This window comes from Pseudonocardia xishanensis (assembly GCF_039541715.1).
Taxonomy (GTDB): domain Bacteria; phylum Actinomycetota; class Actinomycetes; order Mycobacteriales; family Pseudonocardiaceae; genus Pseudonocardia; species Pseudonocardia xishanensis.
This window is the reverse complement of sequence record NZ_BAABGT010000025.1, coordinates 1-55198: the sequence shown is the minus strand read 5'-3', so window position 1 is coordinate 55198 and position 55198 is coordinate 1. Positions and strand designations below refer to the sequence as shown.

Sequence of the window (55198 nt, the reverse complement as noted above, 5' to 3'; positions counted from 1 at the left end):
GCTTCGCGATCTCGGCGTTCATCGCCGGCATCGCGGGCTGCCTGATCGGGTTCAGCCGCGGGCAGCTGTCGGCGGAGTCCTTCAGCGTGTTCGCGGGGCTGCAGGTGCTGGCCGTGGCCTACCTGGGCGGCATCACCAGCGTCGGCGGCGCGATCGTGGCCGGGATCCTCGGCCCGCTCGGCATCGTCTACACCCTGCTGCGCGGCGTGTTCGACCTCGGCGAGTACTACGCCCTGATCTCCGGCCTCGGCCTGATCATCACCGCCATCCTCAACCCGGTCGGCATCGCGGGCGCCACCCGCGAGCAGGTCGACTGGGTGAGACGGAAGCTGTCGCGGACACCGCCATCGTCGTCGGTGCCCGCGACTCCGGCCCCGAAGGAGCCGCAGCGTGTCTGACGCAGGGCTGCACACCAGGGACCTGACCGTCCGCTACGGCGGGCTGGTCGCCAACGACTCGGTGACCATCGACGTGGACCCGGGCGAGGTCGTCGGGCTGATCGGGCCCAACGGCGCGGGGAAGACGACCTTCGTCGACGCCGTCACGGGGTTCACCGCCTGCGAGGGCGAGATCTCGTTGGACGGCACCCGGATCGACGCCATGGCGCCGCACGAGCGGCGCACGGCGGGGCTGTCGCGCACCTGGCAGTCCGGCGAGCTGTTCGGCAACCTCTCGGTCGCCGAGAACCTGCTCGTCGCGGCGCGCAAGGGCGGCTGGCGCACGCTCGTGCGGGACGTCTTCGTCCCCCGCCGCAAGGAGAGCGACGACCTCGTCACCCGCGCCCTGGAGGTCGTCGGGCTCGGAGACGTGGCGGACACCCTCGCCCGCGACCTGTCACTCGGCCAGCAGAAGCTGGTCGGCGTGGCCCGCGCGCTGGCGGGCGGCGCCGAGGTGCTCCTGCTCGACGAGCCCGCCGCAGGCCTGGACTCGATGGAGAGCCAGTCCTTCGCGGGCCGCATCCGGTCCATCGCCGACTCCGGGCCCGGGGTGCTGCTGATCGACCACGACATGTCCCTCGTCCTGGGCGTCTGCGACACCGTCACGGTGCTGGAGTTCGGCAAGCAGATCTTCACCGGGACACCCGCCGAGGCCCGGACCGACCCGACCGTCGTCGCCGCCTATCTGGGCGCGCCCGTGGAGAACGCAGGGGCCACCCATGCCTGACGCACTGCTGGAGACGCGAGACCTCGCCGCCGGCTACAACGGCGTGCCCGCGATCCGTGGGCTGACCCTGTCGGTCGGGCCGGGCGAGGTCATCGCCCTGCTCGGACCGAACGGCGCGGGCAAGACCACGTCGCTGCTCGCGATGGTCGGGCTCGTGTCGCCGCTGGCCGGTGAGGTGCACGTGCTCGGCGCGCCGCTGGGCCGCCGCAAGCCGCACCGGATCGCCCGGTCCGGGGTCCTGCTCGTCCCGGACGACCGCGGGATCTTCTACGGCCTCTCGGTCCGCGAGCACCTGCGGCTCGCAGCGCGCAAGGCCGACCCGGAGCGGGAGGCCCAGGTCCTCGAGCGGTTCCCGGTCCTGCGCACGCTCGACGGCCGCAGGGCGGGCCTGATGTCCGGCGGCGAGCAGCAGATGCTGGCCATCGCCAAGGCGCTGCTGGCCAGGCCCAAGGTGCTGATCATCGACGAGATGAGCCTCGGGCTGGCGCCGAAGATCGTGCAGGAGATGCTGCCCGCCATCCGGGACCTCGCCAAGGCGGACGGCATCGGGCTCATCCTGGTCGAGCAGCACATCGAGCTCGCGCTGTCGATCGCCGACCGCGGGGTGATCCTCAACCACGGCCGGGTCGTGCTCACCGGTGCGGCGTCGGACCTGCTCCGCGACCGGCACCTGGTCGAGGCGGCGTACTTCGGCGCGGAGGAGTTCGGGCACGACGAGTCCGACCCGGACCGCGTGCCCGCCCTCGGATGACGGCTCGGACCACGGCACGGGTCGACGGCGGGGACGGCGGCGGGGCTCGGCGGGTCGACTGTCACGTGGACCGACGGCGTGGAGACCGCGCGCCTCGTGGACAGGCCGGTCCCGCAGTTCGACGTCCCGGACGCCCACCGCCACCCCATGATCGACCTCCCGGTCGAGCGCCGCGCACCTGCGCGCGGCGCTCGCCGTCGTCTCCCGGAAGGACCCCCGTGACCACCTTCGGCACCGTGACCGACCTGCTCGCCTGCCCGCCCGACACCGTGCTCGGGCACAGCTCCTGGCGCACGATCGAGCAGCCGCGGATCGACACCTTCGCCGACGCCACGGACGACCACCAGTGGATCCACGTCGACCGCGAGCGCGCGGCCGCGGGGCCCTACGGCGCCACCATCGCCCACGGCATGCTCACCCTGTCGCTCGTCCCGATCATGATCGGCGAGCTCGCGTCCGTCCCCGGCGCGACCCTCGGGGTGAACTACGGCTTCGACAGGGTCCGGTTCACCAACCCGGTCCCGGTCGGCAGCCGGGTGCGGGCCGAGGTGACCGTTCTCGAGGTCACGCCGGTGGAGGGCGGGGCCAGGGCCCGGTTCCGCGCCGTCGTGGAGATCGAGGGCGCGGCGAAGCCCGCCTGCGTGGCCGAGCAGATGATCGTCTGGATGGACTGACCCTCGACAACTGAGCGAACGTTCGTTTAGCTTATGGTCATGGCCTTCGCGAACCGCGTGACGAAGATGCTCGGCGTCGAGATCCCGATCCTGCAGGCCCCCATGGGCTTCGTCGCCACACCACCCCTGGTGGCGGCGGTGTCGGAGGCCGGGGCCATGGGACTGGTGCCCGGCTCCCTCGGGATCGACGAGGTCCGGGAGGACATCCGCCGGGCCCGCGACCTCACCGACAAGCCCTTCGGGCTGAACCTGCCCCTGGCGTTCGTGAAGGACGTCGCGATCGTGGACATGATCGTGGAGGAGGGCATCCGGTTCGTCACGACATCGGCGGGGTCCCCCACCGCCCACACCCCGCGGCTGAAGGAGGCGGGGCTGACCGTCTTCCACGTGGTCCCCTCGCTGCGCGGGGCGCAGAAGGCGATCGACGCGGGGGTGGACGGACTGGTCGTCGAGGGCAGCGAGGGCGCGGGCTTCAAGGCGCCGCGCGAGGTGTCCTCGATGGTGCTGCTGCCGCTGGTCGCCTCGCAGGTCGCGGTGCCGATCGTGGCCGCGGGCGGGATCGCGGACGGCCGGTCGATGGCCGCCGCGTTCGCCCTCGGCGCCGAGGGCGTGCAGATGGGCACCCGGATGCTCGCGACCGCCGAGTCCGGCGTGCACGACAACATGAAGAAGGCCGTGGTCGCGGCCGCCGAGACCGACACGATGCTGATCAACAAGCACAACGGCAAGCAGGTCCGGGTGCTGCGCACCACCGCGACCGCGCCCTTCGAGCTGGCCACCGAGGGCGACCCGATGGCCCTGCTCGGTGACATCCAGCGGCTCTACCGGGACGGCGACATCGACGCGAGCCTCGCCCAGCTCGGCCAGGTGGCGGGCCGGATCGAGGGGATCGAACCGGTCGCGGACGTCATCCGCCGCACGGTCGACGAGTTCACCGAGGCGCTCGCCGGGCTGGCCAAGCGCTACCTGGAGGGCTGACCGACGAGGGCGGCGCGGGTGCCCCGGGCGATCTCCAGGTCCTCCCGGGCCGGGACGACGAGGGTCCGGACCCGCGCCCCCTCCCCGGTGATCTCGCCGTCGACCGTCTCGTTGCGGGCAGGGTCGACGGCCACCCCCAGGAAGGCCAGGCGCTCCGCGGTCCGCGCCCGGACCACCGCCGAGTGCTCACCGACCCCGCCGGTGAACGCCAACGCCTCGAGCCCGCCCGCGGCGGCGGCCATCGCGGCGATCCCGCCCGCCAGGCGGTGCACGTAGACCTCCATGGCGAGCGAGTCCGCGGGGACCTCCCGCATGTCCGCGGTGCCCGCGAGGGCCAGCAGCCCGGAGCGCTTCTCCAGGGTCTCGGCGACCTCGTGCGGGCTCAGCCCCTCGTGCTCGGTCAGCCACAGCACGAGCCCCGGATCGACCGAGCCCGAACGGGTGGCCATGACCAGGCCCTCCAGCGGGGTGAACCCCATGGTGGTGTCCACGCTGCGGCCGTCCACCACGGCCGCGAGCGAGGCGCCCGCGCCGAGGTGGGCGGTCACGATCCGCCGCGCCCCGGTCAGCTCCGCGGTCCGCGCGGAGCACCGGGCGTGGGACAGGCCGTGGAAGCCGTAGCGGCGGATCGCGTAGCGCTCGCGCCACTCCCGCGGCACCGCGTACGTCGCCGCGGACTCCGGGATCGTGGTGTGGAACGCGGTGTCGAAGCAGGCCACCGCCGGGACCGCGGGCAGCAGCGCGGTCACCGCGTCCACCCCCCGCAGCGACTTGGGCTGGTGCAGCGGGGCGAGCGCCGTCAGGTCCTCCAGCGCCCGCCGGACCTCCCGGTCGATCCGCACCGGGTCGGTGAACCGGGTGCCGCCGTGCACGATCCGATGCCCGACGGCGTCCGGTTCCGGCCACCGGCTCAGCGCCGACTCCAGGTCCGCGCCGGGCTCGGCGTCCGTCGTGCGCTCGACCTCGTCCTCCGGGCCGAGCAGGCGCAGCTTCAGGCTCGACGAGCCCGCGTTGACCACGAGCACCCTCACGCGCCGGTCCTCACTGCCACGTCCAGTTCGCGATCGCCGGGTCGTCCTCGCCGTGCTCGCGGGTGTAGCGGCGGGCGGCGAGCCGGGCGTCCGCCATCCGCTGGCGCAGCGACGCCGCCCGCGACCCGAGGCTCGGGACCCGGTCGATGACGTCCATGACCAGGTGGAAGCGGTCCAGGTCGTTGAGCATGACCATGTCGAAGGGGGTCGTGGTGGTGCCCTCCTCCTTGTAGCCGCGCACGTGCAGGTTGCCGTGGCCGCGGCGGGCGTACGTCAGCCGGTGGATCAGCCAGGGGTACCCGTGGAAGGCGAAGACGATCGGCTTGTCCACGGTGAACAGCGCGTCGAACTCCTTGTCCGACAACCCGTGCGGGTGCTCGGTCCGCGGCTGCAGCCGCATCAGGTCGACCACGTTGATCACTCGGACCGCGAGGTCCGGACAGTGCTCGCGCAGGAGCTTCGCCGCGGCCAGCGTCTCGAGCGTGGGGACGTCCCCGCAGCAGGCGAGCACGACGTCCGGCTCGCCCGCCACGTCGTCGGAGGGGCTCGACGCCCAGTCCCAGATCCCCAGGCCGCGGGTGCAGTGCGCGATCGCCTCGTCCATCGTGAGATAGGTCAGCTGCGGCTGCTTGCCCGCGACGACGACGTTGACGTAGTGCCGCGACCGCAGGCAGTGGTCCATCGTGGACAGCAGCGTGTTGGTGTCCGGCGGCAGGTAGACGCGGGTGACCTCGGCCTTCTTGTTGATCACGTGGTCGAGGAAGCCGGGGTCCTGGTGGGAGAAGCCGTTGTGGTCCTGGCGCCACACGTGGCTCGACAGCAGGTAGTTCAGCGACGCGATCGGCGCCCGCCACGGGATGGACCGGGTGGTCTTGAGCCACTTGGCGTGCTGGTTGAGCATCGAGTCGACGATGTGGATGAACGCCTCGTAGCTGGTGAACAGCCCGTGGCGGCCGGTGAGCAGGTAGCCCTCCAGCCAGCCCTGGCACAGGTGCTCGGACAGCACCTCCATCACCCGGCCGCCGGGGGCCAGGTGCTCGTCCCCCTCGACCACCTCGGCGTTCCAGGCCCGGTCGGTCACGTCGAACACCGCCTGCAGCCGGTTCGACGCGACCTCGTCCGGCCCGAACAGCCGGAACCGGTCGGTGTTGCGTGCCATGACGTCCCGCAGGAACCCGCCGAGCACGGTCGTGGCGGCGCTGCTCTCCACCCCGGGGCGGTCCACGGTCACGGCGTGGCCGCGGAAGTCCGGCATCGCGAGGTCGCGCAGCACGAGCCCGCCGTTGGTGTGCGGGTTGGCGCTCATCCGCCGCGCCCCCTCGGGGGCGAGCGCGCGCAGCTCCGGGACCAGCCCGCCCGCGTCGTCGAACAGCTCCTCCGGGCGGTAGCCGCGCATCCACTCCTCGAGCTTCGCGCGGTGCCCGGCATCCGTCCGGGTGTTCGCCAGCGGGACCTGGTGGGCGCGGAAGGTGCCCTCCACCTGCCTGCCGTCCACCTCCTTCGGGCCGGTCCAGCCCTTCGGGGTGCGCAGGACGATCATCGGCCAGGCGGGGCGCCCGGCGGGCGGGTCCGCCTTGATCGCGGCGATCTCGTCCAGCACCTCGTCCAGGGTGGAGGCCAGCTCGGCGTGCACCGCCCGCGGCTCGTCACCGCCGACGAACCGGGGCGCGAATCCGTAGCCGCGCATCAGGGCGGCCAGCTCGTCGGTCGGGATCCGGGCGAGGACCGTCGGGTTGGCGATCTTGTAGCCGTTGAGGTGCAGGACCGGGAGCACCACGCCGTCTCGGCGCGGGTCCAGCCACTTGTTCGAGTGCCAGCTCGCGGCGAGCGGTCCCGTCTCGGCCTCGCCGTCCCCGACCACGCAGAGCGCGAGCAGGTCCGGGTGGTCGAACACGGCGCCGTAGGCGTGCAGCAGCGCGTAGCCGAGCTCGCCGCCCTCGTGGATCGAGCCCGGGGTCTCCGGCGCGACGTGGCTGGGGATCCCGCCGGGGAACGAGAACTGTCGGAACAGCGCCCGCATCCCGTCGACGTCGTCGGTGACCGACGAGTAGATCTCGGAGTACGTGCCCTCGAGGTAGGCGTTCGCGACCAGCCCGGGCCCCCCGTGCCCGGGGCCGGTCACGAACAGCGCGTTCAGGTCCCGCATCCGGATCGCGCGGTTGAGGTGGGCGTAGAGCAGGTTCAGCCCGGGGGTGGTCCCCCAGTGCCCCAGCAGCCGCGGCTTGACGTGCTCCGCCCGCAGCGGCTCTCGCAGCAGCGGGTTGTCCAGTAGGTAGATCTGGCCCACGGACAGGTAGTTCGCAGCCCGCCAGTAGGCGTCGAGCAGGTCGAGATCGTCGCTCACGGAGCCCCCTCGGTGTCACCGTGTCCGACCGTACTCAGTCCCCCGCCGCCCACGCCTGCGCAGCGGCCAGATCCGTCCCCGCGAACGGCCGGACCCGGGGGTGCACCAGGCGGTCGGCCGCCGCGGCGACCGTCGACGCCACCGGGGTGTCGCTGACCAGCGCGATCCTGCGGATCTTGGCGTGGTGCCCGACGACGAACTGCACGTGCCGGATCACGCTGCCCAGGCTCGTCCAGCCGGGGATCCGGCGGATGTGCAGCACCAGGCCGCGCAGCTCGCCGTGCTCGCGCGTCCACGGGTCGACCGTGGCCGCCAGCCGCTCGAAGTCCTCGATGCGCAGCGCCTGGTCCACCTCGGCGGTCACGACGCCGGTCTCGGCGTCCAGCGCGACCTCCACCCGGGCCTCGGCGGGCAGCGCCGCGAGCCACTGCGCCGCCTCCTCCCGCCCACCCGCCGGGAACACCTTCATGGGGAACGGCACCACGAAGGCGGCCCACTCGGTCGCCGTGCGGAGGGCGGTCCTGTCCGTGACGACCGCGACCCCGTCGTAGGCGCCGACCGTGCCGAGCCCCAGGCCGATGTCGTCCAGGACCGCGGCCGGGGTGAGCCCCTCGAAGTCGGCCTGGATCTCGATCAGGCAGCGCAGCCGCCCGTCCGCCTCGCGGGCCCGCTGGACCATCGGCCCGATGACCTTCTCGTAGTCCTCGACCGTCAGCCTGCCCCCGACCCGCAGCCCGAAGACCCCGTGCGGCAGTCCGACCAGTTCCTCGATCATGCGTCCTCCTCGTCGACTCGTGGTCGGGACCATCGTCCGGCGCGCGGCCGGGACCGTCCCAGGGGTCGGAAGGCCCCGTCGTCGCGCCGAAGTCCCCCCGACCGCGCCCGGGCCGAACGGCCGGTGGGGTCCGGCCCGTCGCCCCTGCCCGCGGGTCGCGCGGGGGGCGAGCCTGCGAGCGCCGGACACGTCGGAAGGAGCCGCCATGCTCAGCGTTCCCCGCACCCCCACGGTGCGTCGCTCCGGACGGGGCCCGCGATGACGGCGTCGGCGGAGACCCGGACCGTGGCCGCGGGCCGGGTGGACCTGCGGGCCGTCGCGGTCTTCCTCACCGTGACGTTCGGTGCGTCGTGGCTGATCGCGAGCCCGCTGTGGTTCAGCGGCCGCGGCCTCGCCACCCCCGGCGCGACGCTGCTGCTCGGCGCGATGATGGTCAGCCCGAGTCTCGGGGTGCTCGCGGTCCGGCTGACCGTGCAGCGCGGGCGCAGGCTCACCGAAGGGACCGGGCTGGGCGGCACCGGGTTCCGCCGGTGGTGGCGATGGGGGCTGCTCGGCTGGCTCGCGCCCCTTCCGCTCGCGCTGCTCGCGCTCGGGCTCGCCACCGCCGTCGGCGTCTACCACCCGGACCTCGCACACCTGTCCGGCCTGACGGCGGCCCTCGGCCCGCTCCCGGTCTCCCCGTGGGTGCTCGTGGCCGCCCAGCTCGCGCAGGTCCTGGTCGTCGGCTGGGTCGACGTGATCCCCGCCCTGGGCGAGGAATGGGGGTGGCGGGGCTGGCTGCTGCCCGAGCTGCTGCCCTGGGGTGAGTGGCCCGCGATGGTCGTGATCGGGGTCGTCTGGGGTCTGTGGCACGCCCCGGTCCTGCTGCTCGGGTACAACTACCCGCTGGAGGGCCCGGCGGTGCGGCTGCTGCTGATGGTCGCCTTCTGCGTCGTCCTGTCGGTGCTGTTCGGGTGGTTGCGGCTGCGGTCGGAGAGCGTGTGGCCCGCCGCGATCGCGCACGGGTTCCTCAACGCCGCGGCCGGGTCGGCACTGCTGTTCTCGACCGCCGGGCAGCCCGTCGACAACGCCACGACGGGGCTGCTCGGCTGGACGGGCTGGCTGGTCCTGGCCGCGGCGTTCCTGGGTGTGACCGCGGTCGTCCGGCACGCGCGGTGACAGGGTCGTCCTCCCCCCGTGGTTCGGGTCCTGCGGCGGCCGGGGTGCGGCCCTTCCGCCCTACGGGCGGCGCCCGCGGCGGAGCAGGCTCGGCCCCGTCAGGAGAGGAGGTGGAGATCATGAGGCTCGACTGGAAGGACGCAGCGGCGACGATGCTCGTCGCGGCGGTCGTCGTGCCGTACGTCGGCTACCTGGTGCGGGGGGAGATGCCCTTCATCCAGGACCCGCGCGGCATGGCGGCGACCGGGCTGGTGCTCGGGTTCGCCGCGGCGGCGCTCGCGTTCCGGCAGTGGTTCGCGCCCGGTCCGATGCAGCGCACGGCGCTGCTGGCGGGCGCGGCCACGCTGGGGCTCGGTGTCGCGGCGCTGTGGACGGAGAACGAGATCCTGCTGGCCACGTTCCTCGGCGGAATCGTGGTGACGTGGGCTCTCGGTGAGCTCATCCACGTCCGGGCGCACCCGAAGGCGCATCCCACGCCGACGGGGCCCACGGCGGCCGGACACGCCTGACACCCGGCGGGGCCACGGCCTTCCGGGCCGTGGCCCCGCCCTCGTCCCCCACCCGACCCGGAGGTCGTCGTGTCCTCGACGGACTGGGCGGCGCGGACCGGCACGGTCCTCGGCGCCGTCATGATCGGCGGGGCGGCGCTCAACGCCGCGCTGCTCGCCACCCGCCCCGCGATGTACCAGGCGCTCGGCGACTGGATGAACGGGCCGGAGGTGCTGCAGCGGCTCTGGACCGCCACGATGGGCGCCCATCCGCTCGTGTGGGTGCCGGTCGTCGGCATCGGCTACGAGCTCGCGGTCGGCCTGCTCGCGATCGCCCGCAGTCCCCGGCGCAGGCTCGCCGGGCTGGTCGGCATCGCCGCGTTCCACATCGGACTGCTCGTCATGGGCCTGTGGTGGTGGGCCGTGCCGGTCCTCGCCGTGGTCGTCGCCGCGATCGTGAGCACCTGGCGCGGCCTGCAGGTCGGGATCGCCCGATGACCGCGCCGCAGACCGAGGTCCGGCCGGTCGCCCGCCGCCTGCCCGTCGCCCCGCTCACCGGGCTCGCGGCGGGCCTCGCCGCGGTGCACGCCGCACTACTGCTCGTCCTGCACGGTCGGGGCGCGCCGGTGCCGTTCACCACGTCGCGCGGCGAGGAGGTGCTGCTCACCGGCAGCGGCGTGGACGCGCACGACACGGTGTTCACCGCGGCCGGGAACCTCGGGGTCGCCGTGGTGACGCTGGTCGTCGCCGCGCTCGTCCCGCTCGCGCTCCGCAGCGCCCTGGCGGGCTCGACCCGGGCCGTGCTGTTGCTCCTCGGGCTGCTCGGCTACCTGTTCTACGCCTCCGCGACCACCGCCTTCGGCTCGGCCTACGGGCCGCTGTTCCTGCTCGAGGTGGCCGTCCTGGCCGCGGCACTGCCCGCCTTCGTGCTGGCCGCCGCCGCCGTCTCCCGCTCCGCGCGGGTCGCGACCGTGGACGGGCGGGGCTACCCGCGCCGTCCCCTCGGGATCTTCCTGCTCGCGGCCGCCGCGGTGACCGCCGTGGTCTGGGCGACCCCGCTGGTGGGCTCGCTGGTCACCGGCACGGCCCCGCCCACCCTGGGCCCCGCGACCACGATGGTGACCGACGTGCTCGACCTCGCCGTCATCGTCCCGGCCACGCTCGTCGGGGGGCTGCTGGTCCTGCGGCGCAGCCCGCTGGGCCCGGTGGTCGCGGCGCCCCTGCTGGCGCTGATCACCGCGCTGCTGCCCGCCATCGTGCTGAGCACGCTGTTCCAGGTCGGCGCCGGGATCCGTTTCGGACCGGCGGAGGTCGCGGGCCCCATCGGCGGGTTCCTGCTGCTCGGCCTCGTGGGGGCCGTCCTGCTCTCGCGGCTGCTCGCCGCGGCGCCCGCGACGCGATGAGGGTCGCGGTCCCGAGCGCGAGCAGCGCCAGGACCTCGAGCACCCGGACCACCTCCACCGGAGGCTCCACGTGTCCGTCGCACCGAGGATGACGGGGCGCGTCCGTCCATGATCAGGGTCGAACGGCAGTGCCGGACCGGGCCCGGGGCCGGGGCGTGCGGCCCTGGTCCGGCCCGCGCGCCGCGACCGACGCTGCCCTCCGTGTCCTCCTCCCGGCGTCGGTGGGTGGTCGGCTTCGTGCTGACGCTCCTGCTCGCCTACGGCGTCGCCGCCCTCGTGCCGGACGTGCGCGAGGCCGTGGTCGGGGTCGGGGGCGTGGGACCGCTCGCCCTGCTCGGGGCCGTCGCGCTGGAGGCGGTCTCGCTGGTCTGTGCCGCGATGATGTCCCACGCGCTACTGCCCGCCCGGTCGCTGTCCCGCTGGACCATCCTGCGCATCGACCTGACCGGCTACGGAGCGAGCCACGTGCTCCCGGGCGGCACGGCGACCGCCGCCGCCCTGCGCCTGCGGCTGCTGGAGGAGCACGGCGTCCGCGCCGCCGACGGGCTCTACCTGGCCACGGTCGAGGCCACCGCCGCCCCGCTGGTGCTCGCCGGGATCCTCGCGCTCGCGCTCGTCGGCACGCTGCACGACTCGCTCAGCGCGGTCGAGGTGTCCGCCGCCGTGGTGACGGTCTCGATCGCCGCGACGGTCGTGGTGCTGGCGGTGCTGGCCCGCAGCGGGGAGCGGGTCGACCGGGTCGTCACCCGGGCGTTGCGCCCGCTCCGGCGGCTCGACGGCGCCCGGGTCGGCGCCCAGGCCCGGGTGATCGCCGAGCACCTCGCCACCCTCCCCCACCGCCCGCGGCTGCTCGCGGCGCTGGTGGCGTGGTCGGCGGGCAACTGGCTGCTCGACGCGGCCGCCCTCTGGCTCGTCGTGACCGCCGCCGGGTTCCGGCCCGGGATCGGCGAGCTGCTGGTCGCCTACGGCCTGACCTGGCTGCTGGCGGTCATCCCGCTGACCCCGGGCGGGATCGGCGTGGTCGAGGGCGTGCTGATCCCCTCGCTGATCGCGCTCGGCTGCCCGGCCGCGGTCGCCGTCGGCGGGGTGCTGGCGTGGCGGGTGGTGAACTTCTGGCTGCCGATCCCGGTCGCCGGGCTCACCTGGCTGTCGCTGCGCCGGGGAGCCGCGGGCCGAGTCAGTCCTGCGGGGCCCCGGCCGGACGCGGCTGCGGGGCGTACTGGACGCTCCCCCACGCGGCGCGCGCGCCGCTGTCCCCGATCCGCACGACCTGGACCGCAGCGGCACCTGCGAGGAGGACGGTGAGGACCGCGAGGACCGCGAGCGAGACCCGGGCCGCAGGCGCGCCGACGCGCGGGGCGCGGGCGGTGCCGGGACCGTCGGCGCGGGCGGGGCCGTGGGCTGCCGGGGCGAGGGCGCCTGCGGGGGCGCGGCGCCACCGCTCCACCAGGACCAGGCCGAGCACCGTCACCAGCAGCGGGCCGACGAACACCAGCAGCTGGTCGCCGAGCTCGGCGTGGGCGGCGAGCGCCGCGGTGCGGGGCAGCTGGTGCTCGAGCCCCTCCCCCGTGCTCGTCGCGATCGGGACGGACACCGCGGCCAGCGCGGTCAGGACGAGGACCGGCCACCCCCAGCGCCGCCGCGCGGCAGGCCAGAGGGCGACGGCGAGCGCGCCGAGGACCGCGGCGGGGACCAGGACCACCACCGCGTGCACGACGAGCGGGTGTAGCGGGAGGCCGGAGAGGAACGTGGGCACGGGGTTGATCGTCGCGACGGATTCTCAGAGCTTCCTTGGCGGTGCCCGTCGAGCGACCCCGCCGCCCGACCCCCGCCGACGGCCCTCCGGCCCGCCGCGAGGGGGCCTTCGCCCCTGCCGATCCGACGCCCGTGGCCGCACGGTGGCGATATGACCACCACACTGCACCCCGTCGCCGTCCAGCTCGGCGAGGGGATCGACCCCGCCCTCGTCCACTACGCCCAGGTCGCGTTCGGCCGCGTGCCGGAGGCCCAGGCGCCGACCCACCTGCGCGTCATCACCGACCACGACCCGACCAACCCGCGCCCCATCCGGGCCCGGATGATGCTGCCCGGCGACCGTTCGGTCTCGATCAGCGCGGCGACCCCGCGCGAGGCGGTCGACGAGCTCGTCGAACAGCTGCTCGCCACCACCTCCGCCGCCTGACCCGGCTCCGCCGCCGAAGGGACCTTGGTCCCGTCGACCGTCACCGAGGGTCCCGAGGACCCGCGCCCCTCGGCCCTCGTGACGGACCCCGCCCGGCGGCGACCCTGATCATCGACCGGAACCGCCGGTGGCCAGGGAGGGCCGCATGAACCTCGATCTCGCACGGTGGCAGTTCGCCGTCACCACCGTGTACCACTTCCTGTTCGTCCCGCTGACGATCGGCCTGTCCTTCCTCGTCGCCGGGATGCAGACGGCCTGGGTCCGCACGCGCGACGACCGCTACCTGCGGATGACGAAGTTCTGGGGCAAGCTGTTTCTGATCAACTTCGCCATCGGCGTGGTCACCGGGATCGTGCAGGAGTTCCAGTTCGGGATGAACTGGAGCGACTACAGCCGCTTCGTCGGCGACATCTTCGGCGCCCCGCTCGCCATCGAGGGCCTGCTCGCCTTCTTCCTCGAGTCCACGTTCCTCGGACTGTGGATCTTCGGCTGGGACCGGCTCCCGAAGAGGGTGCACCTGGCCTGCATCTGGCTGGCCTCGATCGGCACCCTCCTCTCGGCCTACTTCATCCTCGCCGCGAACTCCTGGATGCAGCACCCGGTCGGCTCGGTCGTCAACGACGCCGCAGGGCGCGCCGAGCTGAAGGACTTCGGTGCCGTCCTCACCAACTCGACGGCCGTCGGCGCGTTCGCGCACACCATCACCGCCTGCTTCGTGACCGCCGGGGTGTTCGTGCTCGCCATCAGCGCCTGGCACCTGCGCCGCGCAGATCGGCCCGGCACCCACACCGAGGTGTTCCGGCCCTCCATCCGGATCGCGCTGGTCACGCTGCTGATCGGCAGCCTGGGCGTCGTCGTCAGCGGCGACATGCAGGCCCGGCTGATGACCCAGCAGCAGCCCATGAAGATGGCCGCCGCGGAGGCGCTCTACGACACCGTCACGCCCGCCTCGTTCTCGCTGTTCACCGTCGGCTCGCTCGACGGGTCGCAGGAGGTCTGGAGCCTGCGGGTGCCGCGGGTGCTGTCGTTCATGGCCACCGGCTCGTTCGACGGGACCGTCGAGGGCATCAACGACCTGCAGGCCCGCAGCGAGCAGACCTACGGGCCCGGCGACTACACCCCGAACATCCCCACCACCTACTGGACCTTCCGGTTCATGATCGGGTTCGGGGCGCTGGCCGGGCTGCTCTCGGTGATCGGGCTCTGGTTCACGCGCAGGCGCGCGACGAAGCCCATCCCGCGCTGGTTCCTCACCACCTCGGTGGTCGCGCTGTTCCTGCCGTTCGCGGCCAACAGCCTGGGCTGGATCTTCACCGAGATGGGCCGCCAGCCCTGGCTGGTGTTCGGCATGCTGCGCACCGCCGACGGCGTCTCGCCCGCGGTCTCCGCGACCTCGGTGTGGATCTCGCTGATCGTGTTCACCCTGCTCTACGGCGCGCTCGCCGTCGTCGAGGTCGGCCTGATGCTGCGCTACGTCAAGGCCGGACCGCCCCCGCCCGCCGAGGTGGAGCCCGCGCGCGAGCCCGCCCCCCGTCCGTCGATCAGCTACTAGGAGCACCGGCCATGGAGCTCACCACCCTCTGGTTCCTGCTCATCGCCCTGCTGTGGACGGGCTACTTCGTCCTCGAGGGCTTCGACTTCGGCGTCGGGATGCTGCTGCCCGTCGTCTCCCGCGACGAGACCGACCGGCGCGTCGCGCTCGGCACCATCGGCCCGGTCTGGGACGGCAACGAGGTCTGGCTGCTCGTCGCGGGCGGTGCGACGTTCGCGGCCTTCCCCGAGTGGTACGCCTCGCTGTTCTCCGGCTTCTACCTTGCCCTGCTCGTGCTGCTGGTCGCGCTGATCCTGCGCGGGATGGCGCTGGAGTACCGCGGCAAGATCGACGACGACCGGTGGCGCCGCCGCTGGGACGCCGCGATCGTCGGCGGGTCGTTCGTGCCCGCGCTGCTGTGGGGCGTCGCGTTCGCCAACATCGTGCGCGGGGTGCCGCTCGACGCCGACCACGAGTACACCGGGACGCTGTTCACCCTGCTGAACCCGTTCGCGCTGCTCGGCGGGGCCACCACGGTGCTGCTGTTCGCCCTGCACGGTGCGGTCTTCCTCGCGCTGAAGACGACGGGCGAGGTCCGCACCCGGGCGATCGGCGTCGCGAAGATCGCCGGCCCGCTGCTCATCGTGGCCGGTGGCGGGTTCCTGGCCTGGGCCGTGCTCGCCTACGGCCCACTGTGGACGCTGGTGCCCGCCGGGGTCGCCGCCGTCGCGCTGGTCGTCGGGACCCTGCTGGCGGCCCGCGGCCGCGAGGGCTGGGCGTTCCTGTCCACCGCGGGGGCGATCGTCGCCATCGTGGTGACGCTGTTCGGCACGCTGTTCCCGGACGTCCTGCCCGCCACCGACCCGGCGAACAGCCTCACCACGACCAACGCCTCCTCGACCGCGTACACGCTCACGATCATGACCTGGGTCGCGGTCGCCGTGACGCCGATCGTGCTGGCCTACCAGGCGTGGACGTTCTGGGTGTTCCGCAGGCGGCTCACCCGCGACGACATGACCGGCGAGGCAGGGCTGCCGGTGCGCGCGGGGGCCCACGCGCGATGAAGCCCCTCGATCCACGCCTGCTCCGCCAGGCGTCCGCCGCACGCCGCTTCGTCCTGCTCGGACTGGGCGTCGCCGTGGCCGCCGCCGCGCTGGTGATGGTCCAGGCCGACCTGCTGTCCCGGGTGGTCGCAGAGGGGTTCCTCGGCGGCGTCCGGCTCGACGTGCTCGGACCGGTGCTGGGGCTGCTGCTCGCGGCCGTCGCCGGTCGGGCGGGGCTGGCGTGGATCGCGGAGGTGGCCGCGCACCGCGCGTCCGCCGACGTCGTGCGCGAGCTGCGCGGCCGCATCGTCGCGCACGTGCTGCGCCTCGGCCCCCGCCGCGAGGACCTGCCCCCGCGCGGCGAGCTCGCCACCCTCACCGCCCGCGGGCTCGACGACCTGGAGGGCTACTTCGGCCGCTACCTGCCCGCGCTGCTGGTCGCGGCCGTGGTGCCCGCGATGCTCGGGGTCCGGATCCTCACCGCGGACTGGGTGTCGGCGGTGATCGTCGGGCTGACGGTGCCGCTGGTGCCGGTGTTCGCGGTCCTCGTCGGCCTGCACACCGAGCGCTCCACCGCCCGGCAGTGGCGCACCCTCGCGGTGCTGGGCCACCACTTCCTCGACCTGGTCGCGGGCCTGGACGTGCTGGTCGCGTTCGGCCGGACCCGGCACCAGACCTCGGGCCTGCGCACGCTGGCCGAGGCCTACCGGCGGGCCACGATGCGCACCCTGCGGGTGGCGTTCCTGTCCTCGCTGGTGCTCGAGCTGGTCGCCACCCTGTCGGTCGCCCTGGTCGCGGTCTCGATCGGCCTGCGACTGGTCGACGGCAGCCTCGACCTCGGCACCGGGCTGCTCGTGCTGCTGCTGGCCCCGGAGGTCTACCTGCCGCTGCGCGCGGTGGGCGCCCGCTTCCACGACGCCGCCGCGGGCACCGCCGCGGCGGGCACCGCGCTCGACCTGCTCGACACCCCCGCACCGGAGTCCGGCCGGTCGGGCGCGCCGGACCCCGCCACCCATCCCGTGCGGCTGCGCGGCGTCCGGGTCGACGGTCGGCTCGCCCCGCTGTACCTCGACCTGGCCCCGCGCACGGTCGTCGGGATCACCGGGCCCAGCGGCTGCGGCAAGTCGACGCTGCTCGACGTGCTGGCCGGCCTGCGGGCCCCCGACGGCGGCACGGTCGCCGTCGGCGACACCGACCTCGCCGACGTCGAGCCGACCTGGTGGCGCCGCCGGGTCGCCTGGGTGCCGCAGCGCCCGGTGCTGACCGGGGACACGGTCCGCGGGGCGATCGCCCTCGCCACTCCCGACGCCGACCCGGAGGCCGTGGCCCGCGCGGCCCGGCTGGCCTGCCTCGACGTCCCGCTCGACACCCCGCTCGGCGAGGACGGGGACGGGCTGTCCACCGGGCAGCGCCGCCGGGTCGCGCTCGCCAGGGCGATCCTCGCCGACCGTCCGCTGCTGCTGCTCGACGAGCCCACCGAGGGCGTCGACGCGGACACCGAGGCCGCGATCGGTGCGTCACTCGAGGAGATCGCGACGGGCCGCACCGTGCTCGTCGTGAGCCACCGGTCGGACGTGCTCGGCCGCTGCGACCGCGTGGTCGCGCTGTCGGCGTCCGACCGCACCGAGCTGCCGGAGGAGTGTGGGGGGGTCTCACCTCCGGCAGGGGACGGCCGGCCCGCGCGGGCGAGTCGCGGGCCGGACCGTCCCACCCGACACCCGGCTGCGGCGGCACCGTCCCCCCGCCCGTCGCAGCCGGGCCCGCGCCGCGCCCTCGCCTGGGTGTGGCAGGCGGCCCGCGCGCAGCGGTCCCGGCTGGTCCTGGCCGTGCTGCTGGCCGCCGCGGCGCTGGGCTCGGGGGTGGCGCTGACCGCCACCTCGGCCTGGCTGATCTCCACCGCGGCCCTGCAGCCGCCGGTGCTGACCCTGATGGTCGCGATCGTCGCGGTCCGGGCGTTCGGGCTGGGCAAGGGCGTGTTCCGCTACGCCGAGCGCCTGGTCTCGCACGACGCCGCGCTGCGCGTCGGCAGCGGCCTGCGCGTCCGGATCTGGGGCGACCTCGTCCGGCTCGGACCCGCCGCCACCGCGCGACACCGCCGCGGAGACCTGCTCACCCGGCTCGTCGCGGACACCGACGCCCCGCAGGACCTGCTGGTCCGGGTGCTGCTCCCGGCGTGCGCGGCGCTGCTGGTGGGCGGGGCCGCCGTGCTCATATTCCTCCTGCTGCTGCCCGCCGCCGGGCTCGTACTCGCGGCCGGGCTGCTGGTCGCCGGGGTCGGCGCGCCCGCGGTCGCGGCAGCGGCGGCGCACCACAGTGAACGCCGGACCGCCGCACTGCGCGGCGAGGTCGCCTCGCGCACCGTCGCGCTGCTCGACGCGGCCGCGGACCTGCTGGTCTTCGGCGCGGCGGACCGCCACCGCCGCGGGCTCGCGAGCATCGACGACCGGCTCGCGGCGGCCCGCCGCCGGGCCGCGACGGCGACCGGGGCGGGGACCGCGCTGGCCGTTCTCGCGATCGGCGCGACGACGGTGGCCTGCACCGCGCTCGGCCTGGTCGCCTTCGCCGACGGCCGGATCGCGGGGCCCGTGATCGCGGTGCTCGCGCTGACCCCGCTCGCGCTGGCCGAGGTCGTCGCGGGGCTGCCGGAGGCCGCCGTCCGGCTGCTGTCGATCGTGCCCGCGGCCGAGCGGCTGCGGGACCTGGAGACCCTCGAGCCCGCCGTCGTCGATCCCGAGCACGCCCCGGACGCGGCCCCGCCGGTCGCGCTCGACGCCCGCGGGCTCGCGCTGCGCTGGCCCGGGTCGGACGCCGACGCCGTCTCCGGGCTGGATCTCGACCTGGGGGCGGGGCAGCGGATCGCGCTGGTCGGGCCCTCGGGCAGCGGCAAGTCCACGGCGGTGGCCGCGCTGCTGCGCACGCTCTCGCCGCGGGCGGGCACGCTGCGCGCCGACGGCACGGACGTGCGGGCGCTGCGCGGCGAGCAGGTCCGCGAGGGCATCGCCTGGTGCGGGTCGTGGACCCACCTGTTCGACGGATCGCTGCGCGCCAACCTCGCCCTCGCCGCGCCGGACGCGTGCGACGACGAGCTCGTCGACACCCTGCGCCGGGCGCGGCTCGGGGACTGGTTCGCGGGCCTGCCCGCGGGCCTCGACACCCCCGTCGGCAGGCACGGCGGCGCCGTGTCCGGCGGGGAGCGCCAGCGGCTCGGGATCGCCCGGGCGCTGCTCGCCGAGCGCCCGATCCTGGTGCTGGACGAGCCCACCGCCCATCTCGACGACGCGACCGCCGCCGAGCTGGCCACCGAGATCCTGGCCGCGACGGCGGACCGGACCGCGCTCGTCGTCACCCACCGGCCGGACCAGACGCCCGGGCTCACCCGGGTGGAGGTGGGTCGCGAGCTCGTCGGGAGCGGGGGGTGAGCGTCGAGCACCCGGTTGTGAGGCGGATGCGCGAGCACCGCGCGGCCGACGCGCAGCTGCGGGCCGCGGACGCGATCACGCGCTTCGCGGGCTCGATGTGGTTCGTCTACCTGCACGTCGGGGTGTTCGCGGGCTGGATGCTCCTCGCCGAGCGGAGCCCGTGGCCCACGCTGACGCTGGTGGTGTCGCTGGAGGCGATCTTCCTGTCCACCTTCGTCATGATCGGGCAGAACCGGGCCTCGGCGTTCCAGCAGGCCAAGGCCGACCACGACTTCCTGGAGCAGGAGGTCGAGCTCAAGACCAACACCCAGCTCACCCGCGAGATCCACCTGCTCACCACCGAGCTGCACCGGCGGGTCGTCGAGGAGGGGGCGGCGCCGCGATGAGGTGGTCGCGCTGGTTCGCGCTGGTCACCGCCGGGGAGTTCCTCGGGTTCGTGGCGCCCGCGGCGGTCGGGGCGCTCTCGACGTCCTGGCCGATGGCGGCCACCGCCCCCGCCCTGCTCGCCGCCGGGGCCGTCGAGGGGTCCGCGCTCGGCTGGGCCCAGGCCCGCGCGTTCGCGCTGCCCGGCCTGCCGGTCGCGCGGTTCGTCCTCGCGACGGCGGCGGGTGCGGTCGCGGCGTACGCGCCGGCCCTGGTGCCGATGGCGCGGGAGGGCCGGGTGCCGCTGCCCCTGCTGGTCGTCGGCGGGCTGGTCCTGCTCCTGACCATCGGCACGGCGCAGTGGCTCGTGCTGCGGAGCGTCGTGCCCCACTGCGGCTGGTGGGTGGCCACCACCGCGGGCGCCTGGATGGCCGGGCTGCTCGCGTTCACCGCCGTGGCGCCGCCGCTGTGGCAGCCGGGTCAGCCGCTCTGGCTGCGGGTCGCGATCGGGGTGCTGGGCGGGCTGGTCATGGCGGCCGTGGTGGCCGCGCTGACCGGGCTCGCCGCGGTCCGGGTCAGTCGGCGAGCAGCTCCGCGGCCAGTGCGCGGGTGAGACCGCCGATCTCGTCCCGGATCGGCCGGACCACCTCGGTCCCGCGGCCCGCCGCACGATGATGGTGAACAGCAGCCCGTAGAGCGCGAACGGCCCCATCCGGGGGAGGAACCGCTGCTCGTACCGGGTGCGCCCCGGCGCGCGCTCCCCGATGCGGCGGGTGAGGTACCCGGCGACGAGCCCGAGCGCCATCGCGGCGAGGATCCGGACCGGCAGGAACCGGTCCAGCGTGGAGAGACGCGGGGCCGCGGTGACGGTCATGCTCGCACACGCACGCCTCGCCGCCCTCGTGTGACGCGATCTTGACGAACCTCGAATCGAGGCGCAACCTCTGTCTCGACATCCATCGAAACAAGGAGTGGTCATGTCTCGAGTCCAGCTGGCTCTGCGGGTCGCCGACCTGGAGGGGTCGATCGACTTCTACCGGTCGCTGTTCGGCGTGGAGCCCGCCAAGCGGCGCCCCGGGTATGCCAACTTCGCCATCGCCGAGCCGCCGCTCAAGCTGGTGCTGATCGAGGGCGCCCCCGACGAGCCGACCGTGATGGACCACCTCGGTGTCGAGGTGGAGACCACCGACGAGGTCCACGCCGCCACCGGTCGGCTGTCCGAGCTCGGCCTGTTCACGCGGGTCGAGGACGACACCACCTGCTGCTACGCCGTGCAGGACAAGGTCTGGGTGCACGGCCCGGGCCGGGAGCCGTGGGAGGTCTACACCGTCAAGGCGGACGCGCCCGACGCCACGTCGGTCCATCCGGTGGGGGTCTCCCCCACCGCGTCGTGCGAGTGCGGGGCACCCGCGGGCCTCACCGAGGAGACGGCCTGCTGCGGATGACCGCGGACACCGGTGCGGGTGCGGCGCGACGGTCGCGCCCCACCCGCACCGGACGCGGTCAGCGGGCGGCGACGGCGGGCTGCCGGGTCGGGCGGGCGCCGACCGCGACGAGGACCACGCCGATCACCAGCAGGCCGAGGCCCACGCCGAGCATCGCCGCGGCCGTGACGCGCAGGACCGGGACCTGGGCCCCCACCTGGACCTCGGCCTGGACGGGGGCGGATCCGTCGGCGTTCATGACGACCGCCGTCCAGGTCCCCGGAGCGGGCGTCCAGGTGACGGTCTGCGTGCCCGGGCCGGACGCGGACACGGTCCAGAAGGCCTGGGCGGCGGGCGGTGTCGCCGGTGCCCCACCGGCCACGTCGACGATGCCGGCCGGGACCGCGCCGTTCGCGCGCCAGACGCCTGCCGCGACGCCGCCGAGGTAGCCGGCGACGCTCGACGACGGCGCGATGCCGACGAACACGTCCCGGCCGCCGACGGCCCGCGCCTGCAGGGTGACGTCGCCGAGCAGCTGCGCGACGAGGTCGGGGTCCTGCGGGCTCTCGATCACCAGCGGGTCGGTCCGCAGCGCGTGACCCGCGGTGGCGGCCGAGCCGATGCCCGAGGCGATGAAGCCCGCAGCGTCTCGCCCCGCCCGGTCCACGGCCATGCCGGTGATCCCGACGGCGACCATGCCGAGGGCGAACGCGGTGAGCAGCGCGCCGATCACGATCGTCACCGACCGTCCCGCGCTGGGCGGCGGCACCGCGACCGCCTGCTCGGGGGCGGCCGGGGGGCGGGGCGGGGCCGCGGTGGGCCTGCTCATGACAGTCGCGCCGACCCCGGCACGCGGCCCGGCGGCGGCGGGCACGGTGCCCGGGGCCTCGGACCGCGGGGGCTCGGCGGCCTCCCCGGGCCCGCCGGTGTCGGTGGGCGGGAGCGGCGGCAGGGGCTCCTCGCCGCCCTGGTCCAGCCGGAACGGCGGGTAGACGTCCGTCATCAGCGAGGTGTAGGCGATCACCCGCAGGACCCAGCGGTCCAGGCCCACGGCCAGGTCGAACAGACCGCGCGGGTAGCGCCCGGTGAACAGCATCGCGACGACCGCGAACAGCACGAGCACCAGGATCAGGCCGCCGTCGAAGGCCGAGGAGGTGAGGCCGTCGACCCGGTCGACGACCGTGCTGCCCGCACCGAGCAGGAACGCCAGGACCACGTACTGCGGGATCGCCAGCAGCCACCACTTGACCAGCACGAGGCCGCGCGAGAGCCGCTCCGGGTAGTCGACGTCCAGCCGCGCCGGGTAGTCCGGCACGTCGGCGAGGGTGAACGGCGGGTAGCGGTCGGTGGCGCCCGCGGCGTAGCCGTAGAACACGACCCGCCAGCCCCAGCGGAGCACGCCGACGTTGAAGCCGAAGATCGCGCGCGGGTAGCGGCCGGTCACCAGGATCGCGAAGAACGCGACGACGGTCAGCACCGTGAAGGCCACGCCGAGGGCGGCGAGCACGATCAGGTGCGGGATGAGCAGGAGCCATTTGACGAGCCACAGGCCGCGCGAGACCCCGGGATCGAGGCGGCCGGTGACCCGCACCGGATGTGGAGTGTTCGTCATGGCCGCCACCGTCTCGTCGGCGCGGACCGGTCGGGCAGGGCCGCCGGGCCCGCCGCGGGGGGCCGGAGGACCCGCTGCGGGGGCGGACGGGGGCGAAGGTCCCGGTCCGGCGTGCCGTCCGGCGCGTCCGGCGCGGACCAGGGGCTCTGCCCCCTCGGTCGCCGGGCGCGCAGGCTCGACCCCGTGCCGCGGGCGGGCCGCGGCCGACCGGGCAGCCGACGAGGGAGCCGACGATGACCACCACCCAGAACCCGCACTCCGACGTGCTCGTGGTGCACGCCTCCAAGAGCGGCGGGACCGCGGGCATCGCCACGACCGTCGCCGAGGAGCTCCGCGCGCACGGGCTGACCGTCGACGTCGCCACGGCCGCGGACGCCGCGGCCGACGGGGTCACCCTGGCCGGGTACCGCGCCGTCGTGCTCGGCAGCGCGATCTACTCGCGTCGCTGGCGACCGGAGGCGATGCGCTTCCTGCGCAGGCACCGGGTCATGCTGCGCGCCCGCCGGGTGTGGCTGTTCCAGTCCGGGCCCTGCGGGCCGGAGGCCGCGCACGACGCCGAGCACGGCGCCCACGAGCCCCGGGCGGTGGCGGAGCTGCGCGAGGATCTCGACATGGCGCCCCCGATGACCTTCGGCGGGGTCCTCGACCCCGCCACCGCCCGCGGGTTCCTGGCGCGGCGGATGGCCCGCGGTCCGCTGGCGGGCGACTTCCGCGACATGGACCGCGTCCGGGCGTGGGCCCGCGACATCGCCGTCCAGGTACGACAGCTCAGCCGGGCGGGCTGAGATGGCCCGCGACCTGCGCCACGCCGTCGAGCTCGCGCTCCAGGCGCCGTCGGTGCACAACACCCAGCCCTGGCTGTTCCGGCTGAGCGCGGACGAGGTCGAGCTGCACGCCGACCCCGCCCGCCACCTGGCGGGCACCGACCCGGACCACCGCGACCTGCTGATCAGCTGCGGGGCGGTGCTGCATCACCTGGTCGTGGCCGCGGCCGGGCTGGGCATCGCACTGGAGGTCGAGCGCCTGCCCGACCCGGAGCGGCGCCACCACCTCGCCACCGCCCGGATGGTCGGCGGGCCGCCGGACCGCACCGAGGCCGCCCTGTTCGGCCAGCTCGGCAGGCGGCGGACCGACCGGCGGCAGTACGCCGCGGAGCCCGTGCCGCCCGCCCGGATCGCCTCGCTCGTCGCCCGGGCGGCGGCGTTCGGGGTCGGGCTGGTCCCCGCGACCGATCCCGGTGTGCTGGCCCGCATGCACGACGTCCTGTCCGACGCGGCCACCCGGCAGCGGCACGAACCCGGCTACCTCGCCGAGCTGCTGATCTGGACCCACCGCTACGCGGGCACCCGCGACGGTGTGCCTGCCGCGGCGGTGCCCGCCCGCCCCGGCGAGCCCGCGCTGACCCGGTTCCCGGCGGGCAGGCTCACCGGGCGGCAGGCCTTCGGGCCCGACGGCGGGCTCCTGCTCGTCCTGACGACCGCCCGCGACGACCGCATCGACCGGCTCGCCGCGGGCGAGGCGGCCAGCGCGGTGCTACTCGGCGCGACCCGCGTCGGCCTCGCGACGGCCCCGCTCAGCCAGGCGGTCGAGCAGCCGCAGACCCGGGAGCGGCTGCGCCGTGCGCTCGGGATGGCCGACCACCCGCAGCTCGTCGTCCGGATCGGGACCCCGCCGCTCGGGTCGGCGCCGCTGCCCGCGACTCCCCGCCGCTCACTGGAGGCCGTGCTCCTCCGGCGGTGAACCCGGGACCTCCGGCCCTACCGGCCCGGGACCTCCGAACGGTCCCGGGGCTGGTCAGGACGTCCTATCGTGGGGGCACCCGACGACGAAGGAGATCCCCGTGACGATCTCGGTGTTCCTGCTCGACGATCACGAGATCGTCCGCCGCGGCATCGCCCAGCTGCTCGAGACCGAGGACGACATCCAGATCGTCGGCGAGGCCGGGACGGCCGCGCAGGCCCTGGCCCGCATCCCCGCGGCGCGCCCGGACGTCGCCATCCTCGACGTCCGGCTGCCCGACGGCGAGGGCGTCTCGGTCTGCCGGGACGTCCGGTCCTCGATGGACCCCGCCCCGGCCTGCCTCATGCTCACCTCCTTCTCCGACGACGAGGCCCTGTTCGGCGCGATCCTCGCCGGCGCCTCGGGCTACCTGCTCAAGCAGGTCGCCGGGACGGACCTGGTCGGGGCCGTGCGCACCGTCGCGGCGGGCGGCTCGCTGCTCGACCCGAAGGCGACCGCGCTGGTCCTCGACCGGCTCCGACACGGCCGCCAGGAGCCCGAGGACCCCCGCTACGAGTCGCTGAGCCCGCAGGAGCGCCGCATCCTCGAGCTCATCGCGGACGGGCTGACCAACCGGCAGATCGGCCAGGAGCTCTACCTCGCCGAGAAGACCGTCAAGAACTACGTGTCCTCGCTGCTGCACAAGCTCGGGTTCGCCCGCCGCACCGAGGCCGCGGTCTACGCGACCCAGCGCCGTCGCACGAGCCGCTGACGGTGAGCGACCACTTCCGCCACGGGCGGCTCTCGTACCTGCAGCTGCCCGCCGTCGACGTGGACGCCTCGCGGGCGTTCTACGTCGGTGTCCTGGGGTGGGTGGCGGAGGGTGCGGGGTTCGAGGCCCCCGAGCTGATCGGGCAGTGGGTGACCGACCGGCCGGTGTCCGCGGACGGCGGGCCGATGCTGTGGCTGGCCGTCGACCACCTCGACGACGTGCTGGACGCCGTCCCGGCCCACGGCGGCACAGTCGAGCGACCCCCCTACCCGGACGGCGGCGAGCGGTGGCTCGCCGAGGTGCGGGACCCGGCGGGGACCCCCCTCGGCCTGGTCGCGCGGGCGGACCGCCCGCGGCGGGCCTGACGGCGGTCAGGCCGCCTCCGGCAGCGGGATCCGCCAGGTCAGGCGGGTGCCGCCTGCGGGTCGCCTGCGGACGTCGAGCTGTCCCTCGAGCTCCTCGGCCCGGTCGGCGAGGTTGCGCAGCCCGCTGCGGGCGACGTCGTCCGGGATGCCGGTGCCGTCGTCCACGACCTGGAGCATCAGGTCCGCGCCCACCTCGACGGTGACGGTGACGCTCCGCCCGCCGGAGTGCCGCACGGCGTTGCTGACGGCCTCCCGGGTGGCGGCGACGACGTGCGGCACGAGCTCGGCGGGGACCAGCGTGTCCACCGCGCCCGAGGTCCTCAGCGAGGCCGTCAGGCCCGAGTCCGCAGCCAGCTCGGTGACCGTGTCCAGCAGGGCGCGGCGCAGGCCCTGCTCCCCCTGCTCGGCGGTGTGCAGGTCGAAGATCGAGGTGCGGATCTCGCGGACGGTCTCGTCCAGCTCCTCGACGGCGTGGGCGATGCGGTCCTGCACGTCCGGCTGGGTCGAGCGGCGCATCGTGCTCTGCAGCTGCAGGCCCGTCGCGAACAGCCGCTGGATGACGACGTCGTGCAGGTCGCGGGCGATCCGGTCGCGGTCGGCCAGGACGTCCAGCTGGCGTTGGGCGCGGCTCTTCTCCGCCAGCTCGAGTGCCAGCGCGGCCTGCTGGGCGAAGGAGAGGACGAGCGGTACCTCGGCGGGCTGGAAGAGGTCGGCGCCCACGCCGCGGACCGCGATCAGCACCCCGATGATCCGTTCCGCGGACCGCATCGGGACGGCGGCGGTGGGGCCCAGCCCGTCGCCGTCCCAGGTTCCCGAGACGAGCGTGCCCGGCGCGTCGGCGAGCACCGGGCCCCGGCTGTCCGCGAGCTCCAGCAGCGCCTCACCCGGTTCGATGCCGTCCGGCGACAGCTCCGGGACGGCGCCCTCGGCGGCACCGAGTCGGTAGCGGCCCTCCTCGTCGGGGCCGAGCAGCACCACCGCCGCGGCCGACCGGGTCAGCTCCCGCGTGCGCACCGCGACCAGCTCCAGGACCTCCTCCTCCGCCGCCCCGGCCAGGACGTCCGTCCGGACCTCGGCCTGCGCCTCCAGCCACTGCTGGCGCTGCCTGCTCTGCTCGAACAGGTCGGCGTTCTGCACCGCGATGCCCGCCGCCGCCGCGAGCGCCTGCAGGACCACCTCGTCATCCGCGGTGAACTCACCGCCGCCGAGCTTCTCGGTCAGGTAGAGGTTGCCGTACACGGCCTCCCGGACCCGGACCGGCACACCCACGAAGCTGTGCATCGGCGGATGGTTCGGCGGGAAGCCGACGGACGCCGGGTGCGCGGTGAGGTCGGCGAGCCGCAGCGGCTCCGGTTCGACGATGAGCTGCCCGAGCAGGCCCTTGCCGGTCGGCGGGCGGCCCATCGTCTCGCGCTGCCCGGGATGCAGGCCGACCTCGATGAACCGGGCGATCGACCCGTCCGCCGCCAGCACGCCGAGCGCGCCGTAGCGGGCGTCGACGAGGTCCACAGCGGACTGCACGATGCGCCGCAGGGTCGTCTCCAGCTCCAGGCCCGCGGCCACGGCGAGCACGGCGTCGAGCAGGCTCTGCATCCGGTCGCGGCCCGCGGCGATCTGGCCGAGGCGGTCCTGGACCTCGTCGAGCAGCTCCTGGAGCCGCAACCCGGACAGCACCCCGGATACGGGGGATCCCGCGCGCTCCGGGTCCATGGTCCCCACCTCCCGATCGCCGCACCGCATCACCCGCACCGCATCACCGCAGCGCCGCATCATCACACCGCGTCGGCACGGTCCCCGAACGGGCCGAACACCCCGTCCCGACGGGACCTTCGACGCTATCCGGTGCCTGCCGCCGTCAGCAGCCTGGAGTCGTGCCCGGGACGACCGGGCGACACGGGCGGCGATGGTGGGCAGTGATGATCGAGACGATGGGGACCCTCGGGTTGACCGGCTCCGGCCTCCAGGACGTGCTGACGGCGGCGGCGCTGGCGCCGTCCCTGCACAACACCCAGCCGTGGTCCTTCCAGGTCTCCGAGCACGGCATCGAGCTGCACGCCGACCCGGGCAGGCAGCTGCCGGTCGCCGACCCGACGGGCCGCGAGCTGCGGATCGCCTGCGGGGCGGCGCTGTTCAACCTGCGGCTGGCGCTGCTGGGCCAGGGCGTGAAGCCGCTGGTGACCGTGCTTCCCGAGCCCGCGCGCCCGGACCTCGTCGCGGTCGTGCGCCGCGGCGGGAGCCGCCGGGCCTCACCCGAGCAGCGCAGGCTGCTCGATGCGGTCCCGCGCAGGCACACCAACCGCAAGCCCTTCAGCGACAGCGAGATCCCCGCGGACGCGCTGCACGCGCTGCGCCGGGCGGCCCTCGACGAGGGTGCCTGGCTGCACCTGGTGACCGATCCCCGGCACCGGACCGAGCTGGCCGACCTCGCCCGCAGCGCGCACGAGATCCAGCTGGCCGACCCGGCGTTCATCGCCGAGCTCGAACGCTGGACCGGGCACGGCGAACCGCGGCCCGACGGGGTGCCCGCCACGGCGGGCGGCCCCCTCCCCCGGCCCAACGCCACATGGGTGATGCGGGACTTCACCCGCGGCACCGGCAGGCCGGACCCCGGGTTCGAGGCCGAGCCCCTGATCGCCGTGCTCACCGTGCACTCCGACGGCGCCCGCGAGGAGATCCGGGCGGGCGAGGCGCTGGAGCGGGTGTTGTTGACGGCCACCGTCCACGGTCTCTCGGCCTCGTTCCTGTCCCAGCTGGTCGAGGTCCCGGACGTCCGGCAGACGCTGAGCCGGATGCTCGGCGGCCTCCGGCCCCCGCAGGTCGTGCTGCGCCTCGGCCACGGCTGGCCCGTCCCCGGCACCCCCCGCCGCCCCTACTCCGACCTCATCCGGACCGATCTCCAGGAGGAACGATGACCACGCCGTTGTCCACCACGGCGCACCGCCCCGATCCGCGGGACACGGCCGCCGGGGTGACCGTGGCCGTCGACGGCACGGAGGCGGGCCTGCGCGCCACCCGCTGGGCCGCCCACGAGGCGGTCCTGCGCCACGCCGAGCTGACCCTGCTGCACGCCGCCCCCTACGCGACGAGCCCGACCGGATCGCTGCACGAGCACGCCGCCCGCATCCTGGCGCGGGCGTACACCGTGGCCCGGCAGACCGAGCCCGAGGTCCACGCCCACACCGAGATCGTGGCGCTCGACCCGCGGGCGGCCCTGGTCGACGCCTCCCGACACGCGGCGCTGCTGGTGCTCGGGATCGCGAGCACGGGGGCACCGGCCGAGGCCTTCATCGGGTCGGTCGCGCTCGACGTCGCGGGGCGGGTCGGCTGCCCGCTCGCCGTCGTGCACCGGGGTGGGAACCCCTCCGGTCCGGTGGTGGCCGCGATCCGCGACGTCGCGACGGACGCGGGGGTGCTCCTGCAGGCCCGCGACGCCGCCGCCCGCACCGGGGCCGTGCTCGAGGTCGTGCACGCGTCCGGATCGGCCCGCGAGGGTGCCGAGACCCGGGACGCGGTGGAGGCCCGGCTGCGGCGCTGGGGCACGGTGCCCTACTCGGTGCACCTGACGCAGGGTCGCGCGCTGGAGGCGGTCATCGCCCGCTCCCAGCACGCCCGGCTGCTGGTGGTGGGGCCCGCGGAGCCCCGCAGGCACCTGCTCGGGTCGGTGGCCCGCGGAGCGCTGCGGGTCGCGGACTGCCCCGTCCTGATCGCCGCCGAGCCGAGTGCCCCCGCCCCGGCCGCCGACCCGCAGGACCGGGCCGAGCTGTGGTGAGCCCGGCGGCCAGCGCGGTGCGGGAGACCCACGTCGGGGTGGTGGTGCTGACCGGGGAGCGCGCGCTGAAGACCAAGAAACCGGTCCGGACCGCGTTCTGCGACTTCTCCACGCCCGCGCTGCGGCGGGAGGCGATCGAGCGCGAGCTGTGGCTCAACACCCGGCTCGCCCCGGACGTCTACCTCGGCACCGCCGAGCTGACCGGCGCCGGGTGCGCCGAGCCGGTCCTGGTGATGCGCCGGATGCCGGAGGACGCCCGGCTGTCCACCCTGGTCCGCCAGGGCGTCGACCTGACCGAACCGCTCCGCGAGATCGCCCGCCGGATGGCCGCCTTCCACACCACCGCCGCGCGTACCCCCGTGATCACCGCCGAGGGCTCGCGGGACGCGCTGGCCGGCCGGTGGCACCGCAACCTCGACGAGCTCGCGCCCTTCCGCGACGCCCCGCTCCCCGGGGCCGACCTCGACCGGGTCCGGGAGCTCGCCGACTCCTTCCTCGCCGGGCGCGGCCCGCTGTTCGCGCGCCGCGCTGCCGAGAGCCGGATCGTCGACGGGCACGGCGACCTGCTCGCCGACGACGTGTTCTGCCTGCCCGACGGCCCCCGCATCCTCGACTGCCTCGACTTCGACGACCGGCTCCGCTTCGTCGACGCGCTCGACGACGTGTGCTTCCTGGCGATGGACCTCGAGCGGCTCGGCGCCCCCGAGGCCGCCGAGCAGCAGCTCGACGACTACTGCGAGTTCTCCGCCGACCCGGCCCCGATGACGCTGCGACACCACTACATCGCCTACCGCGCCGTGGTGCGCGCCAAGGTCGGCTGCCTGCGCCTCGCCCAGACCGGCGACCCGCACGACGCGGAGAACGCCCGCAGCCACCTCGCCCTCGCCCTGGACCACCTCCGCCACGGCGAGCCCCGGCTCGGTCTGGTCGGCGGACTGCCCGGCACCGGGAAGTCCACACTGGCCGGGGACCTCACCGACCTGACCGGGGCGGTGCTGCTGTCCAGCGACCGGGTGCGCAAGGAGCAGGCCGGGGTGACCCCGACCGATCCCGCGGGCGCCCCCTTCGGCGGCGGGCTCTACGACGCCGAGCACACCGCCGCCGTCTACACCGAGCTCCTCGAGCGGGCTGAGCTGCTGCTGGGCCAGGGCGAGTCGGTCGTGCTGGACGCCTCGTGGACCGACGCGGGGTGGCGCGAGCGGGCCGCGGACGTCGCCGAGCGGGCCTCGGCGCGGCTGCTCCGGTTCGTGTGCACCGCGCCGGTCGAGGAGCTGGCTCGCCGGATCATGACCCGGCGCACCCCGATCTCCGACGCCACCCCGGGGATCGCCCTCGCGATGGCCGAGGTGGCGGCCCCGTGGCCGGAGGCGGTCGAGATCGCCACCACCGAGCTGCCCTCGGCGTGCGCCGTGCGGGCCCAGCAGGTCTGGGACGGTGCGTGATGCGCGCTCGGATCGGCATCGACGGGATGGACCGCACCGGCAGACAGCTGCTGCGCACGCTCGTCGACCGGGACGACCACGACGTCCAGGTCGTCGCCGTCCGCGACGACGCCCCCGCCGCCCTGCTCGCCGAGCGGCTGCGCCACGACTCGACGCACGGCTGCTGGGACCACCGGATCGAGGTCGTCGGCGAGCACCTCGGCATCGACGACGCCACCGTCCGGGTGCTGCACGACGAGAACCCCCACTGGGCCGCCGCGGACGTCGAGATCGTGGTCGCGACCGGACGCCCGGTCGAGACCGCGGCGCTGCTCGGCCAGGGGGTCGAGGTCGTGGTCCTGGGTGGGCCCGCGGCGGCCGACCTCACCGTCGTCCCGGGCCTGAACGAGGACGACTACGACGCCACCCGGCACCGGGTGCTGGCGGTGCCGTCCGCCGCGGCGGTGTGCGCGGCGGCCGTGCTGGAGCCGCTGGACCGGGCGTTCGGGGTGGTCTCGGCCATGGTGACCTCGGTGGAGGGGAGGCACTCGCCGGTCACCGATCCGGGCGACCCGCGGCTGCTGCGCGATCTCGCGGTCAACCTCGTGCCCACCGCCAGCGCGGTCGGGACGGAGGTGGGGACCCTGCTGCCCGCGTTGGAGGGCCGGGTGGTCGGCTCCGCGCTCCGAGTGCCGGTCGTCGACACCGCGCTGGTCGAGGTGACCGTGCGGCTGCCCGCCCCGGCGACGGCCGGGCAGGTCCGGCGGGTGCTGCGCACCGCGGCCGAAGGTCCGGGCAAGGGCTTGCTGACCTGCACGAACGAGCCGATGGTGTCCCGGGACGTGCTGGGCGCGGCCGAGTCCTGCCGCGCCGACCTGGGCGCGGTCCGGGCCGGGGGCGAGCTGGTGAGCGTCTACGGCTGGTACGACCCCGAGGTGGGGCACCTGCACCGGATCGCGGACCTCCTCGGGATGGTCGCGCGGCTGCTGCCCGGCCGCTGAGCGGGCGTCCGGACCGGGCGGTCGGGGCGGACCCGGCCGCCCGCGTCGTCGCGCCCGCTCCGTTCAGTCCCGGAGATCAGGCCCGGCGATCAGTCCCGGCGAGGTACCGGGTCGCCGACGACGAGCACCGCGACCGTGCGCCCGCAGACCGCCGCGCCGGGGCCCGTCAGCCGCCGACGCAGGACCGCCGGGTCGGCGGGGGCCGCGAGAACCGCGGCGTGCAGCCCGGCCGCACCCGCGGTCAGCACCACCGCCTGGATCGCCTGCCCGGCCTGCACCTCGACCCAGGGCGACTCCCCCGGGACGTCGAGCAGCACGGTGACGGACTCGCCCACCGGCTCGCGGTCCGTGCGCCAGTGCGGCCCGAGGGTGGCACCCGGTCGCAGCTCGACGACTCCCAGCCAGGCACCCTCGGCCTCGGCGGCCCGCCGCACGTGCGGGACCACCGCCCGGGGGCGGAGCCGGACGGTCGGGTGCGGGCCGTGCCGGAGGACGGCGTAGGCGGCGCGCTCGGCGGGGCGCGGCGCGGCGGCGACGCCCGGCCGGACGACGGCGATCAGCCCGGGCGTGCCCGGGGTCGTCACGACGGCCCTGCGGCCGTGCGCGGCGAGCGCGATCCGGGCGGCGTACAGGGCGGCCCCACCGGCGGTCCGGGCCAGCCGGGCCGGCGGTTCCGCGGCCTGCGACCAGCGCCTCGCGACGGTCCGCAGCGCGACACCGTCCTCGACCTGGGTGGTGAACCAGCCGGGTGCCCCCTCCGGCGCGACGGCCGCCCTCGCCGCCTCGGTGACGAGCGGCAGGACGCCCTGGGGCGTCATCGGTTCCGCGGTCATACCCCGAGTCTGCGCACCCTCGCGAGGCGAGGGCAGGGGTCCAAGGACCCGCAGGTCGGGGTCGGGTGTCGGGGTCCAGCGGCCCTGCCCGAGGAGGCCGTGGCGGAGCCATCCTCGAGACCGGGACGATCCGAGGAGCCGACCATGATCTACGACCCGCTGCCGCGCCCGGCACCGCCGGAGACCCTCGACGACCAGCCCCCCGTGCGGGCGCTCATGTCGAGGAGGGTGGTGGCGATCGTGCCGACCGCGCCGCTGAGCACGGCCCTGCAGCTGATGGTCGCCGAGGGCGTCCGGCACCTGCCCGTCATGGAGGACGGCCGCTGCACGGGAATGGTCACCGAGACCGACGTCCTGCGCGGGCTGGCCGCCCGCCGCGGCCCCTGGGGCACGGCGGACCTCCGGGTGCTCGACGTCGTGCGCACCGCGCCCGCGGTCGTCGAGTCCACCCCGGTGGGAGCGGCGGCCACCGTGATGCTCCAGGAGCGGACGGACGCCGTGCTGGTCGTGGGTGCGGACGGCGGCATCGCGGGCATCGTCACCGCGACGGACCTCGTTCACGCACTCGCCCGCGGCTGAGCGGCGCCCTGCCCGGGCGTCAGGCCCCGACGTCAGCCCAGGTCGCGGCGGCGCAGAGCCGCCAACCCCGCGGCCCCCAGCGCGACGCCGCCCCCCAGCACCGCCCCCCAGGCCACGGGATCGAGCGACCCGCCGGGCAGCTGCGGGAGGTGGGTGAACGGGGAGAGGCCGAGGGTCCAGCGCGGGGCGTCGAGCAGGGGGCCGGGCCCAGCTCGGCGAGCAGGATCGTGCCCGCGACCAGCGTCCAGGAGACCGGGGCGAGCGCCGCGGACAGCCCGTGGAGGAGCACGGCGACCCCGGCCGCGACCACGACCACGACCGCGGGCGTCCGGGCGAGCGCGGCGAGGACCGGGCCCGCGACGTCGGACCCGCGGGCCAGACCGGCGGCCGCCCCGGCAGAGCGAGCACCAGCACCCCGCCGAGCACCGCCACCGCGACCTGGGATGTCGCCCAGCGGAGCCGGGACAGCGGGGTCGCGAGCAGGACGTCGAGCCGCCCGGAGCGCTCGTCGGCGGGCCTCCGGAGCACCCCGGCGACCACCATCAGCGCGGCGATGCCTGCGAGCAGGCCGAGCTCCGCCGCCAGGAAGGCGTCGCCGACGGCCCCCGCCCCACCGAGCATCTCGACCACCGCGCATCCGGGGGCTGTCGAGCAGCCCGCCCAGGTTCACCGTGACGCTCCCGCAGAGGGCATCGAGCAGCGCGAACCCCGACCGCCCACCCGAGCAGCGCCGCCCGCTGCTGCCGCCAGGCCAGCCCGAGCGGGCCCCGCAGCCCGCCCCGCGCGGGCCCGGCGCGCTCGGGCAGCAGACCCGCACCGGCGTCCCGGCGGACCTGCAGTGCGAGGGCCACCGCGGTGAGGACGGCGGCGGCCGCGAGTGCGAGCGGCAGCACCGCCCACCGGTTCGCGCCGAAGGCGTCGAGACGCTCGCCCCACCCCAGCGGGGAGGCCCAGACCAGCCACGACGGTGCCACGCCCCCGTCCGCGGCGGCGCGCACGAGGTAGGCCCCGAGGAGCGCGGCCACGAGGAGCGCCCGCGCGGCGCGGGCGGACCGGGCGAGCTGGGCGGCGACCAGCGCCACCGCGGCGAACACCGCGCCCGACGCACCCCAGCCCACCGCGAAGGCCACCGATCCCGGGACCGGCAGCCCCACCCCGACCAGCACGGCCGCGGTGAGGACGGTGATCAGCAGGGCAGCCCCGAGACCCGCCGCGAGCGCGGCGACGGCCGGGGCGAGCCGCCCGACGCCACCCGCCGCGAGCAGGTCCAGCCTGCCGTCGTCCTCCTCGGCGCGGGTGTGCCGGACCACGGTCAGGCCGGTGAGCAGCGCGGTCCCGACCGCGTCCAGGACGCCGAGCTTCCACAGCGCCAGGGAGCCCAGCGCGGCGGACTCGGCGATCGGTCCGTAGACGGCCCGCAGCGCGGGGGCGGCGGCGATCGCGGCGGCGGCCCCGGCCCGGTCGGCGGCGGCCGGGTACAGCGCGGCGGTCGCCGCCGCGGACACCCCGGCCACGGCGGCGAGCACGGCCGCCCACACCGGCACGATCCACCGGTCGCGGCGGGCGGCGAGCCGGGACAGCCGACCAGATCCCGTCGTGAGGTTCCCGGGGAGCGCGAGCGCGGTCACGACCGGCTGCCCGCGGCCGCGTAGTGGTCGAGGAACACCTGCTCGAGCGACGGCGGCCTGCTCGCCAGCGACACGACCCCGACCGCGCCGAGGCGGCGGACCACCTCCGGCATCGCCGCGGGCTCGACCTCGCACCGCAGGCGGCGGCCGTCGACCTCCAGCCCGTGTATCCCGGGGAGGTCGGCGAGTGCCGGGACCGGGCCGGTCAGCTCCGCGGTGACCGCCGTGCGGGTGAGGTGGCGTAGCTCGGCGAGGGTGCCGGTCTCCACCGTCCATCCACTGCGGATCAGCGTGACCCGGTCGCAGAGCGACTCGACCTCGGGGAGCAGGTGGCTGGAGAGCAGCACGGTGCGCCCGCGGTCCCGCTCCTCGGCCAGCGCCCGGCGGAACTCCGCGTCGGCCAGCGGGTCGAGGCCCGCGGTCGGCTCGTCCAGCAGCAGCTCGACGTCCGCCGCCGGCGCCGCGACCAGCGCGACCTTCTGCCGGTTGCCCTTCGAGTACTGCCTGCCCCGGCGGATGGGATCCAGCCCGAACCGCTCGACGAGGGCGTGCCGCCGGGCGCGGTCCGTCCGGCCGCGCAGGGCTGCCAGCAGGTCGATGACCTCGCCGCCGGTGAGGTTCGGCCGGAGCGACACCTCCCCCGGGACGTACGCCGGCCTGCGGTGCAGGTCGACGGCGTCGCGGCGGGGGTCGAGCCCGAGCACCCCGACCGTCCCCGCGTGCGGGCGCAGGAGACCGAGCAGCACCCGCAGGGTGGTGGTCTTGCCCGCGCCGTTGGGGCCGAGGAAGCCGTGCACCTCCCCCGGAGCACCCGCCGGTCCAGGTCGTCCAGGGCGGTGGTCCGGCCGAACCGCTCCACCAGGCCGGGGACCGCGATCACCGCGTCGTCCCTGCCCCGCGACGCTGGGGAGGGGCGCCGGGGTGGGGCAGGGCCGAACGACCGCGGACCGGCCTCTCGGAACCGGGTCCAGCGGCCCTGCCGGGGCCTTCGGCCCGGGGGGAGGGTGGGGCCATGTTCGAGACTGCTCGCGACCGGAACCCCCGCGTCCAGCTGGGTCGGGGCATCGCGCCCGACCTGGCCGACTACGCCCGCGACGTCGTCGCGCGGCTGCTCGCCCATCGCGGCCGCGCCGCGGCGCGGGCACACCTGCACGTGGTGCGGCACACCGGGACGGGTCGGTCGCGGCCGGTCACCGCGCGGGCCGTCGTCGACCTCGACGGCACCCCGGTCGCCGTGCACGTCGACGCCGACCACCCCCGGGAGGCCGTGGACCTGCTGGTCGACCGGCTCGCGCGGCGGATGGAACGGCTGCGCAGGCCCCCGCGCGAGGGCGGGCACGGGCTGCCCGGCGCGCACCTGCGCACGGCGGAGCGTCCGTCGTGAACGAGCGCCCGGTCGCCGTCGTGCTCGGCGACGGCCCCGTGCCCCTCGACCACGCCCTCGACTGGGCGATCGCCGAGGCCGACCGCCGAGCGGTCGCCGTGCGGGTGCTGGGCCGGACCGAGGTCGAGCTCGCGCGGGCGGCCCGGCGGGTCCGCGCCGCCGGGCTGCCGGTGACGACGCGGGCCGTGCCCCGCGAGGCCGTCTGGCGGTCGTCGGCGGACGCGTCGGTGCTGGTGCTGCCGTCCCCGGCGGACGAGTTCGCCGTCGCGACGGCACTGTGCCCGGTCGCGGTGGTGCCCGACTGCGCCGCGGCGGGGGACGCCGTCTACGTCGGGGTGGCGCCGTGGACCGCGACGACGGTCCTCGACGCGGCCGCCGAGGAGGCCTCGGAGCGCGGGGTGGAGCTGGTGGCGGTGCGGGCGTGGACCGACCGCCGGGTCGACCTCGGGGTGGTCTCGCGGCGCATGCTGCACGCCTGGGACGAGGCCGCCGACCGGGCGGGCCGCGACCTCGACGCCGCGCTCTCGGCCTACCGCGTCGCCTACCCGCACCTTCTCCTGCGGTCCCTCGTGGTCCAGGACGACCCGACCGACCTGCTGGAGACGCTCTCCGTGGAGGCCGGGCTGCTGGTCGTCGGGCGGTCGGAGCGCGGGCTGCTGGCGCGGGCGCTGGCGGGCTCCCCCGTGGCCGCCCTGCTGCGTGCCGCCGCGTGCCCCCTGCTGGTCGTCCCGGAGGACGGGCCGCAGCGGCGCACGCTGCTGCCGTCGCCCGCCACCCGGCTCGCCCGGCTGACCCCCTGACCGGCCTCTCGAGGAGCCCACGGCGAACGGGCCCGGCACCGCGCGGTGCCGGGCCCGTTCGCGGGCGGTCAGCGGACCGCGCGGTGCCCCCAGACCGCGAGCAGCAGTACGGCCAGGCCGGCCAGCATCATCACCGGCTGCAGCACGTTGTAGCGCTGCATCACCAGCAGCTCCGCCGCGATCCAGCCGACCTGCGCCGCCCCCGCTCCGATCGACGCGACCGCCGCCCGGGGCGCGCCGCGCAGCTCGAGCACGGCCGCGACCAGCATCGGCACCGCCACGACCAGCAGCAGGAACACCCCCGGCCACAGCCAGGAGCCGAACGGTGTCCCGGCGAGCCAGTCCGCGGGCATCCCGATCAGGTTCCCCGCCGCGAGCCCGATCCCGCCGTAGACCGCCGCCGCGCCGACGACCAGCTCGAGGGCGGCCAGCCCGGAACGGACCCCGGGCCGGGTCGGGGTGGCCGTGGCGTTCACCGGTGCCCCTCGGGCCGGACCACCGCGACCGGGCAGGGCGCGTGGTGCAGCAGCGCCTGGCTGACCGAGCCCAACAGCATCCCGCGCACCCCGCCCCGGCCGCGGGTCCCGGCGACGACGAGCACGGCCTGCTCCGCCGCGTGGACCAGGGCGCTCGCGGCGTTGTCCCGCACCACCGTCGGCTGGACGTCGACCTCGGGGAACTTGGCGACCCACGGGGCGAGGGCCTTCTGCAGGACGGCCTCCTCGTCGGCGAGGATCGCGTCCCAGTCCAGGAACGGGACCAGGAAGGGATCGAGGGCGGTCTCGCTCCAGGCGTGCACCGCGACCACCGGCGCCCCGCGCCGCGCGGCCTCGCCGAAGGCGAACTCGAGCGCGGCGTCGCTGTGCTCGGCGTCCACCCCGACGACGACCGGCCCGCGGGAGACCACGTCCCCGCGGACGACCACCACCGGGCACGCCGCGTGCGCCGCGACGGCCACGCCGACCGAGCCCAGCACCAGCTCGGAGAAGCCGCCGCGGCCGCGGTGGCCGGTGACCAGCAGCGCGGCGTGCTCCGACTCCTCGGTGAGCACCGTCGCGGGGCTGCCGTTGCGGACCTGGCGGTCGATCTCGAGACCGAAGTCGATCCCGTGGGCCACGCCCGCGGCCTCCGTCAGGAACTGCTCCGCGGCGCGCACCAGGGCCTGCCGCTCGTACTCCCTGCCGAGCGGGGCGGCCCCGACCGGGGTGAAGCTCGCCCAGCCGACGGCCGAGACCAGCCGCAGCCGGACACCGCGCCGCCGCGCCTCCACGGCGGCCCAGCGCACCGCGCGGAGGGCGCAGTCCGAGCCGTCCACCCCCACGACCACCCGACCGCCGTGCAGCGTGTCCATCCTGTCCTCCTCGCTCCGTGATGTGTCGACCCCCACGGTCGTCCGCGCCGGGGGCGGGCACAGCGGCTCTCCGTCCCGCCGCACGGGGGTCGAACGACCCGCTCTAGTCCGGCAGGAGAACCGCCGCGCCGGTGACCCGGTCGGCGGCGAGGTCGGCCACCGCTCGGTCGGCCTCGGACAGCGGCCTGCGCTGGACCGACGGCCGCAATCCGAGCGCGGCGGCGAGGCGCAGGAACTCCTCGCCGTCCGCGCGGGTGTTCGCCGTGACGCTGCGGACCTGCTTCTCGCGGAACAGGTCCGTCTCGTAGTGCAGGGGCGGGACGTCGCTGAGGTGGATGCCCGCGATCGCCAGCGTCCCGCCCGCGTCGAGCGCGCGCAGCGCCACCGGCACCAGCTCACCGACCGGCGCGAACGTGATCGCCGAGTCGAGCGGCTCGGGGGGCTCGCCGTCCGCCGGGCCCGCCGACGCGGCCCCCAGCGACAGCGCCAGCTCCCGCGCCGCGGGCGACCGCGTCAGCACGTGCACGGTCGCCCCCTGGGCGATCGCCACCTGCGCGACGACGTGCGCGGAGGCCCCGAACCCGTAGATCCCGAGCCGCCCGCCGGGCGGCAGCTCCGCCCGCTTGAGGGCCCGGTAGCCGACGATGCCCGCACAGAGCAGGGGCGCCAGCTCGGCGTCGTCCGGGCCGGGCGGGAGCGGGTAGGCGAAGGCCTCGGGGACGACGGCGTACTCGGCGTAGCCGCCGTCGGCGTCCCAGCCGGTGAACCGGGCATCCGGGCAGAGGTTCTCGGCGCCGCGGCGGCAGAACCGGCACGCACCGCAGGTCCGGCGCAGCCACGCGACGCCGATCCGGTCGCCGACCGCGAACCGCCGGGTGCCCGCGCCGAGCGCGTCGACCACCCCGACGACCTCGTGGCCCGGCACCGTCTCGGGCCGGTGCGAGACGAGGTCGCCCTCGGCGAGGTGGAGGTCGGTCCGACAGACCCCGCACGCCGTCACCCGCAGCCGGACCTCACCGGGCCCGGGTTCCGGCTCGGGGCGGTCGGCGGCCACCAGCGGCCCGCCCGCGATCGGGCCGGGCCGCCGGACGACCCAACACCTCATCGGGGTTCGTCGGTGATCACCGTGAGGACGTCGCGCGCCGAGACGATCCCGACGGGCTTGCCGTCCACCCCGCGGACGGGCATGTGCCGGATCCCGGCCGCCCGCATGCGGGAGCTGACCCGGCGGATGGTCTCCTCGACCTCGGCCCACTCCAGCTCGGTGGTCATGATGTCGCGGGCCTGGACGGTGTCCGGGTCGCCGCCGGTGGCCACGAGCACCACGACGTCGCGCTCGGACAGGATCCCGACGGGGCCGTGCGCGCCGTCGACCAACAGCGCGCCGACCTCGTCGGCCATCAGCTCCTCGGCGACGTCCCGGACGCTCCACCCGGTGGCCACGGACGCGACCGGGGTGCGCATCAGGCGCACCACCGAGTCGTCCGGCCGGATGCTGTCGATCATGGCGGTCATCGTGGTCCCTCCCGCCGCGACCGTCGCGGCTCTCACCGGTCACTGTTCGCCCGCGGACCCAGGGCCGGCAGGGTCGATGGGCCTCCCCGGCGAGGCCGGAGGGCCACGCGGGCGGGCCCGGCGGGTTCGGGCCGTCCGACCCTGCCCGGCGCCGTCGCGCAGACGCATCCTGGCGGCCTCACCCCTGCGGACCGGAGGACCCGTCATGCCCCTCGCCCCCTCGCCGACCCGGGCCGGGCCGCGGCCGCTCGTCGTGGTCGCCACCGCGGGCGCGCCGGTGCCCGGCTGGGTCCGGGACTGGGCCGACGGCGAGCCCGACGTCGTGCCCGCGGGCCCGGCGCTCGTGGTGTCGGCCGCGGCCCGCGGCGCGGACGGGCCCCTGCTGCTCCTGCGCTCCCCGGCACCCGAGGCCCCGCGGACCGTCGTGGTGGCCGTGCAGGAGCAGGCCGCCGACGCCCCGGTCGTCGAGGCGGCGGTCGCGCTCAGCGAGGCCTGTGGCGCGCGGCTGCGGATCGTGCACGCCGTGCCGCGGTCCTTCGGCGCGCGCAGCGTCGGGCTGGGCGAGGCCGTACAGCGGGGGCGGCGGCTCGTCGGGGGCGCCGCGGCCGGGGTGGGCGGCTCGGCGGTCGGCGAGCTGGTCCGGGCGTGGCCGCACGAGGTGCTCGACGAGACCCTCGACGCCGATCTCCTCGTGGTCGGCGGCGCACGTCCCGCCCAGCCCACCGAGCTGGGTCCGACCACCCGGTCGGCGCTGCTGCACGCGCCGTGCCCGGTGCTCGTCGTGCCGCGCGCGGCCTGAGGTCCCGGTCGTTCGACCCTGTCGGGCGCCGCCGCAGCGCCGCACGGTGAGGGCCCCGGGACGAGCCGGGCCGACGATGGGAGAGACCCATGACCAGCACCCCCACCGCCACCGTGGTCGTGGACGACAGCGGCGTGCGGATCGGCACCGTCGACGAGCGCGGCGAGGTCCAGGACTTCGCCGGGGTCCACATCGGATCCGTGCGGGAGGGCGACGTCGCCGTCGACTTCGCGGGCGTCCGGCTCGGGCGGGTGGTGCGCGGCTGACGGGGCGGCTCGAGCGGGGGCTCAGCCCGGCAGCGGCACCACGACCACGGGGCACGGCGCGAACGCGACGAGCGAGCGCGTGGTCGAGCCCGCCTGCATCGCGGCCGCCGGCGGCGGCGTGCCCACCCGCGGGGCCACGACCAGGACCTGCGCCCGCTCCGCCCGGTGCAGCAGCGCCCGCAGCGCGGTGTCCTGCACCGGGTCGGTCTCGACGGCCAGCCCGGGCTGCCGCTCCGCGACCCGCCGCCGGGCCGCCTCGGTCACCTCTCGGCCATGCTCGGCGAGGACCTCCGGGTCGTCCGTGCGCCGGTGGGCGCCCGGAGCAACGTCGGTCCAGGCGTGCACGACCACCAGGTCGGCGCCGAGGGTGCGCGCGAGGTCGGCGGCGGCGTCGAGGGCCGCGGTGCCCGCCGGGCCGCCGTCGGTCCCCACGACGACCGGGCCGGTCGCGGGCAGCGGCGACTCGGCGTCCAGGCCGTGCACCACCGCCACCGGGCAGGGCGGGTCCGCGGCGAGGCCCGCGGCGAGGTCGCCCGCCTGCAGACCCGGGTGTGCGCTGCGCCCGTGACCCCCGACGACGAGCATCGCGGCCCCCCGCGCCCGTTCGCGGAGCAGGGCCGCGACCGCATCCGGGTCGCCTGCGCCCGCGACGACCTCCGGGGTGGCCGCCGTGGCCGCCGCGAGCCCGAGCAGCCAGTCCGGCACCTTGCCGTCCGCGGCGGCGTGGACCAGCCGGACCGAGTCCGACAGCCGGGTGGCCCAGCCCGCGGCCAGTCCGGCCGACGTCGTCGAGTCGACGCCCACCACGATCGTTCCTGCAGTCGACACGGGTCCTCCGTCGCATCTCCGGTCATCCGAGCCGGTGTCCGACCCGATCGTGCCCGTCCGGCCGCGCTCCCGCACCACGGTCCCCCGGATCCTCCCGGTCCGCTTCCGGTCCGCGGCGCCCTCAGCACCCGCCGCCGCGACCGGTGAGGTCGCCCGGCGGGCCGAGCAGGGTCTTTCGGCCCGAGGGCGGAGCACCCTCGACACGGCAGAGTGGATCGCGTGTTGGAGTCCCTCGCGACCGGTACCGAACCGGAGCTCGTCGAGCTCGACCGTGCCGGCTGTCTACGGCTGCTCGCCACGGCCGAGATCGGCCGTGTCGTATTCAGCCACCACGCCATGCCCGCGGCCCATCCGGTCGCGTACGTGCTCGACGGCGAGGAGATCGTGTTCCGCACCGGCGGCGGCTCGACGCTCGCCGCCGCGGCCCGCAACGCCGTCGTCGGGTTCCAGACCGACCGCATCGACCCCGGGACGCGCACCGGCTGGAGCGTGCTCGCGGTCGGTGAGAGCTACGAGGTCACCGAGCCGCGCAGGCTGGCCGCGCTGCGCGAGCGGCTCCCGGAGCCGTGGGCCCCGGGCCGCACCGGGCACACGCTCAGTATCCCCGCCCAGCACCTGACCGGCCGCCGGATCGGCTGACCGCCACGCCGCCGCGCCGGGGCCGCCAGCCGCGGCCCGTCTCGTCCGGGACCAGGTCGCGTCCGCACCCGGTCCGCGCGTGGGCCGCCTCCCAGGCCCGGGCCTGCACCGGGGTGTGCACGCGGACGTGGGCGCCGCAGGACCGACACTCCCCCACCCACACCCGCTCGACCAGACCCGACTCGTACCGCAGATCGTTCCGACGCACATCGACCTCCTCGTCCTCCTCCGGTCTAGTCCGGGGCCGCCGGGGCCGTCCAGGGACCTCCGACCCCCTTCTCGGGAGGCGGGCGAACGGGTCGGCGGACCCTGCCGCCCGCGGCCGCCGCCGCGCACCATGGGTCGGACGACGAGGGGGATCGATGTCGGCACACCGGGTGGCCCGGGCCCTGGCCGTGGGGCTGCGACCGGGCCTGCGCGCGCTCGGCCGCCGCGACGGCCCCGCCCTGCGCGGTGACCTGGTGGGGGGACTGACCGTCGCGGCGTACATGATCCCGCAGGTCATGGCCTACGCCGGCGTCGCAGGGCTGTCCCCCGTGACCGGGCTGTGGGCCGCGGTCGGGGCGCTGGTGCTGTACACGCTGCTGGGGACCTCGCCGCTGCTGTCCGTCGGCCCGGAGTCGACCACCGCGCTGCTCACGGCGGTCGCGGTGGCGCCGCTCGCGGCGGGCGACCCCGCGCGGTACGGGGCCCTGGCCACCGGGCTGGCGCTGGTCGTCGGGCTGGTGTGCGTGGCGGGCCGGTTCGCCCGGCTCGGGTTCCTCGCCGACCTGCTGTCGCGGCCCGTGCTCGTCGGGTACATGGCGGGCATCGCGCTGATCATGATCATCGGCCAGCTCGGGGCCATGACCGGCGTCCCCGTGGACGGCGACGGCCCACTGGCCGAGCTGCGGTCCTTCGTCGCAGGCCTCGGCGCGGTGGACCCGCCGACCCTCGTGCTGTCGCTGACGGCGCTGCTGCTGCTGGGGGCCGGGGCGCGGTGGGCGCCGCGCACACCGACGCCGCTCGTGGTCGTGGTGCTCGCCTCGCTGACGGTCGCCCTGGTGCCCTGGTTCGCGGGCCTGACGACCGTGGGCACGGTCCCCGGCGGCGTCCCCGTCCCGTCGCTGCCGCCGCTCGGGCTCGCGGATTACGGCGCGCTGGTGCTGCCCGCGCTCGGGGTCGCGGTGGTCGGGTTCTCCGACGTCGTGCTGACCGGGCGGGCCTTCGCGGGCCGGGACGGCGTGACCCCGGACGCCGATCGTGAGCTGCTCGCGCTCGGCGGCACCAACTTCGCCTCGGGGCTGCTCGGCGGGTTCCCGGTCAGCAGCTCGGGCAGCCGCACGGCGCTGGGCCGCGCGGCGGGGGCCCGCAGCCAACTGCACTCGATCGTCGCAGTCCTGGTGGTCGTCGTGGTCCTGATCGTCGGCGGGGATCTGCTCGCCACGCTGCCGCGGGCGGCGCTGGGCGCGCTGGTCGTCTACGCCGCCGTCCGGCTGATCGAGCTGGGCGAGTTCCGTCGGATCTCGGCGTTCCGGCGCAGCGAGCTGCTGCTGGCCCTCGCCACCGTCGCCGCGGTGCTGGCCCTGGGTGTGCTCTACGGCGTGCTCGCCGCGGTCGCGCTGTCGGTGCTCGACCTGGTCCGGCGGATCGCCCGGCCGCACGCGGCGGTGCTCGGCTTCGCGCCCGGCGTGGCCGGGATGCACGACGTCCACGACCTGCCCGGCACCGAACAGGTCCCCGGCCTGGTGGTCCACCGCTACGACGCGCCGCTGTTCTTCGCCAACGCCGAGGACTTCCGGCGCAGCGTGCACGAGGCCGTCGCGACCGCCGACCCACCCGCCCGCTGGGTCCTGCTGGACCTGGAGGCGGTCACCGAGCTGGACGTCACCTCGGCGGACACCCTCGGCGGGCTGGTCCGCGACCTCGCCGCGGACGGGCTCGTGGTGGCGATCGCGCGGGCCAAGCGCGAGCTCGTCGCCGATCTGGACGCGGGCGGGGTGCTCGAGGCGGTCGCCCCCGAGCACCTGTTCCCCACCCTGCCGACCGCGGTGGCGGCTTACCGCGAGGCCTGCTGACGCCGGCGTCCGGCCCACCGGAACAGCTCGTCGACACCCCAGACGACCAGCGGCATCGGCAGCAGGCAGGCGAGCACCCAGGCGGGCAGCCCCGCGGTCCCGAACACGACCTGCAGCGGCGGCGCGTAGATCACCGCGGCGGCGAAGGCCAGCTCGAACGCGATGCCGCCGAGCAGCATCCGGTTGCTCGTGAACCCGACCCGACGCAGCGAGGTGCGGTCGGTGCGGGCGGCGAACGCCGTGCCGATCTGGCAGGCGACGATCGCGGCGAAGCTCGCGGTCGTCGCCTGCAGGTAGACCTCGTGCAGCGCGGTGCCCGGGCCGGTGGGCGCCCCCGGGGTCCAGCCCGCCCGCAGGAGCACCAGCAGGAACAGCCCGATCCCGAGCGCCGCGGCGACGATGCCCATCAGCCCCCACGCGCGCAGCAGCATGCGGCGGTCGATCACACCGCTGCCGGGCCTGCGCGGCCTGCGGGCCATCAGGCCCGGCTCGGCGCGCTCGCGGCCCAGGGCGAGCGCGGGCAGGGTCTCGGTGCCGAGGTCGACGGCGAGGATCTGCAGCACCGTCAGGGGCAGCGGCACCAGGCCGCCGGACAGCGCGAACAGCAGGAACGGCAACACCTCGGGCACCGCGTGGGCGAAGATGTAGAGCACGAACTTGCGGACGTTCTCGAAGACCCGCCTGCCCTCCTCGATGCCCGCGACGACGGTCGCGAAGTCGTCGTCGGTGAGGATCATGGTGGCGGCCTCGCGGGCCACGTCCGTGCCGCTGCGGCCCATCGCGACGCCGATGTCCGCGTGGTGCAGGGCGGGCGCGTCGTTGACCCCGTCCCCGGTCATGGCGACGACGCCGCCGCCCGCCCGCACGGCGTCGGCGATCCGGAGCTTGGCCTCCGGGGCCGCCCGCGAGAACACGATCTCCCCCGGCCCGGCCAGCAGGGCGGTGAGGGCGGCGTCGGACAGCGCGTCCAGCTCGGCCCCCTCCAGCACCCGGTCCGCCCCGATCCCGACCCGGCGGGCGATCTCGGCGGCGGTGCGCCCGTTGTCCCCGGTCACGACGTGCACCCGGATGCCCGCGGAGTGGCAGGCCGCGACCGCCGCGGGGACCTCGGCGCGGGGCGGGTCGAGCAGCCCGACCAGGCCGAGCAGGCGCAGCCCCGGGGACTCGACCTCCGCGCGGGTCGGCACCGAGTCGACCTCGCGGGCGGCGACCGCGAGCACCCGCAGCCCGCGCCCGGTCATGGCGTCGACGGCCGCGTCCACCGCGGGATCGACCCCGCACAGGGGCAGGACGACCTCGGGCGCTCCCTTGAGGTGCACCCGCAGCCCGCCGGGCACCGGGTCGAGGGTGGCCATGGTGCGGCGGCGCGGGTCGAAGGCGTAGAGCGCCCGGCGCTCGGCGTCCCGCACCTCGGGCCGGACGTCCGCCCCGGCCCGGGCGGCCAGGTCCAGCAGCGCCAGCTCGGTCGGGTCGCCGGAGCCCGCCGCGAGGTCCGCGGTGGCGCAGCGGGCGAGCGCCGTGGCCAGCTCGGGGGTCGGCGGGGCGACCGCGCCGGTCGCGTCCCGCACCTGCTCGACGGTCATCTCCCCGACGGTCAGGGTGCCGGTCTTGTCCGTGCAGATCACCGTGGTCGACCCCAGCGTCTCGACGGCCGAGAGCCGCTTGACCAGGGCCCCGCGCCGGGCCATCGCCCGGACCCCGCCCGCCAGGGCGAGCGTGATCGTCGGCAGCAGGCCCTCGGGCACGTTCGCCACCAGCAGCCCGACGGCGAACACCGCGGCCTCGGTCCAGGTCAGCCCGGCCAGCACCCCCAGCGGCAGGAAGGCGACCCCGACACCGACCGCGACCGCGGCGATCAGGTACGCCACCCGCCGCACCTGCCGCTCCAGCGGGCTCTCCGGGTTGCCCCGGTGGCCGGTCAGCGCGGCGATCCGGCCGATCTCGGTGCCGCGGCCGGTCGCGTGCACGACCGCCTCGGCCGCCCCGCCGACGCACGCGGTGCCGCTCCACACCAGCACCGGCGACTCCAGCGAGCGCTCGGCGCCGTCGAGGCTCGTCGCGTCCCGCTCGACCGGGGCGGACTCGCCGGTCAGCGCGGCGGCGTCGATCTCCAGGGAGCCGGCCAGCAGCCGTGCGTCCGCGGGCACCCGGTCGCCCTCGCCGAGCAGCACCACGTCGCCGGGGACGAGGTCGGCGACCGCCACCTCGACGACCGCACCGTCTCGGCGCACCCGGGCGTGCGGGGGCAGGTACCGGCCCAGCGCCTCCACCGCCCGCCCCGCCTGGGTCTCCTGGACGAACGCGAAGACGGCGTTCAGCACGACCACGACGAGGATCGCCCAGGCCAGCTCGGGCGTGCCGGACACCCACGCCAGCACCGCGGCGGCGACCAGCAGCAGCGCGAGCGGGTGGGTGAACTGGCGGGCGAGCGCGCGCGGCAGCCCGCGGCCGATGCGGTGTTCCAGCACGTTGGGCCCGTAGCGCAGGGCGCGCCGCTGCGCCTCGGCGGTCGTCAGGCCCTCGCGGGTCGCCCGCAGGTCGCGCAGCAGCCGGTCGGCGGGCTCGCGGGGGTCGGGACCCGCCTCCGGCCCGGCGACGACCGGGGCGTGGTGCAGGACCGGCATGACGGCTCCTCTCGGTCTCCTCCGCCCCCAGTCCACTCGGGCACCAGCGCCTGCCGGCAGGGCCGGGCGGTCCCCGGACGCGGGCCCTCCGGCCCCCGACCAGGGCGTGTAACGGTCTGCACCGCGCGGTCGCTGAGGTCTCGACGGGCCCGGTGTACCGCCCCCCACGCCGGGCCCGTCACGATCGGAGGTGCTCCAGTGACCGCAGCGGCGTGCCCGGCGCCCACGGTCCCGGGTCTCGAGACGGCGCTGCTCGCCGCGCTCGCCGGCGACGAGGCGGGGTTCATCGCGCTCTACCGCGACCTGCAGCCCCGGCTGCTGCGGTACGCGACCGCGCTGGTCGGGTCCGAGGCGGAGGACGTGACGGCCGAGACCTGGCTGCACGTCGCCAAGGACCTGTCGCGGTTCTCCGGTGACCTCGACGGGTTCCGCGGCTGGGTGACCAGGATCTGCCGGAACCGGGCGATGGACTCCGCCCGGGACCGGGCCCGCAGGCCCACCCAGGTCCTGGAGCTCTCGGAGCTCCTGGACTCCCCCGCGCTCGCCGACGTGGGGCGCACGGACGGCACGGCGTTCGAGCAGCTGGACACCCGGTGGGCGTTGGCCCAGATCCTCGCGCTGCCCAGGACCGAGGCGGAGGCGGTCCTGTTGCGCGCGGTGGTCGGGCTCGACGCCCCGGCGGCGGGCCGGGTGCTCGGCAAGCGGCCGGGGGCGGTGCGGGTGGCGGCACACCGGGGGCTGCGGCGGCTCGCCGAACGGCTCGAGGCCGGGAGCAGCCCCGACACCGACGGCACCGACGTGGTGCGGCCCAGGGAGGCCGGCGATGCGTGAGCGAGGGACCGACCGACTGACGGGCGCGGAGGCCGATCGGCTGCTGGACGGCCGCGGCTACGACCGGGGCCTGCGCAGGCTGCTCGACGCGGCCGCCGCCCCGGCGCGCCCCGCCGAGCTGGCAGGCGAGGCGGACGCACTGGCGGCCTTCACGGCGGCGCGGTCGGCACCGACACCCGCGCGGCCCGCACGCCTGTCCCGGGTGGCCGTCCTGCGCACCGTCGTGGCCGCACTGGCCATCGGGGCCACGGCCTCGGGTGGGGTGGCGATCGCCGCGGCAGGCTCGACGCCCGCCCCGCCGGAGCCCGCCGAACCGAAGGCCACCCGGTCGCTGCCCGGCCCGCCGGCCCCCGCGCCGACGGCGGCGGTGACCGGCGCCGACGTCGTGGCCGACTGCCTGCAGGCGCCCTGTCCCCCCGACGGGGTGGCGCCGCCGACCACTCCCGCCGCCCCGACCGGCTCGTCGGCCGCGGACGCCCCGGGACGGTCGGGGTCGGCCCCCGGCCGGGCGGCGACCGCGCCGGGTCGGGCGGGCACCGCCCCGGGGCAGGCCCGGCGGGCCGAGACGCCTGCCGGCCCGAAGAAGGAGAAGCCCGAGAAGCTCGAGAAGCACGGGAACGGGTCGTGAGCGCACCGCGAGACTCGCGCCTGCTCGGGTTGAGCACCGCCGACCGCGGGTCGGGGGTGACCGTGCTGCGGGTGAGCGGCGAGATCGACACCGCGACCGTGGGGCGGTTCGCGGACGCCGTGCGGGCGTCGGTGGGCGGCGCGCCGACCCTCGTGCTCGACCTGTCCGCGGTCGGCTACCTCGGGTCGCGCGGGCTGCACTGCCTCGCCGCGGCCCACCGGTGCGCCACGGACCTGGGGACCCGGCTGGTGGTCGAGCCCGGCCGCGCCAACCGGGCCGTGTGGCGCCCGCTCGAGGTCTCCGGCCTCGACGCGGTGCTCGAGGTCGGCCACGCCCCCTATCCCGCGCCGCGCGACGGGGACGGCCGCCCCGCGGTGGGGAACGGGTCGCGGCGGGTGCCGCGGACGACGGTGTAGTCGATCGTCCCCCGCACAGCCACCAGCTCGAGGACCCGGCGCAGGCGTTCCGCGTACCAGCGGGCCCGCTCCGCGCCGTCCCAGAGGTACACGCCGCGATAGACCCCGGTGGACGCGTCGTACATCCAGAGCTTGTCGCGGAAGCCGGGGAACCCGGCGAACAGCGGCGTGTTCACCACGCAGGTCCGGCGGAAGACCGCGTGCGCCCACCGGGCGCGGCCGATCCCGCGCAGCCGGAAGCAGACCACCAGCACGACCGGGTCGTCGACCGGGTCGTCGACGGCCGTCTCCCGGAAGACGACGGAGGTGGTGCCGTCCTCGCCGCGGCGGGTGGTGCCGACGGGGCCGCGCGGGCTGCGCAGCCGTCGTCGGGCGAGCAGCGCGGCCGTCCGTGCGAAGGAGGCGGCGACGGCGGTCGCGGCCTGGCGCCGGGTGGCACGGGTTGTCGGGGTCGTCGTTGCCGGGGTTGCCGGGGTCGTCGTCTCCGGGGTCGTCGTCTCCGGGGTCGTCATCGGTGCGGTCCTCCGGTGTGGGCGGGGCCGGACGCGGCCCCGCGGTCGTGGTCCAGCTCGAAGTAGTTCTCCTCCTCCTGGACGAAGTGCAGCGCCAGCACGGCGTGCAGGCCGTACAGGCAGGCCAGCAGGTCCTCCACCCGGTCCGGGGCGATCCGGCCCGCGGCGTCGGCGGCCTCGCGGTGGGCGGTGAGCCGGCGGGCGAGGCGTTCGATCTCCGCGTGCGTCCGGCTCATCGGGGCGGTGGCCTCCGGGCCGAGCGGGGCGGCCAGGGCCGGGTAGAGCTGGTGTTCCTCGGCGCGCTCGTGGGGCAGGATCCGTTCGGTGAGCAGGGCGTCGGCGCGGCGCAGCGCCACGAGCGCCGGACCGTCGGTCGGGGGCGGGGCTGTCGGGGGCGGGGCTGTCGGGGGCGGGGTCACCAGCAGGCCCGCGGTCTCGCGGAGCACGGCGAGGGTGTCCCGCAGGTCGTCGTGCTCGGCGGCGAAGCGGTGCAGCAGCTCGCGGGTGGCCTCCGGCAGGATCGTGCGCTCGGCGCGCCCCGGGCGCAGCGCGCGCAGGGCATTGAGGATCACCGTGACGTCGATGGCCTCCTGCAGCAGCGCCCCGGGTGCGGCGGGCAGGAACCCGAGGGCCGCCACGACCATCGCGACCAGCGACAACCCCATCCCCACCGCGGCGCTCTGCACGGCGATCCGGCGCGAGCGGCGGGCCACGAGCACCGCGTCGGCGAGCCGGTCGAGCCGGTCGGTGGTGAGCACGATCCCCGCCGCCTCCGAGGACGCCGTCGAGCCCCGCGCCCCCATCGCCACCCCGACGTCCGCGGCCGCCAGCGCGGGGGCGTCGTTGAGGCCGTCGCCGACCATGACGGTGACCGCGCGCGCGTGTTCCTCGCGGACCGCGGCGACCTTGTCCGCCGGGGACTGCTCGGCCCGCACCTCGTCGAGCCCGAGCACCGCGCCGACCTCGCGAGCGGGCGCCGCGCGGTCGCCGGTGAGCATGACCAGCCGCCGCAGCCCGACCGCGCGCAGCCGGCGCAGCGTCCGGGAGGCGTCGGGGCGCACCGGGTCCCGCAGCACCAGCGCGCCCACGGGTCCGCCGTCGATCCGTACCCAGGCGAGCACGGTCCCGTCGAGCACGGCCCGCTCGGTCACCGCCCGCACCCACGGTGCGTCCTCGGCGCCGGACCGGCGGCCGACCTCGACCCGCCTGCCGTCGACCACGCCGGAGGCCCCGATCCCCGGCTCCTCGACGACCTCCGCGGGCATCGTCGGCTCGATCCCCCGCCGCCGCGCCTCGGCGACGATCGCCTTGGCCAGCACGTGCGGCGACACCTGGTCGACCGACGCGGCGGGCCGGAGCACGTCGTCCGGCTCGACCCCGGGCGCGGTCTCGATCCCGACGACGGCGGGTCTCCCGCCGGTCAGCGTCCCGGTCTTGTCGAGCACCATCGTGCGTGCCTCGGCCAGCCGCTCGAGTACCCCACCCCCGCGGATCACCACGCCGGCCCGGGACGCCCGCGACAGCCCGGACACGATCGCGACCGGCGCGGCGAGCAGCAGCGGGCAGGGCGTCGCCACGACGAGCACCGCGACCGCCCGGCCCACCGACCCGCTGAGCAGCCACGCCCCGCCCGCCACCAGCAGCGCGACCGGCAGGAACCAGGTCGCGACCCGGTCGGCCAGCCGTACCACCGGCGCGTCCTGCGCCCCGGCCTCGCGGGCCAGCCGCACGACGCCGGCGTAGGTGCTGTCCTCCGCGGTCGCCGTGGCGCGGATCGTGAACGCCGCCCCGGCCGCGGAGGTCCCGCTGCGCACGGGCCCGTCCGCGGGCACCCTGGTCTCCAGCGGCTCGCCGGTCAACGCGGACTCGTCGAGCACCGCGTCGGCGCCGACGACGGTCCCGTCGACCGGCACGACCTCCCCCGGCGCGACCACGATCTCGTCCCCCGGCCCGACGACACCCAGGTCGACCTCCTCGACGCCGGTGGCGGTCCGGCGGCGCGCGGTCCGCGGGGCCCGGTCCAGCAGCGCCCGCAGGTCGCGGGAGGCGCGGCGTTCGGCGGCGGCGTCGAGAGCGCGGCCGGTGGCGAGCATGACCGCGATGAGCGCCCCGGCGAGGTACTCGTGGACCACCAGGGTCCCGACCAGCGCGAGGACGGCGATCGCGTCCACCCCGGTGCGGCCGTGGCGCAGCGCGGAGACCACCCAGACGACGGCCGGGACGGTCGCCAGCAGCGTGCCCGCCGCCCAGCAGCCCGCGGCGACCCCGGCCGCCCCGAGGAACCAGGCGACCACGCCCGCCGCGAGCGCGGCGACGGTCGTCGCGAGCAGGAACGCGGCGAGCCGCCCGGACTCCGGCACCGACCCGCGCCCGCTCATCCCTTCGACGCCCGGCCCGACCACCGGGGCTCGACCGCCGCCCACTCCCGCTCCCACGCGCCCGCGTTGGCCCGGACCATCACCGCGCGCACCGCACGCGAGGCCCACCAGACCGCGAACCCGAGCGCGACGAGCAGGACCGCGGCGTTGGCGAGGGCGACCCCCACCGCGGTGCCCCACGTCTCGGGGGCGGGGACGGCGGCACCGTTGCGGTCCACCCAGAGCGGGATCTCCTCGCCCGCCTTCGGGCGGCCGGTGACCCGCACGTCCCCGGCGTGCGCCCGGCCGTCCGACGTGGTCCAGGCGGCGGGCACGGTCACCGGCAGCGAGGTGCCCCCGCGCACCGACGACGTCCCGACGGGCGCGTCGGCCGTGGCGACGGCGACGACCCGGGTCCGGTCCGCGGCCTCGCGCTCGGCCCGGTCCGCGCCACCGCGGTAGACCGAGACCGAGAACACGGCGATGACCAGGGCCGCGACGATCGTGGTGAGCACGAGCAGCGCGGCCGCCGCGTCCTCGACCCGGTCCGTCCGGCGCCGTCGGACGCGGGCCGCGCGGGGCGCCGCCTCGCCGGATCCGTCGCGGTGCGTGTGGTTCGCCATCGTCCCTCCTCGGTGTGGGCACGAGCCTCGCCCGGTCGGGGTGGGCGGCGGCAGCGTCCGGGGACCCGGGTGCGTGGGTCCTTGGTCCCGCCCGGGCAGGCCCGCCGGACCCCGGCGAGCCGGGCGTTCCGCCCCTGCCCGGCGCCGACCCCCCGGCCCGACGCTGCTCCCGTGACCTCCGAGCGCCGACGGCTGGCCCACCTCGACGACCTGCGGACGCTGCTCGTCGCCTGGGTGATCGGCGGGCACGCGCTGCTCGGGTACTCCGCGGTCGGCGGGTGGGCGTTCCACGAGGTGCGCGACGTCGGGTACCCCCCGGGCGTCGAGACGGTGCTGGTGGCGATCCTCGGCCCGTCCGGCCTGTTCGTGATCGGGCTGTTCTTCTTCGTCGCGGGCCTGTTCGTGGCCCCGGCGGTCGCACGCCACGGCAAGGTCGGCTACCTGCGCGACCGCACCCTGCGGCTGGGCCTGCCCTGGCTGCTCTCCGCGGTGCTGGTCTGGCCCGCGTCGGTCTGGGTCGCCTACCGCGCGGCGGGCCGGGACGTGTCGTTCTGGTGGGTGCTGACCCACCGGCACCCGCTGCTGGACTCGGGATCGCTGTGGTTCGCGCTGGTCCTGCTGCTGTTCTCGGTCCCGGTCGTGCTGTGGGGCGAGGGCTTCACGCTGCGCGGCGGGTACCTGGTGGTCGCGGTCGTGCTGGTCGCGCTGGTGTCGTTCGTGGTCCGGCTGTGGTGGCCCGCCCGCAGCGGGCAGGTCGCGGACCTGCACCTCTGGCAGTGGCCCCAGTGCCTCGGTCTGTTCGTCCTCGGCGTCGCGGCCCGCCGGGCGGGCTGGGAGGGGCACGTCCCGGACCGCGTCCGACGGCTGTGCGGCGCCGCCACCCTCGCCACCCTGCTGCTGCTCCCGGTGCTCGCCCTGGCCAGCGGGCTGCGCGACGTCGCCCGCGACTCGGGGCCCTACCTCGGCGGATGGCACTGGCAGGCACTGGCCCTCGCGGCCGTCGAGGCGATCCTGGTGGTCCTGGGCTCGGTGTGGCTGGTCGGCCTCGCCGAGCGCAGGATCGCGTGGACCGGCCCGCGGTGGACCCGGTGGTCCCGCAACGCCTTCGCCGCGTTCGTGATCCAGGGGCCGGTGCTGATGGTGCTGGCCAGCGCGCTGCGGCCGCTGCCCGCGCCGGCGTGGGTCAAGGCCCCGCTGGTCGGGGCGATGGCGATCGTGGCGTGCTGGTGGATCGGGGGCAGGCTGCCGTTCCTGGCGGGCGACCGCCCGCGGGCCCGGGTGGAGCCGGTCGACCACGGCGGGACCGGACCCGCCGTCGTCCTCGTGCACGGGGTCGGCGGGTCGGCCCTGGACTGGGCGCTGCTCGTCCCCGAGCTGCGGCCGCACGCCCACGTGCGGACCGTGGACCTGCACGGCGACGTCCACCGCTCCGTCGCGGCCCTCGCCCGGTACCTGCGCGAGGAGACCGGGCCCGTCACGTTGGTCGGCAACTCGATGGGCGCGCTGATCGGCGTGGAGGTCGCCGCCCGACACCCCGAGCTGGTCCGCGCGCTCGTCCTGCTGGACCCGGCCCTGCCCGACGCGGGCCGGATCGTCTCCTCCCCCGCGACCGCCCTCCTGCTCGCCCTGCACGGCGTACCCGGGCTCGGCGAGCGGCTCCGGCGGCGCAGGCGGGACCGGATCGGCGCGGAGGCCACGGCCCGGGAGAGCCTGGAGCTCGGCGGCGTGGACCCGGACTCCCTGCCACCCGACCTGCTCGCGCAGTTCGTCGCCCGGGTCGCGACCCGGGCGGAGACCCCCGGCACCGACCGCGCGTTCCTGGGCACGTCCCGCTCGCTGGCACGCAGGCTGGCCCGGCCGCGGCGCTACGACGCCGTGATGTCCGCGGTGTCCGCGCCGGTCGTGCTCGTGCACGGCGCCCGCGACCAGCTCGTCCCGGTGGCCGCGGCCCGCCGCACCGCGCGGCGCCATCCGGGGTGGCGCTACGTCGAGCTGCCCGACGCCGGACACCTCCCCCACCTGCAGGACCCCGTCGCGGTGGGGCGGATCGTCGCGGACCTGCTCGCCGGGACGCCCGCCCCGGACGGGCCGGATGCCGACGGCGGCGGGCCCTTCGGACCTGACCGCCCCACCGACACCCGGGAGACCGTGGGGCCATGACGCCGAGGATCGTGCTGCTGCACGCGACCGCCGCCGGCTCGACCACCGGGATCGCCGACCGCATCCGCGAGGTCCTGGAGCAGGCGGGCTGCACCGTGCGCGCCGAGCGGCTCACCGAGGGGACGGCCCCGGATCCCGCCGGGCTCGCCGACGCCGACGCCGTCGTGCTGGGCAGCGCCGTCCACGACATGGCCTGGTTGCCGCCCGCGCTCGCGGCCACGCACGTCCTGGCGACCCTCGATCCCGCGCCGCCGCTGTGGTGCTTCAGCGTGGGCGGCGTCCAGCCCCACGGGCCGCTGACCCGGACCATGGCCGCCCAGGAGATCCGCCGCGTCGAGCAGGGCTTCCCGCCGGGCCTGCGCCCGCGGGCCCACCGGCTCTTCGGTGGGATCGTGCAGTTCGACACGATGCCCTTGTGGGGCAAGCTGTTCTACCGGTTCGTCGCGGGCGGCCGCCCGGGCGACCACCGGGACTGGCCCGTCATCGAGGCCTGGGCCTTCACCGTCGCCGCCGAGGTGCGCGCGGGACTCCCCCGCCCGGCCGACCCGGACGAAGAGGACGAGGAGGACACCATGACCACCACCGCGGACCCGCAGCGGGTGCCCCGGCCCGCCGCCCCCGGCCCCGAGACGGCCGCGCTGCGCCGCTTCCACCGGGACGTCACGTGGACGGGCACGATCAGCGCGGGCGGGATGGGCCCGGACACGCCCGCGATGACCGCCCGCGGCAGCGGGACCCATCACACGATCCAGGACGGGCGTTGGATCGTCGGCGACTACCGCCAGGAGCAGTTCCTGTCCGACGGCACCCCCGTGCTCACCTGGCAGCTGCACTGGGTCGCGGGCTGGGACCCTGCCGCGAACGCCTACCGGGCGACCGTCGCCGACTGCTACGGCCACGCCGAGGTGCTGACCGGCCACCTAGATGTCGCCGCCGCAGAGGTTGTTGACGCGGTGGGCGGGTGGATGTCCGCCGATCGCG

54 protein-coding genes and 3 pseudogenes (1 of these 57 cut by a window edge) are annotated in these 55198 nt (G+C 76.3%); 37 read left to right on the top strand and 20 right to left on the bottom strand.

Annotated elements, in window-relative coordinates:
* The 5 genes from ABD993_RS08745 to ABD993_RS08725 form a co-directional block, all read left to right on the top strand.
* Positions 1 to 398, top strand: the end of a protein-coding gene (locus ABD993_RS08745) for an ABC transporter permease (RefSeq protein WP_345414545.1). It extends 1594 nt beyond the left edge of the window; the window shows 398 of its 1992 coding nt (coding positions 1595-1992); its start codon lies off the left edge, out of view; it ends in the stop codon at positions 396 to 398.
* Positions 391 to 1164: an ABC transporter ATP-binding protein gene (locus ABD993_RS08740; protein WP_345414544.1), complete on the top strand. Its 774-nt coding sequence runs from the start codon at positions 391 to 393 to the stop codon at positions 1162 to 1164. Before ABD993_RS08745 ends, ABD993_RS08740 begins: the two co-directional genes overlap by 8 nt.
* Positions 1157 to 1915, top strand: a complete 759-nt coding sequence (locus tag ABD993_RS08735; protein WP_345414542.1) for an ABC transporter ATP-binding protein — start codon at positions 1157 to 1159, stop codon at positions 1913 to 1915. Before ABD993_RS08740 ends, ABD993_RS08735 begins: the two co-directional genes overlap by 8 nt.
* Positions 1916 to 2133: 218 nt before the next feature.
* The gene (locus ABD993_RS08730; RefSeq protein ID WP_345414540.1) at positions 2134 to 2589 is read left to right on the top strand and encodes a MaoC family dehydratase; all 456 of its coding nucleotides are present in this window, start codon (positions 2134 to 2136) and stop codon (positions 2587 to 2589) included.
* A gap of 39 nt (positions 2590 to 2628) precedes the next feature.
* Entirely contained in the window at positions 2629 to 3567 is a 939-nt protein-coding gene (locus ABD993_RS08725; protein WP_345414538.1) for an NAD(P)H-dependent flavin oxidoreductase, read from the top strand.
* On the opposite strand, the gene ABD993_RS08720 is transcribed toward ABD993_RS08725, so the two are convergent.
* The 3 genes from ABD993_RS08720 to ABD993_RS08710 are packed head-to-tail and all read right to left on the bottom strand — an operon-like array spanning position 3552 to position 7717.
* The gene (locus ABD993_RS08720; RefSeq protein ID WP_345414537.1) at positions 3552 to 4598 is read right to left on the bottom strand and encodes an acetate/propionate family kinase; all 1047 of its coding nucleotides are present in this window, start codon (positions 4596 to 4598) and stop codon (positions 3552 to 3554) included. The two genes, ABD993_RS08725 and ABD993_RS08720, sit on opposite strands and share 16 nt — an antisense overlap.
* 10 nt (positions 4599 to 4608) lie before the next feature.
* Positions 4609 to 6942 (bottom strand): phosphoketolase family protein, encoded by a 2334-nt coding sequence (locus tag ABD993_RS08715; RefSeq protein WP_345414535.1) that lies wholly within the window; start codon positions 6940 to 6942, stop codon positions 4609 to 4611.
* Positions 6943 to 6976: 34 nt separating this feature from the next.
* Complete coding sequence (locus tag ABD993_RS08710) at positions 6977 to 7717, bottom strand: SpoIIAA family protein (protein WP_345414533.1); 741 nt, start codon at positions 7715 to 7717, stop codon at positions 6977 to 6979.
* A gap of 258 nt (positions 7718 to 7975) precedes the next feature.
* On the opposite strand from ABD993_RS08710, the gene ABD993_RS08705 reads away from it, so the two are divergent.
* The 5 genes and pseudogenes from ABD993_RS08705 to ABD993_RS08685 all read left to right on the top strand — a co-directional run.
* Positions 7976 to 8875 carry a CPBP family intramembrane glutamic endopeptidase gene (locus ABD993_RS08705; RefSeq protein ID WP_345414532.1) on the top strand — a complete coding sequence of 300 codons (900 nt, stop codon included), beginning with the start codon at positions 7976 to 7978 and terminating at the stop codon, positions 8873 to 8875.
* A 119-nt stretch (positions 8876 to 8994) separates the two neighbouring features.
* Positions 8995 to 9384: a hypothetical protein gene (locus ABD993_RS08700; RefSeq protein ID WP_345414530.1), complete on the top strand. Its 390-nt coding sequence runs from the start codon at positions 8995 to 8997 to the stop codon at positions 9382 to 9384.
* A gap of 69 nt (positions 9385 to 9453) precedes the next feature.
* Positions 9454 to 9861: a hypothetical protein gene (locus ABD993_RS08695; protein ID WP_345414528.1), complete on the top strand. Its 408-nt coding sequence runs from the start codon at positions 9454 to 9456 to the stop codon at positions 9859 to 9861.
* A complete protein-coding gene (locus ABD993_RS08690) occupies positions 9858 to 10766 on the top strand; it encodes a hypothetical protein (protein ID WP_345414527.1) in 909 nt (302 codons plus the stop codon). The genes ABD993_RS08695 and ABD993_RS08690 overlap by 4 nt, the downstream gene beginning before the upstream one ends.
* 108 nt (positions 10767 to 10874) lie before the next feature.
* Positions 10875 to 11882 (top strand): annotated as a pseudogene (locus tag ABD993_RS08685) (lysylphosphatidylglycerol synthase transmembrane domain-containing protein); the annotation flags it as partial.
* Between the two features lie 61 nt (positions 11883 to 11943).
* On the opposite strand, the gene ABD993_RS08680 reads toward ABD993_RS08685, so the two are convergent.
* The gene (locus tag ABD993_RS08680; protein WP_345414525.1) at positions 11944 to 12522 is read right to left on the bottom strand and encodes a DUF2231 domain-containing protein; all 579 of its coding nucleotides are present in this window, start codon (positions 12520 to 12522) and stop codon (positions 11944 to 11946) included.
* A gap of 150 nt (positions 12523 to 12672) precedes the next feature.
* Between ABD993_RS08680 and ABD993_RS08675 the strand changes: the two genes are divergently transcribed.
* The 6 genes from ABD993_RS08675 to ABD993_RS08650 all read left to right on the top strand — a co-directional run bounded on the left by ABD993_RS08675 (position 12673) and on the right by ABD993_RS08650 (position 19917).
* The gene (locus ABD993_RS08675; RefSeq protein WP_345414523.1) at positions 12673 to 12948 is read left to right on the top strand and encodes a hypothetical protein; all 276 of its coding nucleotides are present in this window, start codon (positions 12673 to 12675) and stop codon (positions 12946 to 12948) included.
* A gap of 145 nt (positions 12949 to 13093) precedes the next feature.
* Positions 13094 to 14500, top strand: coding sequence for a cytochrome ubiquinol oxidase subunit I (locus ABD993_RS08670; protein WP_345414521.1), 1407 nt, complete (start codon positions 13094 to 13096; stop codon positions 14498 to 14500).
* An 11-nt stretch (positions 14501 to 14511) separates the two neighbouring features.
* A complete protein-coding gene (gene cydB / locus ABD993_RS08665; RefSeq protein ID WP_345414520.1) occupies positions 14512 to 15543 on the top strand; it encodes a cytochrome d ubiquinol oxidase subunit II in 1032 nt (343 codons plus the stop codon).
* Entirely contained in the window at positions 15540 to 18941 is a 3402-nt protein-coding gene (gene cydD / locus ABD993_RS08660; protein ID WP_345414518.1) for a thiol reductant ABC exporter subunit CydD, read from the top strand. Before cydB ends, cydD begins: the two co-directional genes overlap by 4 nt.
* The gene (locus ABD993_RS08655) at positions 18938 to 19327 is read left to right on the top strand and encodes a DUF1003 domain-containing protein (protein WP_345414516.1); all 390 of its coding nucleotides are present in this window, start codon (positions 18938 to 18940) and stop codon (positions 19325 to 19327) included. The genes cydD and ABD993_RS08655 overlap by 4 nt, the downstream gene beginning before the upstream one ends.
* Positions 19324 to 19917: a hypothetical protein gene (locus ABD993_RS08650; RefSeq protein WP_345414514.1), complete on the top strand. Its 594-nt coding sequence runs from the start codon at positions 19324 to 19326 to the stop codon at positions 19915 to 19917. Before ABD993_RS08655 ends, ABD993_RS08650 begins: the two co-directional genes overlap by 4 nt.
* A 54-nt stretch (positions 19918 to 19971) precedes the next feature.
* Here the strand turns inward: ABD993_RS08650 and ABD993_RS08645 are convergent.
* A pseudogene (locus ABD993_RS08645) lies at positions 19972 to 20100 on the bottom strand (ACR3 family arsenite efflux transporter); the annotation flags it as partial.
* Between the two features lie 181 nt (positions 20101 to 20281).
* On the opposite strand from ABD993_RS08645, the gene ABD993_RS08640 reads away from it, so the two are divergent.
* The gene (locus ABD993_RS08640; RefSeq protein ID WP_345414513.1) at positions 20282 to 20749 is read left to right on the top strand and encodes an ArsI/CadI family heavy metal resistance metalloenzyme; all 468 of its coding nucleotides are present in this window, start codon (positions 20282 to 20284) and stop codon (positions 20747 to 20749) included.
* A gap of 58 nt (positions 20750 to 20807) precedes the next feature.
* Here ABD993_RS08640 and ABD993_RS08635 read toward each other — a convergent pair whose 3' ends face one another.
* The gene (locus tag ABD993_RS08635) at positions 20808 to 22340 is read right to left on the bottom strand and encodes a DUF4389 domain-containing protein (protein WP_345414511.1); all 1533 of its coding nucleotides are present in this window, start codon (positions 22338 to 22340) and stop codon (positions 20808 to 20810) included.
* A 233-nt stretch (positions 22341 to 22573) separates the two neighbouring features.
* Between ABD993_RS08635 and ABD993_RS08630 the strand changes: the two genes are divergently transcribed.
* From ABD993_RS08630 to ABD993_RS08615, 4 genes are all read left to right on the top strand, one after another.
* Complete coding sequence (locus tag ABD993_RS08630; RefSeq protein WP_345414509.1) at positions 22574 to 23125, top strand: flavodoxin domain-containing protein; 552 nt, start codon at positions 22574 to 22576, stop codon at positions 23123 to 23125.
* Position 23126: 1 nt separating this feature from the next.
* On the top strand, positions 23127 to 24080 hold the full coding sequence (locus ABD993_RS08625) for an Acg family FMN-binding oxidoreductase (RefSeq protein WP_345414507.1): 954 nt from the start codon (positions 23127 to 23129) through the stop codon (positions 24078 to 24080).
* Positions 24081 to 24180: 100 nt separating this feature from the next.
* Positions 24181 to 24831, top strand: coding sequence for a response regulator (locus ABD993_RS08620; RefSeq protein ID WP_345414505.1), 651 nt, complete (start codon positions 24181 to 24183; stop codon positions 24829 to 24831).
* Between the two features lie 2 nt (positions 24832 to 24833).
* Positions 24834 to 25196, top strand: a complete 363-nt coding sequence (locus ABD993_RS08615) for a VOC family protein (protein ID WP_345414503.1) — start codon at positions 24834 to 24836, stop codon at positions 25194 to 25196.
* A 6-nt stretch (positions 25197 to 25202) separates the two neighbouring features.
* Here ABD993_RS08615 and ABD993_RS08610 read toward each other — a convergent pair whose 3' ends face one another.
* Positions 25203 to 26906, bottom strand: a complete 1704-nt coding sequence (locus ABD993_RS08610; RefSeq protein WP_345414501.1) for a sensor histidine kinase — start codon at positions 26904 to 26906, stop codon at positions 25203 to 25205.
* A 206-nt stretch (positions 26907 to 27112) separates the two neighbouring features.
* On the opposite strand from ABD993_RS08610, the gene ABD993_RS08605 reads away from it, so the two are divergent.
* Genes ABD993_RS08605 through ABD993_RS08590 form a run of 4 tightly spaced genes read left to right on the top strand, consistent with a single transcriptional unit; the run spans position 27113 to position 31387 of the window.
* Positions 27113 to 28108 (top strand): Acg family FMN-binding oxidoreductase, encoded by a 996-nt coding sequence (locus ABD993_RS08605; protein ID WP_345414499.1) that lies wholly within the window; start codon positions 27113 to 27115, stop codon positions 28106 to 28108.
* Positions 28105 to 28965, top strand: coding sequence for a universal stress protein (locus tag ABD993_RS08600; protein ID WP_345414497.1), 861 nt, complete (start codon positions 28105 to 28107; stop codon positions 28963 to 28965). The genes ABD993_RS08605 and ABD993_RS08600 overlap by 4 nt, the downstream gene beginning before the upstream one ends.
* Positions 28962 to 30407, top strand: a complete 1446-nt coding sequence (locus ABD993_RS08595) for a bifunctional aminoglycoside phosphotransferase/ATP-binding protein (RefSeq protein WP_345414495.1) — start codon at positions 28962 to 28964, stop codon at positions 30405 to 30407. Before ABD993_RS08600 ends, ABD993_RS08595 begins: the two co-directional genes overlap by 4 nt.
* Positions 30407 to 31387: a glyceraldehyde 3-phosphate dehydrogenase NAD-binding domain-containing protein gene (locus tag ABD993_RS08590; RefSeq protein WP_345414493.1), complete on the top strand. Its 981-nt coding sequence runs from the start codon at positions 30407 to 30409 to the stop codon at positions 31385 to 31387. Before ABD993_RS08595 ends, ABD993_RS08590 begins: the two co-directional genes overlap by 1 nt.
* Before the next feature lie 89 nt (positions 31388 to 31476).
* On the opposite strand, the gene ABD993_RS08585 is transcribed toward ABD993_RS08590, so the two are convergent.
* Entirely contained in the window at positions 31477 to 32220 is a 744-nt protein-coding gene (locus ABD993_RS08585) for a hypothetical protein (RefSeq protein ID WP_345414491.1), read from the bottom strand.
* Between the two features lie 144 nt (positions 32221 to 32364).
* Between ABD993_RS08585 and ABD993_RS08580 the strand changes: the two genes are divergently transcribed.
* Positions 32365 to 32799, top strand: a complete 435-nt coding sequence (locus tag ABD993_RS08580; protein WP_345414489.1) for a CBS domain-containing protein — start codon at positions 32365 to 32367, stop codon at positions 32797 to 32799.
* Between the two features lie 19 nt (positions 32800 to 32818).
* Here ABD993_RS08580 and ABD993_RS08575 read toward each other — a convergent pair whose 3' ends face one another.
* The 3 genes and pseudogenes from ABD993_RS08575 to ABD993_RS08565 all read right to left on the bottom strand — a co-directional run bounded on the left by ABD993_RS08575 (position 32819) and on the right by ABD993_RS08565 (position 35307).
* The gene (locus tag ABD993_RS08575) at positions 32819 to 33115 is read right to left on the bottom strand and encodes a hypothetical protein (RefSeq protein ID WP_345414487.1); all 297 of its coding nucleotides are present in this window, start codon (positions 33113 to 33115) and stop codon (positions 32819 to 32821) included.
* A gap of 226 nt (positions 33116 to 33341) precedes the next feature.
* Complete coding sequence (locus tag ABD993_RS08570; RefSeq protein WP_345414485.1) at positions 33342 to 34427, bottom strand: hypothetical protein; 1086 nt, start codon at positions 34425 to 34427, stop codon at positions 33342 to 33344.
* Positions 34424 to 35307, bottom strand: a pseudogene (locus tag ABD993_RS08565) (ABC transporter ATP-binding protein). Before ABD993_RS08565 ends, ABD993_RS08570 begins: the two are co-directional and overlap by 4 nt.
* A 132-nt stretch (positions 35308 to 35439) precedes the next feature.
* Between ABD993_RS08565 and ABD993_RS08560 the strand changes: the two are divergent.
* Positions 35440 to 35811: a hypothetical protein gene (locus tag ABD993_RS08560; RefSeq protein ID WP_345414483.1), complete on the top strand. Its 372-nt coding sequence runs from the start codon at positions 35440 to 35442 to the stop codon at positions 35809 to 35811.
* Positions 35808 to 36611, top strand: a complete 804-nt coding sequence (locus ABD993_RS08555; protein ID WP_345414481.1) for a universal stress protein — start codon at positions 35808 to 35810, stop codon at positions 36609 to 36611. The genes ABD993_RS08560 and ABD993_RS08555 overlap by 4 nt, the downstream gene beginning before the upstream one ends.
* A gap of 68 nt (positions 36612 to 36679) precedes the next feature.
* Here the strand turns inward: ABD993_RS08555 and ABD993_RS08550 are convergent, their stop codons facing one another.
* The 4 genes from ABD993_RS08550 to ABD993_RS08535 all read right to left on the bottom strand — a co-directional run bounded on the left by ABD993_RS08550 (position 36680) and on the right by ABD993_RS08535 (position 39468).
* A complete protein-coding gene (locus tag ABD993_RS08550; RefSeq protein ID WP_345414479.1) occupies positions 36680 to 37087 on the bottom strand; it encodes a hypothetical protein in 408 nt (135 codons plus the stop codon).
* Entirely contained in the window at positions 37084 to 37962 is an 879-nt protein-coding gene (locus tag ABD993_RS08545; RefSeq protein ID WP_345414477.1) for a universal stress protein, read from the bottom strand. Before ABD993_RS08545 ends, ABD993_RS08550 begins: the two co-directional genes overlap by 4 nt.
* A gap of 103 nt (positions 37963 to 38065) precedes the next feature.
* A complete protein-coding gene (locus ABD993_RS08540; protein ID WP_345414475.1) occupies positions 38066 to 39067 on the bottom strand; it encodes a zinc-dependent alcohol dehydrogenase family protein in 1002 nt (333 codons plus the stop codon).
* Positions 39064 to 39468, bottom strand: coding sequence for a CBS domain-containing protein (locus ABD993_RS08535; protein ID WP_345414473.1), 405 nt, complete (start codon positions 39466 to 39468; stop codon positions 39064 to 39066). Before ABD993_RS08535 ends, ABD993_RS08540 begins: the two co-directional genes overlap by 4 nt.
* Positions 39469 to 39682: 214 nt before the next feature.
* On the opposite strand from ABD993_RS08535, the gene ABD993_RS08530 reads away from it, so the two are divergent.
* Both ABD993_RS08530 and ABD993_RS08525 read left to right on the top strand, forming a co-directional pair.
* Positions 39683 to 40276, top strand: coding sequence for a universal stress protein (locus tag ABD993_RS08530; RefSeq protein WP_345414471.1), 594 nt, complete (start codon positions 39683 to 39685; stop codon positions 40274 to 40276).
* 89 nt (positions 40277 to 40365) lie between these two features.
* Positions 40366 to 40542, top strand: a complete 177-nt coding sequence (locus ABD993_RS08525) for a hypothetical protein (protein ID WP_345414469.1) — start codon at positions 40366 to 40368, stop codon at positions 40540 to 40542.
* A 21-nt stretch (positions 40543 to 40563) separates the two neighbouring features.
* Here the strand turns inward: ABD993_RS08525 and ABD993_RS08520 are convergent, their stop codons facing one another.
* A complete protein-coding gene (locus ABD993_RS08520; protein WP_345414467.1) occupies positions 40564 to 41370 on the bottom strand; it encodes a universal stress protein in 807 nt (268 codons plus the stop codon).
* Between the two features lie 219 nt (positions 41371 to 41589).
* Here ABD993_RS08520 and ABD993_RS08515 point away from each other — a divergent pair, with 219 nt between their 5' ends.
* Both ABD993_RS08515 and ABD993_RS08510 read left to right on the top strand, forming a co-directional pair.
* Positions 41590 to 42009, top strand: a complete 420-nt coding sequence (locus ABD993_RS08515) for a pyridoxamine 5'-phosphate oxidase family protein (protein WP_345414465.1) — start codon at positions 41590 to 41592, stop codon at positions 42007 to 42009.
* Positions 42010 to 42371: 362 nt separating this feature from the next.
* A complete protein-coding gene (locus ABD993_RS08510; protein ID WP_345414463.1) occupies positions 42372 to 44066 on the top strand; it encodes a SulP family inorganic anion transporter in 1695 nt (564 codons plus the stop codon).
* On the opposite strand, the gene ABD993_RS08505 is transcribed toward ABD993_RS08510, so the two are convergent.
* A complete protein-coding gene (locus tag ABD993_RS08505; RefSeq protein ID WP_345414461.1) occupies positions 44048 to 46690 on the bottom strand; it encodes a cation-translocating P-type ATPase in 2643 nt (880 codons plus the stop codon). The genes ABD993_RS08510 and ABD993_RS08505 overlap by 19 nt on opposite strands.
* A 198-nt stretch (positions 46691 to 46888) precedes the next feature.
* On the opposite strand from ABD993_RS08505, the gene ABD993_RS08500 reads away from it, so the two are divergent.
* From ABD993_RS08500 to ABD993_RS08490, 3 genes are read left to right on the top strand one after another with little or no spacing between them, the layout of a single operon-like run.
* Positions 46889 to 47521: an RNA polymerase sigma factor gene (locus tag ABD993_RS08500; RefSeq protein WP_345414460.1), complete on the top strand. Its 633-nt coding sequence runs from the start codon at positions 46889 to 46891 to the stop codon at positions 47519 to 47521.
* A complete protein-coding gene (locus ABD993_RS08495; RefSeq protein ID WP_345414458.1) occupies positions 47514 to 48149 on the top strand; it encodes a hypothetical protein in 636 nt (211 codons plus the stop codon). Before ABD993_RS08500 ends, ABD993_RS08495 begins: the two co-directional genes overlap by 8 nt.
* On the top strand, positions 48146 to 48565 hold the full coding sequence (locus ABD993_RS08490) for an STAS domain-containing protein (RefSeq protein ID WP_345414456.1): 420 nt from the start codon (positions 48146 to 48148) through the stop codon (positions 48563 to 48565). Before ABD993_RS08495 ends, ABD993_RS08490 begins: the two co-directional genes overlap by 4 nt.
* On the opposite strand, the gene ABD993_RS08485 is transcribed toward ABD993_RS08490, so the two are convergent.
* Genes ABD993_RS08485 through ABD993_RS08475 form a run of 3 tightly spaced genes read right to left on the bottom strand, consistent with a single transcriptional unit; the run spans position 48487 to position 52057 of the window.
* Positions 48487 to 49077, bottom strand: coding sequence for a hypothetical protein (locus ABD993_RS08485; protein WP_345414454.1), 591 nt, complete (start codon positions 49075 to 49077; stop codon positions 48487 to 48489). The two genes, ABD993_RS08490 and ABD993_RS08485, sit on opposite strands and share 79 nt — an antisense overlap.
* Positions 49074 to 51455 carry a heavy metal translocating P-type ATPase gene (locus ABD993_RS08480; protein WP_345414452.1) on the bottom strand — a complete coding sequence of 794 codons (2382 nt, stop codon included), beginning with the start codon at positions 51453 to 51455 and terminating at the stop codon, positions 49074 to 49076. The genes ABD993_RS08485 and ABD993_RS08480 overlap by 4 nt, the downstream gene beginning before the upstream one ends.
* Positions 51452 to 52057: an Rv1733c family protein gene (locus ABD993_RS08475; protein WP_345414450.1), complete on the bottom strand. Its 606-nt coding sequence runs from the start codon at positions 52055 to 52057 to the stop codon at positions 51452 to 51454. Before ABD993_RS08475 ends, ABD993_RS08480 begins: the two co-directional genes overlap by 4 nt.
* Positions 52058 to 52228: 171 nt before the next feature.
* Here ABD993_RS08475 and ABD993_RS08470 point away from each other — a divergent pair, with 171 nt between their 5' ends.
* Both ABD993_RS08470 and ABD993_RS08465 read left to right on the top strand, forming a co-directional pair.
* Positions 52229 to 54217 carry an alpha/beta fold hydrolase gene (locus ABD993_RS08470; protein WP_345414448.1) on the top strand — a complete coding sequence of 663 codons (1989 nt, stop codon included), beginning with the start codon at positions 52229 to 52231 and terminating at the stop codon, positions 54215 to 54217.
* A partial coding sequence (locus ABD993_RS08465; protein ID WP_345414446.1) for a flavodoxin domain-containing protein occupies positions 54214 to 55198 on the top strand: 985 nt, incomplete at its 3' end. The genes ABD993_RS08470 and ABD993_RS08465, both read left to right, overlap by 4 nt.

Coding starts and splice junctions, on each gene's coding strand:
- ABD993_RS08705 (WP_345414532.1), top strand. CDS start 7,976: ATGACGGCGTCGGCGGAGACCCGGACCGTGGCCGCGGGCCGGGTGGAC.
- ABD993_RS08560 (WP_345414483.1), top strand. CDS start 35,440: ATGTTCGAGACTGCTCGCGACCGGAACCCCCGCGTCCAGCTGGGTCGG.
- ABD993_RS08700 (WP_345414530.1), top strand. CDS start 8,995: ATGAGGCTCGACTGGAAGGACGCAGCGGCGACGATGCTCGTCGCGGCG.
- ABD993_RS08605 (WP_345414499.1), top strand. CDS start 27,113: ATGATCGAGACGATGGGGACCCTCGGGTTGACCGGCTCCGGCCTCCAG.
- ABD993_RS08545 (WP_345414477.1), bottom strand. CDS start 37,962: ATGGACACGCTGCACGGCGGTCGGGTGGTCGTGGGGGTGGACGGCTCG.
- ABD993_RS08640 (WP_345414513.1), top strand. CDS start 20,282: ATGTCTCGAGTCCAGCTGGCTCTGCGGGTCGCCGACCTGGAGGGGTCG.
- ABD993_RS08725 (WP_345414538.1), top strand. CDS start 2,629: ATGGCCTTCGCGAACCGCGTGACGAAGATGCTCGGCGTCGAGATCCCG.
- ABD993_RS08480 (WP_345414452.1), bottom strand. CDS start 51,455: ATGAGCGGGCGCGGGTCGGTGCCGGAGTCCGGGCGGCTCGCCGCGTTC.
- ABD993_RS08535 (WP_345414473.1), bottom strand. CDS start 39,468: ATGATCGACAGCATCCGGCCGGACGACTCGGTGGTGCGCCTGATGCGC.
- ABD993_RS08540 (WP_345414475.1), bottom strand. CDS start 39,067: ATGAGGTGTTGGGTCGTCCGGCGGCCCGGCCCGATCGCGGGCGGGCCG.
- ABD993_RS08475 (WP_345414450.1), bottom strand. CDS start 52,057: ATGGCGAACCACACGCACCGCGACGGATCCGGCGAGGCGGCGCCCCGC.
- ABD993_RS08585 (WP_345414491.1), bottom strand. CDS start 32,220: ATGACCGCGGAACCGATGACGCCCCAGGGCGTCCTGCCGCTCGTCACC.
- ABD993_RS08675 (WP_345414523.1), top strand. CDS start 12,673: ATGACCACCACACTGCACCCCGTCGCCGTCCAGCTCGGCGAGGGGATC.
- ABD993_RS08510 (WP_345414463.1), top strand. CDS start 42,372: ATGTCGGCACACCGGGTGGCCCGGGCCCTGGCCGTGGGGCTGCGACCG.
- ABD993_RS08670 (WP_345414521.1), top strand. CDS start 13,094: ATGAACCTCGATCTCGCACGGTGGCAGTTCGCCGTCACCACCGTGTAC.
- ABD993_RS08710 (WP_345414533.1), bottom strand. CDS start 7,717: ATGATCGAGGAACTGGTCGGACTGCCGCACGGGGTCTTCGGGCTGCGG.
- ABD993_RS08600 (WP_345414497.1), top strand. CDS start 28,105: ATGACCACGCCGTTGTCCACCACGGCGCACCGCCCCGATCCGCGGGAC.
- ABD993_RS08590 (WP_345414493.1), top strand. CDS start 30,407: ATGCGCGCTCGGATCGGCATCGACGGGATGGACCGCACCGGCAGACAG.
- ABD993_RS08635 (WP_345414511.1), bottom strand. CDS start 22,340: ATGACGAACACTCCACATCCGGTGCGGGTCACCGGCCGCCTCGATCCC.
- ABD993_RS08735 (WP_345414542.1), top strand. CDS start 1,157: ATGCCTGACGCACTGCTGGAGACGCGAGACCTCGCCGCCGGCTACAAC.
- ABD993_RS08505 (WP_345414461.1), bottom strand. CDS start 46,690: ATGCCGGTCCTGCACCACGCCCCGGTCGTCGCCGGGCCGGAGGCGGGT.
- ABD993_RS08630 (WP_345414509.1), top strand. CDS start 22,574: ATGACCACCACCCAGAACCCGCACTCCGACGTGCTCGTGGTGCACGCC.
- ABD993_RS08610 (WP_345414501.1), bottom strand. CDS start 26,906: ATGGACCCGGAGCGCGCGGGATCCCCCGTATCCGGGGTGCTGTCCGGG.
- ABD993_RS08690 (WP_345414527.1), top strand. CDS start 9,858: ATGACCGCGCCGCAGACCGAGGTCCGGCCGGTCGCCCGCCGCCTGCCC.
- cydD (WP_345414518.1), top strand. CDS start 15,540: ATGAAGCCCCTCGATCCACGCCTGCTCCGCCAGGCGTCCGCCGCACGC.
- ABD993_RS08495 (WP_345414458.1), top strand. CDS start 47,514: ATGCGTGAGCGAGGGACCGACCGACTGACGGGCGCGGAGGCCGATCGG.
- ABD993_RS08625 (WP_345414507.1), top strand. CDS start 23,127: ATGGCCCGCGACCTGCGCCACGCCGTCGAGCTCGCGCTCCAGGCGCCG.
- ABD993_RS08650 (WP_345414514.1), top strand. CDS start 19,324: ATGAGGTGGTCGCGCTGGTTCGCGCTGGTCACCGCCGGGGAGTTCCTC.
- cydB (WP_345414520.1), top strand. CDS start 14,512: ATGGAGCTCACCACCCTCTGGTTCCTGCTCATCGCCCTGCTGTGGACG.
- ABD993_RS08485 (WP_345414454.1), bottom strand. CDS start 49,077: ATGACGACCCCGGAGACGACGACCCCGGAGACGACGACCCCGGCAACC.
- ABD993_RS08530 (WP_345414471.1), top strand. CDS start 39,683: ATGCCCCTCGCCCCCTCGCCGACCCGGGCCGGGCCGCGGCCGCTCGTC.
- ABD993_RS08580 (WP_345414489.1), top strand. CDS start 32,365: ATGATCTACGACCCGCTGCCGCGCCCGGCACCGCCGGAGACCCTCGAC.
- ABD993_RS08525 (WP_345414469.1), top strand. CDS start 40,366: ATGACCAGCACCCCCACCGCCACCGTGGTCGTGGACGACAGCGGCGTG.